General features: G+C 63.5%; 52 protein-coding genes and 4 pseudogenes. 37 read left to right on the top strand and 19 right to left on the bottom strand.

What is annotated here, in order from left to right:
• Positions 1-198 precede the first annotated feature (198 nt).
• Positions 199-432 carry a DUF7543 family protein gene (locus ACFQE9_RS14640; protein WP_379746344.1) on the bottom strand — a complete coding sequence of 78 codons (234 nt, stop codon included), beginning with the start codon at positions 430-432 and terminating at the stop codon, positions 199-201.
• A 123-nt stretch (positions 433-555) separates the two neighbouring features.
• Here ACFQE9_RS14640 and ACFQE9_RS14635 point away from each other — a divergent pair, with 123 nt between their 5' ends.
• Positions 556-1,689, top strand: coding sequence for a M24 family metallopeptidase (locus ACFQE9_RS14635; protein ID WP_379746341.1), 1,134 nt, complete (start codon positions 556-558; stop codon positions 1,687-1,689).
• A 51-nt stretch (positions 1,690-1,740) separates the two neighbouring features.
• Here ACFQE9_RS14635 and ACFQE9_RS14630 read toward each other — a convergent pair whose 3' ends face one another.
• Together ACFQE9_RS14630 and ACFQE9_RS14625 are read right to left on the bottom strand one after the other, a co-directional pair.
• Positions 1,741-2,466, bottom strand: coding sequence for a ribosome assembly factor SBDS (locus tag ACFQE9_RS14630; RefSeq protein ID WP_379746338.1), 726 nt, complete (start codon positions 2,464-2,466; stop codon positions 1,741-1,743).
• A gap of 185 nt (positions 2,467-2,651) precedes the next feature.
• Entirely contained in the window at positions 2,652-3,059 is a 408-nt protein-coding gene (locus ACFQE9_RS14625; RefSeq protein WP_379746350.1) for a winged helix-turn-helix transcriptional regulator, read from the bottom strand.
• A gap of 114 nt (positions 3,060-3,173) precedes the next feature.
• Between ACFQE9_RS14625 and ACFQE9_RS14620 the strand changes: the two genes are divergently transcribed.
• From ACFQE9_RS14620 to ACFQE9_RS14595, 6 genes are all read left to right on the top strand, one after another.
• Positions 3,174-3,620 carry a DoxX family protein gene (locus ACFQE9_RS14620; protein ID WP_379746335.1) on the top strand — a complete coding sequence of 149 codons (447 nt, stop codon included), beginning with the start codon at positions 3,174-3,176 and terminating at the stop codon, positions 3,618-3,620.
• 125 nt (positions 3,621-3,745) lie between these two features.
• Positions 3,746-4,228 (top strand): VOC family protein, encoded by a 483-nt coding sequence (locus ACFQE9_RS14615; RefSeq protein ID WP_379746332.1) that lies wholly within the window; start codon positions 3,746-3,748, stop codon positions 4,226-4,228.
• Complete coding sequence (locus ACFQE9_RS14610) at positions 4,225-4,848, top strand: flavin reductase family protein (RefSeq protein WP_379746329.1); 624 nt, start codon at positions 4,225-4,227, stop codon at positions 4,846-4,848. Before ACFQE9_RS14615 ends, ACFQE9_RS14610 begins: the two co-directional genes overlap by 4 nt.
• 95 nt (positions 4,849-4,943) lie before the next feature.
• Positions 4,944-7,166 carry a NosD domain-containing protein gene (locus ACFQE9_RS14605; protein WP_379746326.1) on the top strand — a complete coding sequence of 741 codons (2,223 nt, stop codon included), beginning with the start codon at positions 4,944-4,946 and terminating at the stop codon, positions 7,164-7,166.
• Complete coding sequence (locus tag ACFQE9_RS14600; RefSeq protein WP_379746323.1) at positions 7,163-7,951, top strand: ABC transporter ATP-binding protein; 789 nt, start codon at positions 7,163-7,165, stop codon at positions 7,949-7,951. The genes ACFQE9_RS14605 and ACFQE9_RS14600 overlap by 4 nt, the downstream gene beginning before the upstream one ends.
• On the top strand, positions 7,948-8,817 hold the full coding sequence (locus ACFQE9_RS14595) for a copper ABC transporter permease (RefSeq protein WP_379746320.1): 870 nt from the start codon (positions 7,948-7,950) through the stop codon (positions 8,815-8,817). Before ACFQE9_RS14600 ends, ACFQE9_RS14595 begins: the two co-directional genes overlap by 4 nt.
• Before the next feature lie 30 nt (positions 8,818-8,847).
• On the opposite strand, the gene ACFQE9_RS14590 is transcribed toward ACFQE9_RS14595, so the two are convergent.
• Positions 8,848-9,348, bottom strand: a complete 501-nt coding sequence (locus ACFQE9_RS14590) for a winged helix-turn-helix transcriptional regulator (RefSeq protein WP_379746317.1) — start codon at positions 9,346-9,348, stop codon at positions 8,848-8,850.
• A 142-nt stretch (positions 9,349-9,490) separates the two neighbouring features.
• Here ACFQE9_RS14590 and ACFQE9_RS14585 point away from each other — a divergent pair, with 142 nt between their 5' ends.
• Together ACFQE9_RS14585 and ACFQE9_RS14580 are read left to right on the top strand one after the other, a co-directional pair.
• Entirely contained in the window at positions 9,491-9,820 is a 330-nt protein-coding gene (locus tag ACFQE9_RS14585) for a DUF7471 family protein (protein WP_379746314.1), read from the top strand.
• Positions 9,821-9,932: 112 nt separating this feature from the next.
• Positions 9,933-10,634, top strand: a complete 702-nt coding sequence (locus ACFQE9_RS14580) for an SCO family protein (protein WP_379746311.1) — start codon at positions 9,933-9,935, stop codon at positions 10,632-10,634.
• A gap of 35 nt (positions 10,635-10,669) precedes the next feature.
• On the opposite strand, the gene ACFQE9_RS14575 is transcribed toward ACFQE9_RS14580, so the two are convergent.
• Together ACFQE9_RS14575 and ACFQE9_RS14570 are read right to left on the bottom strand one after the other, a co-directional pair.
• Positions 10,670-11,503, bottom strand: coding sequence for a sulfite exporter TauE/SafE family protein (locus ACFQE9_RS14575; protein WP_379746308.1), 834 nt, complete (start codon positions 11,501-11,503; stop codon positions 10,670-10,672).
• On the bottom strand, positions 11,500-12,084 hold the full coding sequence (locus ACFQE9_RS14570) for a nitrous oxide reductase accessory protein NosL (protein WP_379746304.1): 585 nt from the start codon (positions 12,082-12,084) through the stop codon (positions 11,500-11,502). Before ACFQE9_RS14570 ends, ACFQE9_RS14575 begins: the two co-directional genes overlap by 4 nt.
• A 154-nt stretch (positions 12,085-12,238) precedes the next feature.
• Between ACFQE9_RS14570 and ACFQE9_RS14565 the strand changes: the two genes are divergently transcribed.
• Genes ACFQE9_RS14565 through ACFQE9_RS14555 form a run of 3 tightly spaced genes read left to right on the top strand, consistent with a single transcriptional unit; the run spans position 12,239 to position 16,231 of the window.
• Entirely contained in the window at positions 12,239-13,321 is a 1,083-nt protein-coding gene (locus ACFQE9_RS14565; RefSeq protein ID WP_379746301.1) for an ABC transporter ATP-binding protein, read from the top strand.
• The gene (locus tag ACFQE9_RS14560) at positions 13,318-15,189 is read left to right on the top strand and encodes a PrsW family intramembrane metalloprotease (RefSeq protein WP_379746298.1); all 1,872 of its coding nucleotides are present in this window, start codon (positions 13,318-13,320) and stop codon (positions 15,187-15,189) included. The genes ACFQE9_RS14565 and ACFQE9_RS14560 overlap by 4 nt, the downstream gene beginning before the upstream one ends.
• Complete coding sequence (locus ACFQE9_RS14555) at positions 15,182-16,231, top strand: ABC transporter permease (protein WP_379746295.1); 1,050 nt, start codon at positions 15,182-15,184, stop codon at positions 16,229-16,231. Before ACFQE9_RS14560 ends, ACFQE9_RS14555 begins: the two co-directional genes overlap by 8 nt.
• A gap of 43 nt (positions 16,232-16,274) precedes the next feature.
• On the opposite strand, the gene ACFQE9_RS14550 is transcribed toward ACFQE9_RS14555, so the two are convergent.
• On the bottom strand, positions 16,275-17,159 hold the full coding sequence (locus tag ACFQE9_RS14550; RefSeq protein ID WP_379746292.1) for a DUF2797 domain-containing protein: 885 nt from the start codon (positions 17,157-17,159) through the stop codon (positions 16,275-16,277).
• A gap of 60 nt (positions 17,160-17,219) precedes the next feature.
• On the bottom strand, positions 17,220-18,170 hold the full coding sequence (locus ACFQE9_RS14545) for an NAD-dependent epimerase/dehydratase family protein (protein WP_379746289.1): 951 nt from the start codon (positions 18,168-18,170) through the stop codon (positions 17,220-17,222).
• Between the two features lie 81 nt (positions 18,171-18,251).
• Here ACFQE9_RS14545 and ACFQE9_RS14540 point away from each other — a divergent pair, with 81 nt between their 5' ends.
• Entirely contained in the window at positions 18,252-18,815 is a 564-nt protein-coding gene (locus ACFQE9_RS14540) for a tRNA (cytidine(56)-2'-O)-methyltransferase (RefSeq protein ID WP_379746286.1), read from the top strand.
• Between the two features lie 12 nt (positions 18,816-18,827).
• On the opposite strand, the gene ACFQE9_RS14535 is transcribed toward ACFQE9_RS14540, so the two are convergent.
• Positions 18,828-19,991, bottom strand: coding sequence for a M48 family metalloprotease (locus tag ACFQE9_RS14535; RefSeq protein ID WP_379746283.1), 1,164 nt, complete (start codon positions 19,989-19,991; stop codon positions 18,828-18,830).
• A gap of 109 nt (positions 19,992-20,100) precedes the next feature.
• Here ACFQE9_RS14535 and ACFQE9_RS14530 point away from each other — a divergent pair, with 109 nt between their 5' ends.
• From ACFQE9_RS14530 to ACFQE9_RS14455, 16 genes are all read left to right on the top strand, one after another.
• Entirely contained in the window at positions 20,101-20,625 is a 525-nt protein-coding gene (locus tag ACFQE9_RS14530; protein WP_379746280.1) for a transcription factor, read from the top strand.
• On the top strand, positions 20,625-21,353 hold the full coding sequence (locus ACFQE9_RS14525; protein WP_379746277.1) for a DUF2110 family protein: 729 nt from the start codon (positions 20,625-20,627) through the stop codon (positions 21,351-21,353). Before ACFQE9_RS14530 ends, ACFQE9_RS14525 begins: the two co-directional genes overlap by 1 nt.
• 35 nt (positions 21,354-21,388) lie before the next feature.
• On the top strand, positions 21,389-22,198 hold the full coding sequence (locus ACFQE9_RS14520) for a DUF5803 family protein (RefSeq protein WP_379746274.1): 810 nt from the start codon (positions 21,389-21,391) through the stop codon (positions 22,196-22,198).
• Between the two features lie 147 nt (positions 22,199-22,345).
• Entirely contained in the window at positions 22,346-23,047 is a 702-nt protein-coding gene (locus tag ACFQE9_RS14515; protein WP_379746272.1) for a competence/damage-inducible protein A, read from the top strand.
• A gap of 313 nt (positions 23,048-23,360) precedes the next feature.
• Positions 23,361-24,530 carry a mandelate racemase/muconate lactonizing enzyme family protein gene (locus tag ACFQE9_RS14510; protein ID WP_379746269.1) on the top strand — a complete coding sequence of 390 codons (1,170 nt, stop codon included), beginning with the start codon at positions 23,361-23,363 and terminating at the stop codon, positions 24,528-24,530.
• Between the two features lie 99 nt (positions 24,531-24,629).
• On the top strand, positions 24,630-25,751 hold the full coding sequence (locus ACFQE9_RS14505; RefSeq protein ID WP_379746266.1) for an ATP-NAD kinase family protein: 1,122 nt from the start codon (positions 24,630-24,632) through the stop codon (positions 25,749-25,751).
• A 195-nt stretch (positions 25,752-25,946) separates the two neighbouring features.
• Positions 25,947-26,975: a PhoU domain-containing protein gene (locus ACFQE9_RS14500; RefSeq protein WP_379746263.1), complete on the top strand. Its 1,029-nt coding sequence runs from the start codon at positions 25,947-25,949 to the stop codon at positions 26,973-26,975.
• A gap of 60 nt (positions 26,976-27,035) precedes the next feature.
• Positions 27,036-27,266 carry a hypothetical protein gene (locus ACFQE9_RS14495; RefSeq protein WP_379746260.1) on the top strand — a complete coding sequence of 77 codons (231 nt, stop codon included), beginning with the start codon at positions 27,036-27,038 and terminating at the stop codon, positions 27,264-27,266.
• A 67-nt stretch (positions 27,267-27,333) separates the two neighbouring features.
• Positions 27,334-28,245, top strand: coding sequence for a 1,4-dihydroxy-2-naphthoyl-CoA synthase (locus ACFQE9_RS14490; RefSeq protein ID WP_379746257.1), 912 nt, complete (start codon positions 27,334-27,336; stop codon positions 28,243-28,245).
• Between the two features lie 97 nt (positions 28,246-28,342).
• On the top strand, positions 28,343-28,741 hold the full coding sequence (locus ACFQE9_RS14485) for a DUF7347 domain-containing protein (RefSeq protein WP_379746254.1): 399 nt from the start codon (positions 28,343-28,345) through the stop codon (positions 28,739-28,741).
• A gap of 119 nt (positions 28,742-28,860) precedes the next feature.
• A complete protein-coding gene (locus ACFQE9_RS14480; RefSeq protein WP_379746251.1) occupies positions 28,861-29,598 on the top strand; it encodes an AzlC family ABC transporter permease in 738 nt (245 codons plus the stop codon).
• Complete coding sequence (locus ACFQE9_RS14475) at positions 29,591-29,902, top strand: AzlD family protein (RefSeq protein WP_379746347.1); 312 nt, start codon at positions 29,591-29,593, stop codon at positions 29,900-29,902. Before ACFQE9_RS14480 ends, ACFQE9_RS14475 begins: the two co-directional genes overlap by 8 nt.
• Positions 29,903-30,082: 180 nt before the next feature.
• Entirely contained in the window at positions 30,083-31,021 is a 939-nt protein-coding gene (locus tag ACFQE9_RS14470) for a 1,4-dihydroxy-2-naphthoate polyprenyltransferase (protein ID WP_379746248.1), read from the top strand.
• 30 nt (positions 31,022-31,051) lie between these two features.
• Positions 31,052-32,098: a mandelate racemase/muconate lactonizing enzyme family protein gene (locus tag ACFQE9_RS14465; protein ID WP_379746245.1), complete on the top strand. Its 1,047-nt coding sequence runs from the start codon at positions 31,052-31,054 to the stop codon at positions 32,096-32,098.
• 53 nt (positions 32,099-32,151) lie between these two features.
• Complete coding sequence (locus ACFQE9_RS14460; RefSeq protein WP_379746242.1) at positions 32,152-33,237, top strand: mandelate racemase/muconate lactonizing enzyme family protein; 1,086 nt, start codon at positions 32,152-32,154, stop codon at positions 33,235-33,237.
• 44 nt (positions 33,238-33,281) lie between these two features.
• Entirely contained in the window at positions 33,282-33,416 is a 135-nt protein-coding gene (locus tag ACFQE9_RS14455) for a DUF7128 family protein (protein ID WP_379746239.1), read from the top strand.
• A gap of 24 nt (positions 33,417-33,440) precedes the next feature.
• On the opposite strand, the gene ACFQE9_RS14450 is transcribed toward ACFQE9_RS14455, so the two are convergent.
• From ACFQE9_RS14450 to ACFQE9_RS14440, 3 genes and pseudogenes are all read right to left on the bottom strand, one after another.
• Positions 33,441-33,812, bottom strand: a complete 372-nt coding sequence (locus tag ACFQE9_RS14450) for a cyclophilin-like fold protein (protein ID WP_379746236.1) — start codon at positions 33,810-33,812, stop codon at positions 33,441-33,443.
• Between the two features lie 417 nt (positions 33,813-34,229).
• The gene (locus ACFQE9_RS14445) at positions 34,230-35,168 is read right to left on the bottom strand and encodes a dihydrodipicolinate synthase family protein (protein WP_379746233.1); all 939 of its coding nucleotides are present in this window, start codon (positions 35,166-35,168) and stop codon (positions 34,230-34,232) included.
• Positions 35,169-35,226: 58 nt separating this feature from the next.
• Positions 35,227-35,861: pseudogene (locus ACFQE9_RS14440) on the bottom strand (IS6 family transposase).
• A 311-nt stretch (positions 35,862-36,172) separates the two neighbouring features.
• Here ACFQE9_RS14440 and ACFQE9_RS14435 point away from each other — a divergent pair.
• The 3 genes from ACFQE9_RS14435 (at position 36,173) to ACFQE9_RS14425 (ending at position 38,428) form a co-directional block, all read left to right on the top strand.
• Positions 36,173-36,982, top strand: a complete 810-nt coding sequence (locus tag ACFQE9_RS14435) for a DUF7847 domain-containing protein (RefSeq protein WP_379746230.1) — start codon at positions 36,173-36,175, stop codon at positions 36,980-36,982.
• Positions 36,983-37,073: 91 nt separating this feature from the next.
• Positions 37,074-37,526, top strand: coding sequence for an ArsR/SmtB family transcription factor (locus ACFQE9_RS14430; protein ID WP_379746227.1), 453 nt, complete (start codon positions 37,074-37,076; stop codon positions 37,524-37,526).
• A 62-nt stretch (positions 37,527-37,588) separates the two neighbouring features.
• Positions 37,589-38,428, top strand: a complete 840-nt coding sequence (locus tag ACFQE9_RS14425; protein WP_379746224.1) for a DUF7847 domain-containing protein — start codon at positions 37,589-37,591, stop codon at positions 38,426-38,428.
• Positions 38,429-38,449: 21 nt separating this feature from the next.
• Here the strand turns inward: ACFQE9_RS14425 and ACFQE9_RS14420 are convergent, their stop codons facing one another.
• Positions 38,450-39,049 carry an LURP-one-related family protein gene (locus ACFQE9_RS14420; RefSeq protein ID WP_379746221.1) on the bottom strand — a complete coding sequence of 200 codons (600 nt, stop codon included), beginning with the start codon at positions 39,047-39,049 and terminating at the stop codon, positions 38,450-38,452.
• A 150-nt stretch (positions 39,050-39,199) separates the two neighbouring features.
• Between ACFQE9_RS14420 and ACFQE9_RS14415 the strand changes: the two genes are divergently transcribed.
• Together ACFQE9_RS14415 and ACFQE9_RS14410 are read left to right on the top strand one after the other, a co-directional pair.
• Positions 39,200-40,042 carry an SDR family NAD(P)-dependent oxidoreductase gene (locus ACFQE9_RS14415; RefSeq protein WP_379746218.1) on the top strand — a complete coding sequence of 281 codons (843 nt, stop codon included), beginning with the start codon at positions 39,200-39,202 and terminating at the stop codon, positions 40,040-40,042.
• Positions 40,043-40,665: 623 nt separating this feature from the next.
• Positions 40,666-42,327, top strand: a complete 1,662-nt coding sequence (locus tag ACFQE9_RS14410; RefSeq protein WP_379746215.1) for a sensor histidine kinase — start codon at positions 40,666-40,668, stop codon at positions 42,325-42,327.
• Between the two features lie 92 nt (positions 42,328-42,419).
• Here ACFQE9_RS14410 and ACFQE9_RS14405 read toward each other — a convergent pair whose 3' ends face one another.
• The 6 genes and pseudogenes from ACFQE9_RS14405 to ACFQE9_RS14380 form a co-directional block, all read right to left on the bottom strand.
• Positions 42,420-43,703 carry a DUF6498-containing protein gene (locus ACFQE9_RS14405; protein ID WP_379746212.1) on the bottom strand — a complete coding sequence of 428 codons (1,284 nt, stop codon included), beginning with the start codon at positions 43,701-43,703 and terminating at the stop codon, positions 42,420-42,422.
• A 57-nt stretch (positions 43,704-43,760) separates the two neighbouring features.
• Positions 43,761-44,213, bottom strand: coding sequence for a hypothetical protein (locus ACFQE9_RS14400; RefSeq protein WP_379746209.1), 453 nt, complete (start codon positions 44,211-44,213; stop codon positions 43,761-43,763).
• Between the two features lie 330 nt (positions 44,214-44,543).
• Positions 44,544-45,380 (bottom strand): hypothetical protein, encoded by an 837-nt coding sequence (locus ACFQE9_RS14395; RefSeq protein WP_379746207.1) that lies wholly within the window; start codon positions 45,378-45,380, stop codon positions 44,544-44,546.
• Positions 45,377-46,048, bottom strand: coding sequence for an SdpI family protein (locus ACFQE9_RS14390; protein ID WP_379746204.1), 672 nt, complete (start codon positions 46,046-46,048; stop codon positions 45,377-45,379). The genes ACFQE9_RS14395 and ACFQE9_RS14390 overlap by 4 nt, the downstream gene beginning before the upstream one ends.
• Positions 46,045-46,830: a DUF7847 domain-containing protein gene (locus ACFQE9_RS14385; protein ID WP_379746201.1), complete on the bottom strand. Its 786-nt coding sequence runs from the start codon at positions 46,828-46,830 to the stop codon at positions 46,045-46,047. Before ACFQE9_RS14385 ends, ACFQE9_RS14390 begins: the two co-directional genes overlap by 4 nt.
• 911 nt (positions 46,831-47,741) lie before the next feature.
• Positions 47,742-48,633 (bottom strand): annotated as a pseudogene (locus tag ACFQE9_RS14380) (mechanosensitive ion channel family protein).
• A 155-nt stretch (positions 48,634-48,788) separates the two neighbouring features.
• Here ACFQE9_RS14380 and ACFQE9_RS14375 point away from each other — a divergent pair.
• The 3 genes and pseudogenes from ACFQE9_RS14375 to ACFQE9_RS14365 all read left to right on the top strand — a co-directional run bounded on the left by ACFQE9_RS14375 (position 48,789) and on the right by ACFQE9_RS14365 (position 50,194).
• Positions 48,789-49,210: pseudogene (locus tag ACFQE9_RS14375) on the top strand (DUF8025 family protein).
• 225 nt (positions 49,211-49,435) lie between these two features.
• A pseudogene (locus tag ACFQE9_RS14370) lies at positions 49,436-49,730 on the top strand (DUF8069 family protein).
• 170 nt (positions 49,731-49,900) lie between these two features.
• Positions 49,901-50,194, top strand: coding sequence for a hypothetical protein (locus ACFQE9_RS14365; RefSeq protein WP_379746198.1), 294 nt, complete (start codon positions 49,901-49,903; stop codon positions 50,192-50,194).
• The last annotated feature ends 375 nt before the right edge of the window (positions 50,195-50,569 follow it).

The following is a 50,569-nucleotide window of genomic DNA, read 5'->3' as shown; positions in this document are numbered from 1 at the left end:
CGACGTACCTCCATCCGTACTTCAGATGTAAGTCTATGTTTTTATATTAGTAACGATTCAGAGAGGGGAGTCGGTGAGCCATCGAGCGTAGTTACTGTAGTACCGTGTCGGTTTCCTCTCCGACCTCAAGGAGCGAGCGTAGCGAGCGAGTAGGTCGGAGGCTCCACCTTGAATTACGCTGATCGCCGCCTCTCGCGTTCACTCCTCGAGTGCGAACTCCGAGCGCCACCGATCGACGTGTTCGTCGGCGTCCCCCTCCGACTCGACGGTCTTCCGCCGGTACGTGCGGCCCTCGGGAGCCTGCTCGAGGACGTCGATCCGAACGACGTAGCCGTCCCCGCCGCCGCGGCGTCGCCTTCGAATCGTCGCGAGCCCGTCACGGCGTTCCCACTCGATCAATCCCTCCTCGTCGCGTCGAACGCTCCAGGTCATGGTCGTCGATGGCGGCGCGGGTCTAAACAACCTTCGAGGGCGAATCCGGGCGTCCGCCACGGCGTCATGGTGTGAGATCGCTGCGACCGTACGGTATTTGTCCCTCCGGCGACGTCCCTCGGTATGTCCGGCTCGACCGATCCGTTCGACCGGAAGGCGCTCGATCGACGCGTCGCCGCGGTGCGCGAGCGGCTCGCCGACGATGCGGCGGACGGCGTTGTCTGTTTCCCGAGCTCGAATCTCCGGTATCTCACCGGCATCGCGGAGACGCCCGGGGAGCGCCACTTCCTGTATCTCCTCCCCATCGAGGGCGACCCGGCGCTCCTCGTTCCCGAGCTGTCGGCCGCGGACGTTCGCGGGACGGCTCCGGATACGGAGGTGCGATCCTGGAGCGACGAGGACGACCCCGTCCCGGCCGTTCGCCGGTTGCTCGTCGATCGCGGCGTCCGTGAGGGACGGCTCCTCGTCGACGACACGATGTGGGCTCGCTTCACCCAGGATCTGCGTACGGCCGCCCCCGAGGCCGAGTGGGGGCTCGCGAGCGAGGTCCTCGACGACGTGCGCGTTCGCAAGGACGACGCGGAGATCGCCGCGATCGAACGCGCCTCGGGGATCGCCGATTCGGTCCTCGCGGACCTCCGTGATCTCGGGTCCGACGTGGTCGGGATGACCGAGGCGGAGCTCGCCGAGCTGATCGACGATCGACTCTCCGAGCGCGGCGGGGAGGCGCCGGCCTTCGAGACGATCGTCGCCTCGGGAGCAAACGGGGCGAAGCCCCACCACCACCGCGGCGACCGACCGATCGAGGAGGGGGACCCGGTGGTTCTCGATTTCGGCACGCGCGTCGACGGCTATCCCTCGGATCAGACGCGCACGCTCGTCTTCGACGGCGAGCCGGACGACCGGTTTCGCGAGGTCCATCGGATCGTCCGGCGCGCACAGCGGGCGGGCGTCGAAGCGGTCGAACCCGGCGTGTCCGCCTCGGCGGTCGATGAGGCCGCCCGCTCGGTCATCGAGTCCGCGGGCTACGGCGAGGCGTTCGTCCACCGCACCGGTCACGGGGTCGGCCTCGACGTACACGAGGAGCCGTACGCCGTCGCCGGGAACGATCGGATCCTCGAACCCGGGATGGTCCTCTCGGTCGAACCCGGCGTCTATCTCGAGGGGGAGTTCGGGATCCGGATCGAGGATCTCGTCGTCGTCACGGCGGACGGCGCGCGGCGGCTCAACCGGACCGACCGCGGCTGGTCGTGTTGAACGCGGGGCGTGTCCCTCCCGTTCGGCGTGTTCCCCCCCGTTCTGGCCGTCTCACCGCGTGCTCAGCTCGTCCTTGTCCTTTATGACCTGCGTCTCCGCCTCCCCGGAGGAGACCTCGTTGGCCAGGTCGTAGAAGTCGTTTTGCAGCCCCGCGGGGAAGGTCACGACCCCGACCCACGATCCGTCGTTTTGCCACTCCTCGCGCTCGAGGTCGCCGAACTCGCGGATCTTGGCCTGTCCGGATCCGGCGTGTTCGGGGGGCAGCTGGACCGCGACCGTGATCTCCTCGAACCGGATCGGGATCACCGGACGAAGCGCCTCGAGCGCGTCGTCGACCTGGTTCTCCACCGGCTCCATCGGATCGACGGTGAATCCGGCCTCCTCGAGGGCGCGGTCGATGCGCTCCGGCGGGTGCGGCGAGTCGTCCATCTGCGGGTTCACGGCGTTTCGCGCGATGGTGTTTATGAGGTTCTTTCGCTTCCGCTCTTGCATCTCCCGGCGTTGGTCCGCCGTGATCTGTATCTCGCCGCGTTCGATGACCTCCGGGATGATCTCGAGCGGCTCGGTCGTCCCGAAGACCTCCTCCAGGGCCGTCTCGGCCGGTCGATCCCCCCGGGAGGCGTTCTCGAAGACGTCCTCGGCCGCGATGACGTCCTCGAGATCGCCCTCGAACTCGCCGCGTTTGATCGCCAACGCCGCGTCCGGGTCCACGAGCACCTCGAAGCGCTCGCCGTGGGATTCCAGCCGAGCCGTCACGGCATCCTCGAGCGATATCATGGTGGTCGCTACCGTCCCTGCCCTAAAAAGTCTCCCGCGTGCCATCGACACGCACACGTCGCGTGTCCCGCCCCCATGTCGCGTGTTGCACGCCGCAGTCGCCGGCTCCGATCCCGGGGGTGGCGTCCTCTTATCGGCATTCAACGCCGGCACGACGTCGCCGCGACGCCGGCGCTTCGACGTCGCTACCTCGTCGGCGTTTCGCCGTTCCCGTCCGTCTCCGCGTTCGCGCCGTCGCAGGCCGCCAGCCACTCGTTCGCCCAGCGCTCGATCTCGTCGAAGACGGGACAGAGCGACTGTCCCTTCGAGGAGAGGCTGTAGTAGGTCGCGACCGGCGCGTCCTCCTCGAGGCGGCGGTCGACGAACCCCATCTCCTGGAGGTCGTCGAGCACCCGTGAGAGCGTTCGCGAGTTGGCCTCGGTCGCCCGCTTCAGCTCGTTGAACCGCGATTCGCCGTTTTGTAGCTCGTGGAGCACGACCAGCCGCCACTTCGAGCCGATCTGTTCGAGCGAGTCGACGACGGGGCAGGCGTCCGGGTTCGCGGCTGCCGCCTCGTCCATCTCCGCTTTCGCTCCGTTCGCGTCCGATTCCATCCCGTCCGCCTCCCGGTCCGCCGTGATCGGATCAGATGATGACATCGATGTTACCTGGTAGTGGTGTCGTCCGGGAACGACTATAAGAGTTCGGTTCGTACAGCAGGTTACACGATGATACCAGAAATCACGACGATACCGTTACAGTTCGACGCCCCGCTCGCCGGCGAGATCTTCTTGATCGCGCGGGTGCTCTTCGGCGGCCTGATGGTCTTCATGGGGATCAACCACTTCCTCGACGCCGAGAGCATGGCGGGCTACGCCGAGATGAAGGGCGTCCCCGCGCCCTCGCTCTCGGTGGTGCTTTCCGGCGGACTGCTCGTCGTCGCCGGCGCCGGAATCGCCCTCGGCGCGTACCCCGTTCTCGCGGCCGGAGCGCTCGTCGTCTTCCTGCTCGTGACGACGCCCGTGATGCACGACTTCTGGGCGGTCCCCGAGGATCAAAAACAGTCCGAGATGACGAGCTTCCTCAAGAACGTCCAGCTGATCGCCGCCTCGCTGGCCTTCCTCGGCCTCGCAGCGGTCGAGTGGCCCTACGCCGTCGGCGTCGGGTTCCTGTAAGGCCGTAGGCGCCCGGGGCGATCGGACGGATCGCTTCACCGTTGCTGCACGAATCGCTTCACCGTTGCTGCACGAATCGCTTCACCACCACCGCAGTTATCCCACATCGAGTCCATTCATACCCCATGACCGACGCGCCACCCACCACCGGCCTGCATCACGTGACGAACATCTGTACCGACATGGACGAGACCGTCGAGTTCTACGAGGACGTGCTCGGCTGGCACACGGTAAAGCGCACGCAGAACTACGACGACCCCGGGACCAAACACTACTACTTCTCGCCGACGCCGGCGGGCGAGCCCGGAACCAACGTGACCTACTTCGAGTATCCGAACTCCCGTGGCGCCCCCGGGCCGGGCGCGAGCCACCACTTCGCGTTCGGCGTCGAGGACGAGGAGACGCTCGAGGCCTGGCGGGACCACCTCCGCGAGCGGGGCGTTCGCGTCTCCGAGATCAAGGACCGAACCTACTTCAAGAGCATCTACTTCAGCGATCCCGACGGCCTCGTCTTCGAGCTGGCCACGAGCGGCCCCGGCTTCGGCGTCGACGAGGAGACGCCGGGCGAATCGGAGATCGATCCCTTCGAGCAAGGACACGAGGAGTGACGGGGACGAATCCGCGATCGGATCCGGACCGGCGCGTCCGCGGCGGCGAGCCCGACGCGTTCGGATCCCCGTACCGACTGCTCTCGGGAGCCGTCGTTCCCCGACCGATCGCGTGGGTCTCCTCGCGCGGCCCGGCGGGCGAGAACCTCGCGCCCTACAGCTTCTTCACCGTCGCGGCCGTCGATCCCCCGACGCTGCTCTTCGCGCCCGTCGCGACGCCCGACGCGCCGAAGGACTCGCTCGCGAACGCGATCGAGACCGAGGCGTTCGCCGTGAACGTCGTGACCGAGGACCTCCTCGAGGCCGCGAACGAGTCCGCCGCGACCCTCCCGTCCGAGGAGAGCGAGTTCGAGCGCGCGGACGTCACGTCGATCGACTGCGACCGCGTCGACGCCCCGCGGGTCGAGGAGGCCGCCGTGACGTTCGAGTGCGAGCTTCGCGAGACGGTCGAGGTCGGCGGTTCCACGCTCGTCCTCGGCGAGGTCGTCTACGCCCACGTCGACGAGGCAGTCACGACAGAGGGGAAGATCGACGTCACGAAGCTCGACGCCGTGGGGCGTCTGGCCGGAAACTGGTTCACCCGAACCGACGACCGGTTCGAACTCGAACGGCCGCCGTGACACGCGGGGTCTTTTCGATCGACGTCGGGTCGTTCACGGTGTCGTTCGAGGAATGAACCAGACGGCCTATATCGATCCCTCCCGTCCTTCCGGGCGTGGCGCGGATCGATCCATATCGTGATCGCTCACCCTCCATCGTCCGTCTCGGGTGGGTCCTCGTGGCGCTTCTCGTGGCGCTCGTCGCGTTCTCGTTCGTCGTCGACGTCGGGACCGCGGCACCGGACCCCGTCGCGTACGACCGGACCGCGGCGCTCGGCGTCTCCGCCGAGACGGACGCCACCATGGCCGGCGAACGGGAGATACCGAAAGCGCAGGTCTTCTACTCCCAGTTCCAGTACGTCGTCGGCTACGCGGGGATCGAGACGATGGTCTCGGACTTCGAGGACCCATCGACCGATCGACAGCTCGGCTATCCGATAGCGGCGTACGTCCAGACCTACGACGGCGCATCGCCGACGATCGACGGGAACGGCCACCTGACGGCGACCGGTTCCAAGGCGTGGACGCCCCCGAACGAGGCGGTCTACGTCGTCGACAGCGGGGCACGGAGCCCGGCCGGGGAAACGGTCGTCCCGTTCGAGCATCGCGAGGCGGCCGAGTCGTTCACGGCGGAGTACGGCGGATCGATCCTCACGTGGGCGGCGGTTCGCGACCGCTCCTTCGAGGTCGATACGGCGGCGACCGTTCGTCGGGAGGTGCCCGATCGGTGGCGCCGGGCGGACGAACGGATCGCCCGCGCGAGCCAGCGAACCGATCGACCGACGTCTGTCGTCGTCGGTCGGGAGGCGGATACGATCCAGGACGCGGTCGACCGCGCGGAACCGAACACGACGGTCGTCGTTCCCGAGGGCACCTACGAGGAGCGGATACGGATCGAGAAACCGATCACCCTCGCCGGCCGGGACGCCGCTCTCCGGGGGAACGGGACGGGATCGGTGATCACGGTCCGCTCGGAGAACGTCTCGATCACCGGCTTTCGGATCTCGGGGACCGGCAACCGAACGCGAAACGACGAGGCGATACGCCAACCCCCCGGCTCCGAGGACGACGATGACGGGGCGTGGGACGAACACATCCAGACCGGATACGGATACGGGGACGCCGGGATCGTGGCCGACGACTCGTCCGGACTCGTGGTCGCGAACACGGCGATCGAGGCCGACGCGAGCGGCGTCCTCCTCCGGAACGGATCCGATGCGGTGATCCGGAACGTTCGGGTGAACGGCACGGCCGGTTGGGAGAACGGATTCATGGGCGTCACCGCGTTGAACTCCCGGGTCACCGTCACGGAGAGTGCGTTCACCGGCGGCCGGGACGGGATCTACCTCCACCGCGCCGACGGCTCCGTGATCCGAAACAGCACGTTTCGCGACGATCGGTACGGCGTTCACCTGATGTACACGAGCGACGCGCTGATCGCCGACAACGCGTTTCGCGACCAGGAGTTCGGCGGGATCACCGTGATGACGCGTCCCGAGGGGAACGCCATCGTCGGGAACGACGTCCGCCGCACGCCGACCGCGATCCAGCCGTCGGGGATCCGAAGCTATGTCGGGTACAACACGCTCGTCGACAACGAGCTCGGACTGTCGACGAGCGCACGCGAGTCCGTCTACGAGTACAACGTGATCGCCGAAAACGAGATGGGCGCGCGATCGACGACCGTGATCCCCTCGAGTCTGATCGCCCGCAACGACTTCGTCGGCAACGATCGACACGCGTCCGCGGGGTCGGGACCGCTGCGGATCTGGGCGGACGGCGATCACGGGAACTACTGGGAGGGCGCATACGAATCGCCCGCCCGGTGGGGATCGAATCCGGGAGAGACGACCGACGGGACGCGATCGGCGACGCTCGATCGAGCGTATCGGCCGAGCTCGCCGGTCGACGCCGCCCTACACCGCGAGCCGGCCGCCACGACGCTCGCGGAGTCTCCCGCAGTCCGTGCGCTCTACGAGCTTCGGGGATCGGTCGCCGGGTCCCGGTCCGGAAGCGTGATCGATCCGGCGCCGGCTCGAACGCCACACTCGCCGGGCCGGATCGAGCGAGTGAACGACCCGGATGGTTCGAACGATACGGATGGTTCGAACGACACGGACGGTTTGAACGGCACGGATTGGTCCGACGACTTGACCGATCCGATCCACCCGGAGTGGCGTGAGGAACTGACGAACGCGTCAACCACGGATAGGGAAACGATGGACGACGGAAACGGCATGGTGACGATCGATGACGGAAAACGGCACGGCGACCGATACATGACGGAAAACGATGCGAGGACCGACATGACGGAAAACGGCACGGCGACCGATACATGACGGACGATCAACCGCACGTTCACAACGATCACCGCGATCAACTGTTCGTTCGGATCGAACGCGTCACGCGCACGTACGGCGGCGTCGCGGTGCTGAGCGACGTCTCGATCGACGTCGTCCCCGGCGTGACTGCCGTGATCGGGCCGAACGGCTCCGGCAAGTCGACGCTGCTTCGAACGATCGTCGGCGAGACCGCGCCGACCGAGGGGGCGATCCGGTATCGTGGCTCGGACGCGGCCCGTCCGATCGGCTACCTCCCGCAACGGGCGTCGTTTCGGGAATCCTTCACCGCCCGTGAGACGCTCGCGTTCTACGGGCGGCTGCTCGGTGAGGACCCGGATGCGTCCCTCGAACGCGTCGGGCTGTCCGACGCGGCCGATCGGTCGGTCGACGCGCTGTCCGGCGGAATGCGTCGACTGCTGGGCATCGCGCAGGCGACGATCGGCGATCCCCCCGTCCTCGTACTTGATGAACCCACGAGCGGCCTGGACCCCGGAATGCGCGAACGGGTATTCGAGCTGGCGGGGGAGTACGCGGACGCGGACACCGCGGTGGTCGTGAGCACCCACGACCTCGAACTGGTGGATCGATACGCGGATCGAGTGGTCGTTTTGCGACACGGCTCGGTGGCGGCCTCGGGAACGCTCCCGGAGTTGTACGCCGCACACGACGCCGACACTGCGGCCGACCTCTACCGCTCGATCGTCCACGGGGCGACCTCGGAGACCGAGCCGTCGACGGATCCGACCGAATCGATACACGTCACCGGGGTGTCGAACAGATGACGGGATCGCGAGCCCGCGTGATCGGGACGATCTTCCGCCGCGAGATCGCAACGATCCGTCGAACGCCCGGGTACTGGCTCCTGTCCTTCGGCCTCCTCGTCGTGCTCGCCGCGGTCCTCGCGGTCGGCGGGGGCGGCGAAACGGGGTTCGTTCCCGCGATCGTGGACCTGTTGCTCCCGACGGAAGTGCTCGTCCCCCTGGTCGCGGTCGTGCTCGGGTATCGTTCGTTACTGGCCGACGGCGACGAGCTGGCGATGATTCGGACCTATCCCGTCTCGATGCCCGAATACGTCTGTGGCGTCCTCCTCGCACGGGTCGCGGGGCTCGTCGCCATGCTGGCGCCGATCGCGCTTCTCGGGGGGTACGTCTGGCTCACCGCGAGCCCGGACACGGGCATTTACGCCATCCACACCGGCGTCGACTCGCCGGTCCTGTTCGTCCGCTTTCTCGCCCTCGTGGTTCTACTCGGGCTCTCCTACCTGTCGATGGCGATGGCCGTCGGGACGATCGCTGGAAGCCGACGCGGCGCCCTCGCGATCGCCGCTCTCGTTCTCGTCGGCGGCGTTCTCGGGGGCGATCTCGCGGTGATCGTGTCCCTCGGCGACGACGTCGGCGCCGGCGTGCTCTCGACTCGGGTCGCGATACCGCCAAACGGCGCCTTTCGCGGGCTCGTCTTCGAGCGCGTCATCGGAGTGGCTCTTCCTCCCGATTCCGGATTCGTCTCGCCCTTCCGGGCGATCGCAAGCCTGCTGGGCTGGACGGCGATCGGCGTCGGCGTCTCGACCGTCGCGATGACGTTCGGCGGGGCCGTCGGCGATCGCCTCGAACGGCTCCGGGGACGGATGGGATCGGTCCGCGACCGGTAGCCCTCTCGAACCACTTGACCCCCGTGCGATTCACAGGATGTCGTCGAGCGTGCGAACGAACCGATCGACGATCCGGTCGGGAAGCGAGGGCGAAACCACGTCCAACAGCTCCGCGGTTCGTTCCGGACGCGCGAGCGATGCCGTCATCGGCGACGTCGCCGATCGGTCGATGACGTCGTGCTCCTCCAGGGTCGAGAGGTGCCAGGAGATCGTGCTCTCGGCGAGATCGAGCTCGTTCGCGAGCGCGCCCGGTCGTTTCGGTCCGTCCGCGGCGAGTCGAACGATGATGCCACGCGCGGTCTCCCGCCGAAGGAACGCGATCGCCCGACGCTCCCACGGATCGAAGGAGGGATCGAAGTAGTGGGTCTTCCCGCCCACGGGCTCCTCGACGATCGACCCCTCACGCGTGAGCCGCCTGAGGTGGTACTGGACCTGGCCGGTCGCGAGATCGAGCTCCCGGCCGATCCGTCGAAAGTGCACTCCGGGCGTGGCGTGGACGTGCCGCCGGATCCGATCCCTGGTGTCGGACATTGATCGGTGTATCGTTCCTCCGGAGCGGTTAAACTCGTGGTGATGGTTTTCACCGAACGGGAACGCGGCGACCGCGGTCTCCCCTCGACACGACCGGTGTGTTTCTTATGCGGGCGCTCGTAGTGCCGACGTGACTCGCGTGATGCCGCCAGCGACCACCACGTGGGGCGTCGAGGCCGCCATCCCGATCCTCGGCGTCATCCTGCTCGCGTCGATCGGGACCGGGGTGCTCTTCCTCGTCAGCGTGGTCGCCTATCGCCGCCGTCGACGAGCCCAGTACGGACTGATCGCGGCCGCGATCGGCGCCCTCTGGGTCCGCTCGGTCGTCGGGGCCGGTACCGTTCTCGGCCTCGTTCCGATGCCCGCACACCACTTCATCAGCCACTCGCTCGACCTGCTGACCGCCGTTATCGTGCTCTATGCGGTCTACATGTACGCTCCGGGGTCGGTTGCGACCGCCGAGAATCGGTGATGGTGGTGGCCACCGAGACGCGACGGCGCGTCACGCGGTAACGCGTTCGAGTCGTGGTACGTTCGTCGAACGCACCAGATCACCTATGGACGGCTCGGACGCGATCCGTACCATGCGACGTCGGTCACTCCTGTGCGGAATGGCGACCGGAACGACCATCGCGACGGCCGGATGCCTCTCGTCGGTTTTCGACGACACCCCCGAGAACGTGGCGCTCGGCCCGCAGTCGGATCAGCGGGCCGAAAGCGAGGAGCTGGCCTATCCGGCCTACGGTCAACCCCTGCCCGCCTTCGAGCTGGCTGACCCGCTGGCCGACACGCCTATCGACGCCGGGAGTCTCGATCGGACCGCGATCGTCACGGCGTTCTTCGCGAGCTGTCCCGCCGAGTGCGGGATCCTCCTCCATCGGTTGGCGGACGTCCAGGCCACCGTCAACGAACGCGGGCTGACCGACTCGGTCGTGTTCCTTTCGATCACCTTCGATCCGGAACGGGACGACGCGGACGCGCTCCGTGAGAACGCTCGCCGGGTCGGCGCCGACCTGGACGCCGGGAACTGGCGTTACCTCCGCCCCGAGTCGCCGGCCGCCGCGGAACGCGTCGTGGAGGACCGGCTCGGGATCGGGTTCGAGCGCGACACGAACAGCTCCCGCGTCGCCGGCTACGACTTCACGCACTCCGTTGTCACCCTGCTCGTCAATCCACACGGGATCGTCGAACGGGCGTACCGCGGCGAGACGGTCGACCGCGATCGCGTCGCCACCGACGTGGAGACCGTCGTCGAGGCGACCGATGGCGGATCCGGCGGCGAGTAGACTGCCGGCGAACCGATCGGCGGGACGACCGGCGCTCAGTGAGCCATGCCCGGCCCCTCGAGGGGGTTCCAGAACGGGAACATCGGGTGGGGGACGTGGATCCCGACGGCCATCAATCCGTGTGCGAAGAGCACGTATCCGAGCAGCACGAAGGCCACGCCGAGCACGCGGTGGAGAATCCGTCTCCTCCGGACGCCCAGTCCCTGAATCACCGTTCCGTAGGCGAACACGGCCGGAATCGTTCCGACGCCGAGTGCGGCGAGCGCGATTCCGCCGGCCGCCGGGGAGCCGCTCGCGAACGCGTACAGGTAGGCCGGATAGAGGATCGGACACGGCAACAGCCCGTGGATCGCGCCGAGGAGGACGATCCCGGGGCCGCCCGCGAGGCCGTCGACCCAGTTCGTCAGGACGCCGGTGACCCGTTTTACGCCGGGGAGATGGATCCCGACCGAGGCGCGCCCCACGACGTAGTACATCCCGATCACGGCGACGAACACGCCGATACAGATCCCGATGACGCCTCGAACGAGACTCGCGGCCGCGGTGATCTCGCCGATGCCGAGGAACACCGCGCCCCCGAGCGCGCCCATGGTGACGCCGAGGAGTGTGTAGCTCACCGTTCGTCCGAGATTGAACAGCGCGTGTTGTCGCACCTCGTAGGGCGTGAGGTGACCGCTTCTGACGTTCGATCCCGTGACCGTCGCGCCGCCGTCCGCTTTCGTGGCGCCGTCCGTTTGTGGTGTCTTCGACATTCGCTCCGCATAGACCGTGATCAACGGTCCGCACATCCCGATGCAGTGGGCCCCGCCCAACAGCCCGATCGTGAGGAACAACGCCACGTCGATGCCGAGGACGGACGCGACGCTCATTCGTCTTCCCGCAGGCCCTGCACGAGCGTCCGATCGATGTCGTCGAAGCCGATCGTCCGCCCGCCGTGGTCGTCGACGAACGACGCGGCCTCGTCATCGTCGGAGAACGGATGGAGACCGGGTCCCATCCCGCCCCGCACGTCGCTTTCCACCACGTACGTGAGGGTCCTCGCGTCGGCAAACGTCTCGGCGGCGGTCGGGGAGGGCATCGTCGGTCCCGCGTCCCGTTCCTCGATCGTCCAGTCCACGGCCGAGAAGTCGGTCACGTAGACGACCTCCGCCTCCCATCCGCGATCGAGTCGATCGAAGTGGAACGGAAAGAGGCTGAACACGAGCGTGTGGAACCAGAACGGCCCGTCCTCGCGGCCCTGGGGGGCGTGTTCGGCATAGTAGATCTGCCCGTTCGCGCCCCCGTGTGGGCCGATCTCCATTCCGTGATCGTCGTCGAACTTTCCCCCCGAGAGATCAACCGGTTCTGGTGATTCGTCCTCCGATCCGACGGGCAGTCGGTCGAGGCACCCCGCCGTCGCCGCGGCCGCGCCGATCGTCGCCGATCCCGTGAGTACCGTCCGGCGGTTCATCATCACTACCGGCTTCGTACCTGGCATAAATCCCTGTTCTGGTGCGACCGTCGAACGGTGCTGGTCCGCGACGTTAGCGGACGCGAAACCGAGCGCGGGGGACGACGACCCGTCCGGGGCGGGCATTTATGGGGATCTGCGCTCACCCTCGGGTATGATCGAGGTGTCGGGGCTCCACAAGGCGTACGGCGACTTCGCCGCCGTCGTCGACAGCTCCTTCGAGGTGGGCGACGGCGAGGTCTTCGGCGTGGTGGGGCCGAACGGGGCCGGCAAGACGACGACGCTGAAGACGCTCGCCGGCCTCATCGAACCGACGAGCGGCACGGTTCGGGTCGCGGGTTACGACGCCGCCGACCCCGAGATGCGGCGACGGCTCGGCTTTCTCCCCGAGGAGTCCCCGCTCTATGAGGACATGACGGCGCTTTCGTACCTCCGCTTCTTCGCCGACCTCTATGACGTCCCCCGATCGGTCGCCGACGATCGCATCGAGGACGCGCTCGATCGGCTGGACCTCGAGCACCGACGTCGACGTCTCGGCGACGTCTCCAAGGGGATGAAACGGAAGGTCGCGATCGCCCGTTCGCTCGTGAACGACCCCGAGGTGTTGATCTACGACGAGCCCGCCTCCGGACTCGATCCCGTCACCACCGACTCCGTGCTCGCGTTCGTCCGCGAGCTCCGCGAGGCCGGCAAGACGGTCGTCCTCTCCGCGCACAACCTCCACCACGTCGAGTCGGTCTGTGACCGGGTCGCGGTCATGGACGAGGGCGAGATCGCCGCCCGCGGGACGGTCGCGGAACTGCGCGAGGAGCACGGGACCGTGGAGTACGTCGTGTTCACCACGATCGACCCCGCAAACGTCGATCCGAGACTTCCGGACGCGGAGCGGTCCAGTCGCGGAGGATCGGAGGTCGATGACGCCACGCCGGAGGGGTCCACGGGCGGCGCTCGCCGATATCGAACGCGAGTCTCGTCGATGGCCGACGTCGATCGGATCCGCGAGGCTATCGCAGACGCCGGCGGCGAGGTCGTCGACATTCGGACCGACGAGCCCACCCTCGAGTCGGTCTTCCTCTCCATCGTCGACCGGCCAATGGCGAGCCGGTACGGCAGAACCCCGGGATCCAACTCGGCGACGGTCGATGGATCAGGTGGGGATGGACCGGGCGAGAGTGGACCAAGTGGACATGGATCTGGTGAGGGTAGGCCGGACGAGGATGAACCGGGTGAGCCGTGATCCCGCGTCGACGACTTCGCCGGATCGCTCGGATCGCCCGCTGGGAGACGACCCGGACCGCCGGCGGGATCGACCGTCGCACGGCCGCGATCGGGATCGTCGTGTTGGTCGTCGCGGGCGGGGTCGGCGCCGCGACGCTGTCGGCCGGCGTCGGCGGTGTCGCGCTTGACAGCGACGTCTATCGGGTCGGCGTGGCTCCCGACTCGCCGTATCACGACGCCGTCGAGGCCGATCCGGCGCTCGATCCACGTCCCCCGGATGCCGGCACCCTCGGCGAGGAACTCGACGTGATCGTGGTCGACACCGAGGACGGCGTTCGCCTCCACGCGAGCCGAACGCGGAAGGGCGACGCCGCGGCCGCGACGGTTCGCGAGGCCGTCCGCGCGTACAACGAACGGCTGATGGCGGCGGAGTCCGACCGGGCCGCCGCCTATCCCGTGAGCGTCACGCTCCGATACGGCTCGCGGCCCGACGCGGACGAGCCCATGGCGATCGAGACCGGAGGGAACGGCGGAAGCGACGGAACCAGTAGAACCGACGGGACCGGCAGCCGGGGTGGCGGAGACGGAGCCGGTGACGGGGGAAGCGGAACGAACGGCGATGGCGGCGGAACCGACGATTCGAACGCAGTCGATGGCTCGCAGGGCGACGCCTCCGGCGTTCCGAACGTCGGGACGAACGCCCTCTTCGGCAGTCAGTCCGGGTCGCCGGCGTCCATCTCGCCGCCGTTCCCGTTCGCCTCGCTGCTCCTCGCGTTCGCGTTCCTCGTGCCGTTCAACTTCCTCATCCAGGCGTACGGCTCCGCCATCCTCGACGAGCGGGTCAACCGCCGCGGGGAGCTGCTCCTCGTCTCTCCGGCGACCCGCGGGGAGATCGTCGCCGGAAAGTCACTGCCGTACCTCCTCGCCGCGGTGATCGTGACCGCCGGCATCGCGGCGGTCGTCGGGGGCGGGGCGACCACCGTGCTCTCGGTCGTGCCCGTGGCGTTCGTGTTTCTCGCCGCCACGTTCCTCGCCGCGATGTTCGCGCGGTCGTTCAAGGAGCTCACCTTCCTGACCGTCGCCATCTCCGTGTTCCTCACGACCTACGTCTTCGTCCCCGCCATCTTCACGAACGTGACGCCGATCGCCGCCATCTCCCCGCTGACCCTCGTGGTCCGCGACCTCCAGGGTACCGCGGTCACCGTCGGGGAGTACCTCTTTGCGACCGGCCCGTTCTATCTGACCGGCACCCTCTGTTTCGTCCTCGGCGCGGGGACCTATCGTGAGGAGGACATGTTCTCCCAAAAACGCGTTCCCGCGAAGTTCCTCGACGCTCTCTCCGTGCGCCTCTCCGGGCTTCGGTCGATGGTGATCCTCGTCGCGTGTACGATCCCGTTCGTCTTTCTCGCGGAGTTGCTCGCCGTCGCCGTCCTCTTCGCGCTTCCGGTCGCCGTCTCCGTGCCCATCCTCCTCGTCGCCGTCGCGTTCATCGAGGAGATCGCGAAGAGCGTCCCCGTCTACGCCGGGTTCGTCTCCGGGACCTTCGAGCGGTCGACTCGAAGCGCGCTCGCCGTGGGCGCCGCCTCCGGGCTCGGCTTCTTCCTCGGCGAGAAGCTCACGGCGGTCGTTCAGGTCGTCGGCCTCTCGGAGCTCGTTCTCGGGCGTGCGGCGTTTACGCCCTCGGGCGTGCTGCCCGCCGGCTCGCCCGGGTTCGTCGCGCTCGTCGCGCTCGGCCTCTTTCTCGCGCCGCTCGTTCTCCACGTCGTCGCCACGTCGATCGCCGCGTTGGGCGCGCGACGCGGCCGTTCGCAGTACGCGATCGCCCTCGCGATCGCCACCCTCGTCCACGCGGCGTACAACCTCTCGGTGGTGAGCCTCCATGGGTAGCAGGGCGACGATCGCGAGACGGGAGCTGGCCGGGCTGCGCGCGGAGAAGACGATCGTCCTCGCGCTCGCGATCCAGCTCTTCATCGCCGCGTTCTCCTCGTTCCTCGTCGTCGGGCTCGTCTCGATGTACGATCCGGGGGAGCTCGGCGGCGCGGAGGTGGACGTCGCGGTCACCGGCGAGGCGGTCGACCGGATGGAGGCCGCGGCCGCGGAGGTCCCAGGCGTCCGGACGCGAACCTACGAGGACGCCGGAACCGCCCACGACGCCTTCGACGCGCGGGTTGTCGACGCCGTTCTGGAGACCGACCGACGGGAGGGTCGGATACACGTCGACGCCACGGTCCCCGACTCCGACGTCCGGACGACGGTGGTCGTCGTCCAGCTTCGGGAGGTGCTTCGAACCCTCGAGGCGAGCGAACGCGACCGTCGCGTCGACGATCTGGAGTCCCGACCCCTCGACGTTCCCGATCGGATCGGATCGAGCCCGTACTACGGCTTCACATACACCGTGCTCGTCCCGCTTCTGGTCTTCCTGCCGGTGTTCATCTCCGGCTCGCTCGCGGTCGATTCGGTCACGGAGGAGATCGACCGGGGGACGATGGAGTTGCTCCGGGTCGCGCCCGTCACGATCGCGGAGATCCTCGACGGGAAGGCGCTCACGGCGGTGGGCATCGTCCCAGCCCAGGTGGCCGCCTGGCTCGCGCTGTTGTGGTTCAACGGGACGCCGGTGGCGAACGTCGGGTGGCTGCTCGTTCTCGCGACCGCCGTCGCCGCCGTCGTCGTCGAGCTCGCGGTCGCCGTCGCGCTGCTCGTTCCCGACCGTCGGGGAGCACAGCTGCTCTACTCCGTCGGCGTGCTCGCCGTCTTCGCCGGCAGCTCGCTCGCGGACGGCGGCCCGGTGAACGCCGCCGCCCGGCTCGCGATCGACAGCGCCGACCTCGGCGTGTATCTGGTCGTCGTCGGGGCCGTCGCGCTCGCGTGCGTCTCGGTCGCCGTCGTCCGGCTCACCCTCGATCGATGCTCGCCGGCCGCGCTCGGATGAGAGGACGAAACGCGGTCTTCGAACGATCGTGTTCGGGAGATCGTCACGTATCGAACGCGCCGAGGCTCGACTGGATGTCACGCGTCGACCGTCCGGCCACCAACTCGTGGCCGACCAGATCGCGCAGGTCGATCGCGTAGGTCGATCCATCGCGCTCGAGGACGAGCAGGCGTCCCTTCGTTCCCAGGACTTGCCCCGACGCCATCGTCTCGGACATCGGGCGCTCGGCGAGGTCCAGTCCGTAGTCGAAGGCGAACCGGCGATCCGGGTCGAAGCGTTCGAGGAGATCGCTCCAGGCCGCCTCGTCGATCGACGCCGCGATCCCGGCCCGCTTGTCGGCGACGCGAACCCGATCGACGAGCCCGTCGATCTCGCCCGCGAGTTCCGCCTCGATCTCGCGGGCGATCCGGCCGTTCTCGACCGTCCGGATCCGGACGCCTCGGTCGGCCCCCTGCTCCTCGAGGCGCGTCGCGAGCCGCCACGAGCGCGTCACGCCGACCTTGAACCGGTCGGGGGCGAACGCGGCGAGGTAGACCGCGTGCTCCTCGTGACAGTCCATCTCCGCCTTCAGGCAGGTCCCCGTACAGCGCGCACAGACCCAGACGTCCTCGTGGGAGGGACAGCGGGGCGCCCGGTCGGCCGAACACGAGATGTGGCGTCCGTCGTGGATCGTTCCCGCACACCGGCGCTCGCCGAGCGAGTAGTCGAGGTCCGTCCCGGGCGCGAGATCGATGCGCTCGACCGGAGGTGATGGCTCGTCCTCGTCGCCTCCGCCGCCCTCGTCGCCTCCGCCGCCCTCGTCGCTTCCGCCGCCCTCGTCGCTTCCGCCGTCCTCGCCGCCCGTCCCGTCGTGGCGGGCCACGAGCAGTCCCGCCGGTCGAGAGCCCTCGTCCCCGCCGACGCCCGTGTCGTATCCGACGACCTGCACGTATGGAGAAAGGGGTCGTGATCGCTTATGAATGTTGCACGGCCGGGTGGCCGTGTGTCCCTATTCGGCCGCGTGCTCGGGAGCGATCTCCGCGATCAGCTCGCGGGTCGCCCGTCGGACCGATTCGTCGCTCGAGCCCGACGGCTCCCAGCCGAGCGCCGAGAGCTTCTCGATCGACAGCCGCATCTTCGGGACGTCGCCGGTCCATCCCCGGTCGCCGCCGGTGTACTCGTAGTCCGGGTCGAGGCCCATCTCCTCGCTTACGATGTCCGCGATCCGCGTCACCGACGTCGTGGTCCGGGTTCCGAGGTTGTAGACGTTGAACGCGTCGTCGGCGTGTTCGACGACGTGGCGGATCGCGTCGACGCACCCGCTCACGTGGAGGTACGACTTCTCCTGGCGGCCGTCGCCGAGGATGGTGAGCGTCCCCGGGTCCGCCTGAAGCTTCTCGATGAAGTCCGGCACGACGTTGCCCCGCTGGTGGGGGCCGACGATGTTCGCGAACCGGAAGTTCCAGACGGTCATCCCGTAGGAGTGAGCGTACGTCGACAACAGCGCCTCGTCGGCCAGCTTCGAGGAGCCGTAGATGGAGATCGGCGCGAGGGGCGCGTAGTCCTCCGGCGTCGGCCGGGGGGCCTCCCCGTAGACCGTCGAGGAGGAGGTGAAGGCGATCGCGTCGACGCCCACCTCGGACATCCGCTCGAGGACGTTGTAGGTCATCTCCGTGTTCTCCTCGAAGAGCGTCCGGTCGTCGTCGTAGTTCGTGTCGGTGTAGGCCGCAAAGTGGAAGACGACGTCGATCTCAGCCGTGAGCGCCTCCGCCAGGTCGTCCGTGTCGGTGACGTCGCCGCGGACGAACTCGACGCCCTCCGGGATCCGGTCGCGGTCGCCCTTCGAGAGGTCGTCGATGACCCGCACGGTTTCGGCCTCGCCGAGAAGCTCGCTCGCCAGATGGCTGCCGACCAGCCCCGCCCCGCCCGTGATCAGCACGTTCGCGTCCGAGAGGTCCATGCTCGACCTCCCGGTTCGCACCGCAAGTGCGTTCCGGTCCGTGACGAAAGCCACTACCCGTCCGGCGGCGAACTTCGGTCCATGCAGGAGACACGCGAGGTCGCGGTCCTCCGGTTCGGACACCGGCCGGGCCGTGACGACCGCATGACGACCCACGTCGGGCTCACGGCGCGGGCGCTCGGGGCCGACCGGGTCGTCCTCCCCGACAACGCCGGCCAGTCGGCCGAGACCGTCCGGGACATCACCGACCGCTTCGGCGGCCCCTTCGAGGTCGAACTCCGGGAGGACCAGGCCTCGTTCGTCCGCGAGTGGGACGGCGCGATCGCCCACCTCACCATGTACGGCGAGCCGGTCCAGACGGTGGAAACGGACGTTCGAGATGCCCACGCCGACGCCCCGCTGCTCGTCGTGGTCGGCGGCGAGAAGGTCCCCTGGGAGCTGTACGAACACGCGACGTTCAACGTCGCCGTGACCAACCAGCCGCACTCGGAGGTCGCGGGGCTCGCCGTGTTCCTCGACCGCCTCTTCGAGGGTCGAGAGCTCGATCGCGAGTGGGCCGACGCCGACCGCATCGTCCGTCCGGAGGCGCGCGGCAAGACGGTCGTCGACGCCTCGGAGATCGCGGATGAGGGAGAAACGGAGTAGCGGCGGACCCGTTCACACCGGCCGCTTCGATCGAAGTTTGGCGATCCTGACGCGGAGCCCGCCGCGACCCCTGCCCCGCATCCGACGGCTCTCTATCTCCCCCATCGGAACCACGGCGAGGCGATCGATCTCGGGAGCCCACTCCCGGTGGCCGCTCGCGTCCCGTGCGTACTCGAGCGCGTCGGCGAGCTCGTCCGCCCGTCCACGGCTCGCGACCGCACGATCGGCCGCCACGCGTCCCCGACCGACGAGGAGCCGGTCGCCGACCGCAAGCAGCAGCCACCACGGCGTGACGGCGACGAGCAGTACCGCCCCGGAGAGGGCGTATACGACCCACGGTATCGATCGATCGCCGCCGCCATCGTCGCCGAACGCCAGCGGGCGATCGTCCCCGCCGGAGGGCCGGTGCGACAGGAGGCCGCTCGCGAGCAGCCGGATCGCCTCGACCAGAAGCGCCGCGGGAAGCAGCGCCGTCGTGAGCCGCGCGTTCCGTGAATCCGCCCGCGCCAGTGCGTGCAGGACCATCGCCTCGAAGGCCGGATCGTCGAGTTCGGACAGCCGCGAGGGGACGACGAGCGTCGTTCCCGTCCGCGTCGTCGCGACGCCGAGGGTGACGGCCGAGCGCCGAACGACTCGGACCGTCGGAGGGGGGTGGCCGTTCGAGCGTGCGGCCTCCGAAACCCGCTCTCGCAGACGTTCGGCTCCGTTCGCCTCCATCGGCGCCATCTCCGAGATCGCCCGATCGACGAGTGCGGGCCCAACCGCGTAGGACCCGATCAGGGCGACGCCCGCGGCGACCGGAACGGCGACCATCGCGTCGACCGGGACGAGACGGGCCACGAGCGCCGCGGGGACTGCCGCGAGCGTGATCGGGACGGCGGCGAGCAGGGCCGCGCCGACCAGCTCGGCGGGGGAGGGCGTTCCGCGATCGTCCCCGTCTCGTTCCCCGTCGGTTTCCACCCCCGCCGCATCGTTCCCGCTCGTTCCGGCTTTCGCGTTCGTTCCGGCTTTCGCGTTCGTTCCGGCTTTCGCGTTCGTTCCGTCGTTCACGTTCGCTCCGTCGTTCGTGTCCGCTTCGTCGTCCACGCTCGTTCCGTGGTTCGTGTCCGCCTGCGCGCCCACGCCGGCGCCACGCTCCGTGTCCGCTTGTCCGTCCGTGCTCGCGCCCTCGTCCATGCTCGTCGCCACGACCGGTTCTCACAAGAGTCTGGCGACGGACGGGGAATCCCTCGTGTCGATGACTGGTTCGAATGTTTTAAACGACCGCCGACCGGAGGAGACCCTAATGGCTTTTGAGGACCTGTTGAACGACCCCGTCATTCAAAAGTACCTACACGAGTTGGTCGGTCCGACAGGGATGCCGGTGGCCGCCGCGCCGCCGGAGGGCGAGGTGACGGACGAGGAGCTCGCCGAGGACCTCGGCTTGGAGCTCAACGACGTCCGTCGCGCGCTGTTCATTCTCTACGAGAACGACCTCGCCTCCTACCGCCGCGTTCGAGACGAGGACTCCGGGTGGCTCACCTATCTGTGGACCTTCGAGTACGAGAACATCCCGGAGAACCTCGAGGAGGAGATGTACGCGCTCCTCGACGCCCTGGAGGAACGCGAGGAGTACGAGCGCACCCACGAGTTCTACCTCTGTGAGGTGTGTTCGATCCGCTTCGAGTTCGGCGAGGCGATGGACCTCGGCTTCGAGTGTCCGGAGTGCGGCTCGCCCATCGAGTCGATGGACAACGACCGGCTCGTCGAGTCCATGGAGCGACGGCTCGACGATCTGCGAGACGAACTCAACGTGGACGTGACCCGCTGATGGTCGTCCTCGCGACCAAGTGTTACGTCGAGGGCGACGCCCGAGAGCGCTCGCTCGACGGGATGGGATCGCTCGTCGAGAACGCGGTCGGCGACCTCCACGTCGAGTGGCAGGTCGGCGTGCGCGCCGACGGGTTCGTGCAGGTCGATCTCACCGGCGAGGACGCCGCTGTCGCACGCAACGCCCTCGCCGAGGAGTGGGGCGAGATCGTCGCCCACGACGAGGGGTTCGAGCCCGGCGAGGAGTACGTTGGAACGCTCGAGTCGTGGGACGCGGACGGATTCGTCCTCGACGCGGGCGAGGACGTTCGGATCCCCGCCGATCGCCTCGGCCTCGGCACGGGAACGCCCGAACAGGTCGTCGAACGATTCGGCCTGGTGCAACACCTCCCGATGCAGTTCGTCTACGCGGATCCGGGAGGCGGCGAGGCCGACGGGAACGGTACCGGCGACGGATCGAACTCGTCGGCGACCTCCCGGCTCGCCGACGCCGAACGCGACCGACTCTACGAGTGGCAGCGTGGCCCCGGCCGCCTCAACGTGAACTCCGCGACCCGCGGGGAGGTTCGCGCCACGATCAACCGCGCCGGCCACGCCCGCGACATCGTCACCGTGGAGCGGCTCGGCCTCCTCGAACAGAGCGTCATCTGTCGGGAGGAGACCGACCCGCCGGGGTTGCTCGCGGCGATCGGATCGTACCTGCCGGCCGAGATGCGGTGTGTCGTCTGATCGAGAGAACCACCTCCAAACGCACACAGTTACACGTGAATCGACGGTTTCTGCTCGCGCTCGCCACGGTCGCTCTCCTCGCGGCGAGCGCCGGCTGTCTCGGATACGTCACCGGCGGCGGCGAGATCTCCAACGAGACGCTCGACGCGGAGCCCCCGGGCGACTACGAGTGGGACACGGAGGCGGACGTCCGCATCGAGTTCCGCTCCGGCGGGACGTATCTCACGGTCAGCAACGTTACCGACCGCGAGGAGCTCCGCCTCTACGACGAGACCGGCTACGGGATCGAGGAGCCGCTCGAGTTTCGGGCGTTCCGGTACCGATACGCGAACGGCACCGTGATCAACGGCTCGCAGTTCCGCGAGCGCGGCGGCGAGATCGAACAGACGCCCGACGAGGTCTGGGTGCGGTTCGGCGAGGAGATGGCCGACGGGCAGATCGCCTACGCCGGCGACGGCTCGCCGCGGCGATTCCTGGCGCGGACCTACGTGGACGGCTCCTACGAGGTCGTCCTGCCGGAGGGATACACCACCGAGTTCTGGCTGTTCGGACACGGCTCGCCGCGGGGCTACGAGGTCGAGGAGACGGCCGACGGACGCGAGCGCCTCGTCTGGGAGGAGGTCACGTCCGGAGCCGTCGTCGTGCAGGCCTACCGCGAGCGCGACCTCCCGATCTTCGTCGGGATCCTCGTGATCGCGACCGGGATCGGGACGGCCGGCTACCTCTACTTCAAACGCCAGCTCGAGGAGCTTCGCGAGACCCGCCGGGAGATGGGCCTCGACGTCGAGGAGGAGGACGAAGCCGACGACTTCCGCGACGACGGGCCGCCGCCGGGAATGCGGTGACCGGAGCGGGCGTCGATTCGGAACCACGATCCTCGATACGGCATCACGACTGTCGATTCCGGACACGATCGTCCACCCTGGACACGCGCCTCGGTCCGTGATCGCGACAGCGACGGGATTTTGAGCCCGCCACGCCAACGGGTCGCCATGCGAGTCGCGATCGTCACCGTCGGGGACGAGCTGCTTTCGGGGGACATCGAGAACACGAACGCCACCTGGCTGTGTGCTCGCCTCTCCGATCGGGGCGTCGACGTCGCACGCGTGACGACGATCTCCGACGACGTGGCGACGATCGCGAGAGTCGTCAACGAGTACCGCGCCGAGTACGACGCCGTGATCGTCACCGGCGGACTGGGACCGACCCACGACGACGTCACGATGGAGGCCGTCGCGGCCGCCTTCGGCCGCTCGCTCGCGCAGGATCCCGAGGCGGTGGAGTGGCTCGAAAGCGAGGGAGGATACAGCGCCGCGGACCTGACCGACGGGACCGCCGACCTGCCGTCCGGCGCACGCATGATCCCGAACGAGGAGGGCGTGGCGCCGGGCGCGGCCCTCGAGAGCGTCTACGTGCTTCCGGGCGTCCCCGACGAGATGAAGGCGATGTTCGAGCGGATCGAATCGGCGTTCGACGGGACCCCGAAATACACGACGACGGTCGAGGCCGACGAGCCGGAAAGCGCCCTCGTCGACCGGCTTATCGAGCTTCGCGATCGGTTCGGAGTGACGGTCGGGTCTTATCCGGGAGGGACCGTTCGGGTGAAGATCACGGCCGACTCGCCCTCCGTCGCCGAGGAGGCGGCGGCGTGGCTCGCCGACCGGGTGACCCATCCGGAATCCGCCGGCGAGTAGTGTTCCTCGCCGACGAACGGCGACTGACTATCGGGGCGGAACGGGCCTACCGATAGAGGTACGCGAGCCAGACGGCGACGAGAAGCAGGCTCACGAGCAGGACGGCGGTCGCGGTCTCCGGGATCGCCAGCGTGGGCGACTCGCTTGCAAGCGGGATCATGTCCGCCGGTTGTCCGGGGTCCTTCTTAAGCGTTCAGCCTTCGGATGCGTCCACCCCGACGTCTCGGACGCTCCGGACGCGACCGTCCGTCCCCGCTCGACGCTTCGGCCGGAACGCTTTTCGAGCGTCCGCTTGACGAGCGGTGTGAGAACGATGACCACGATCCGATCCGTCGAGACGCGACACTGCGACGCGGGATGGCGAAACTACCACTTCGTCCGCGTGACGACCGACGACGGCCTGGTGGGCTGGAGCGAGTTCGACGAGAACCTCGGCGCCACGGGCATCACCACGGTCGTCGAGGACCTCGCGCCGATCGTGGTCGGCGAGTCGGTGAGCGACATCGAGCGCGTTCGCGCCCGTCTCATCCCGGAGGTGCGACAGTCCTACACCGGCGTCGGGGCGATGGCGCTCGGCGCCATCGAGAACGCGCTGCTCGACGCGAAGGCGAAATCGCTCGGCGTCCCCTGCGTCGACCTCCTCGGCGGGGCGGTCCGCGAGGAGATCCCCGTCTACTGGTCCCACTGTGGCACCTACCGCATCACCCGGCCGGAGTGGTACGAGCCGGTGGAGACCCTCGAGGACGTCGTCGAGATGGGACGCGAGGTGCGCGACAGCCAGTTTTCGGCCCTCAAGACCAACCTCTTCGACTTCCGCGGCGAGGAGCCGACCGGCTGGGCGCCGGGATTCGGCCGGCCGTTTCACCCCTCTCTCACCGTCGAGGACGATCAGCTCGAGGCACAGCGGGAGTACCTCGAGGCGCTCCGGGAGGGCGCCGGCCCCGACGTCGACATCCTCCTCGATCTCAACTACAACATGAAGCCCGAGGGGTACATCCGAACCCTGCAGGCGCTTTCGGACGTCGACCTGTTCTGGGTCGAGATCGACTCCCCGAACGCGGCGGCGCTCGCGGACGTTCGGCGTGAGAGTCCCCATCCCATCAGCTCCGGAGAGGCGCTCGTCCCCCACGAGGCGTTCGTGCCCTTCCTGCGCGAGCAGGCGATGGACGTCGTCATCATCGACGCCCTCTGGAACGGCGTCCAACAGACCACGAAGATCGCCTCCATGATCGACGCCCACCAGCTGCACGTGGCGCCGCACAACTACTACGGCCACCTCGGGACGTTCATGAACGCCCACTGGGCGGCGGCCGTGCCCAACCTCCGCACCATGGAGACCGATATCGAGCGGCTGCCCTGGGACGACGATCTGTTCACCAGGACGCCCGAATACCGCGACGGGAACCTGCAACTCCCCGACGAACCCGGATGGGGCTGTGAGCCCGACGAGGCGGCGCTCGAGGAACATCCGCCGACCGAGTGAGAGCGACCCGAGGGCGCCAGGGTCACCGCTTTTGGCCACGCACGTTCCGTCAGGTTCCGTCCTCCTCCCTTTTAATGTTCCCGCGGAGCTACGGGAGGTATGCACGTCGGGGTCGTCGTGAATCCGATCGCCGGGATGGGCGGTCGAGTCGGGTTGAAGGGGACGGACGGGAAGCTCGCGGAGGCGCGCGAACGCGGGGCCTCCCCGAGGGCGCCCGATCGCGCGCGACGCGCCTTAGTGCGACTCCACGAGAGGCGTCCGGATCTCCGGATCTCGACCGCCGGCGATCCGATGGGCGAGCGTCTCGTTCGGGAGGCCGGATTCGACCCCGACGTCGTCTATCGACCTGATCCGTCGGCGGCCTCGTCGGCGGACGCTGACGGTGATGACGATGCCGAGGACCCGTACGCGGATCCCGGGACGACCGCGGCGGACACCCGATCGGCCGTTTCCGCCCTTCTGGATGCCGACGTCGACCTCGTCGCGTTCGTCGGCGGCGACGGCACCGCGACCGACGTCGCGGGCGTGCTCGAGGAGACGGACACGCCGATGCTCGGGATCCCGGCCGGCGTCAAGGTCTACTCGTCGGTCTTCGCGGTCTCGCCCGAGGACGCCGCCTCGGTCGTCGTCTCCTTCGAGCGCACCGAACGACGGGAAGTGATGGATATCGACGAGGACGCCTACCGTGAGGGCACGGTTTCCCCCGAGCTTCGCGCCGTCGTCTCCGTCCCCGTGGCCGACGAGCTGCAGTCGGCCAAACAGCTCGGCGGCGGCACGGTCGAGGCCCTCACCGAGGGGTTCGCCGCCGACGTCGATCCCGCGGTGACCTACGTCTTCGGGCCCGGATCGACGGTCGCCGCGATCGAGGACGAACTCGGGATCGACCCCTCCCCGCTCGGCGTCGACGTGTGGCGGGACGGCGAGGTGCTCGCCCGCGACGCCGCGGAGTCGGAGATCCTGGATGCGCTCGGGGAGGAAAACGAGATCGTCGTCTCGCCGATCGGCGGTCAGGGGTTCGTCTTCGGCCGGGGGAACCCGCAGCTGTCGCCCGCGGTGATCCGGCGGTGTTCGGTCACGATCGTGGCCTCCAGGAGCAAGCTCGACGATCTCCGCGTTCTGCGGGTCGACACCGACGATCCGGACCTCGACGCCGAGCTGGCCGGGTGGACGCGTGTCCGCGTCGGCGCGTTCGAGACGCGGATGATGCGGATCGTCGCGTGACCGGACGATTCGGACCATGGGGTGACCTGGACGATGCGGATCATCGCGTGAGAGCGACACGCCCCGCCCTCAAAACGGGAACACACGCTCCTCGAGCGACTTCTTTACGATCGGCGTTCAATACCTTGTATTTCTGGGATCGTGTATAATGTACATAGGGATAGGGTTAAGGTCACTGGAACAATACGGCACGGTATGGAAACGCGGAAGGTCCAGCGGCTCGGTCCCTCGACGCTGGCGATGACGCTGCCGGCCGAGTGGGCGAGCGAACACGACGTCGAAAAGGGCGACGAGGTCTCGCTTCGGATGGGCGGGAAGGGAACGCTCACGGTGCTCCCCGAGTCGGCGAGCACGGAGGAATCGGAGGCGACCATCTTCGCGGACAACCTCGATTCGGGCGCCCTGGAGCGGGCAATCGTCGCCCAGTACGTGCTCGGACGGCGGGTGATCCACGTCGAGAGCGACGGCCCGCTCGGAAGCGACCACATCAACGCGGTCTACCGCGCGGAGACCCAGCTCATGGGTCTCGGCGTCATCGAGGAGACGCCCGAAAGCATCGCGATCCGGTGTTCGGTCGACCCCGAGGACTTCACGCTCGACAACCTCATGCAGCGGCTCGAGAACACGGGTTCGACGATGCGCGGCGAGGCCGTCAAGGCGCTCGCACACGGCAACACCGATCTCGCCCAGCGCGCGTTGAACCGCGAACGGCAGGCGAACAAGATATTCGTGTTGATGTTGCGGCTCATCTTCACCGCCTACCAGAACCCGAACCTGACCCGGGCCGTCGGTCTCGATTCGGGCTTTCCCCTCATCGGCTACCGCTCGGTCGCGAAGAACCTCGAACTCACCGCCGACAACGCGGAGGACATCGCGGAGATCGTCATCGACACCGAGAACCACACCCTCGACATCGACCAGTCCACGATGCGGCGGATCCGCGAGTTCACGGACCAGGTCGACGAGCTCACGGCGATGGCGGTCCGTTCCGTCGCGGAGCGCGATTACGACCTCACCGTGGAGTGTCGCGCCCTCTTTCACGAGATAAGCGACCGCGAGTCGGACATCCTCAACGACCTCCCCGAGCTGGACAACGACGAGGTGTTGCGCGTCAGAGAGGTACTCGTCAGCCTCCAACACACCGCGGAGTACGCGATGCGGAACGCGGAGATCGCGGCCAACCTCGCGCTCAACGAGGAGTCCGAACACGTCGAGATCCGGTAGGATCGATCGACGTGGCGTCCGAACGGCGTCTTTAACGGACTCCAGCTCCGAGTCGCGTCCATGAGCGGCGATACCCGCGATCCGCGCCGGGCGATCGAGGAGTTCCTCGAGGACGCCGACGTCACGCTGGGGGAGTACGACCAGGGCTACGCTGACGCCGACGCGACGCTCTCGGTCCTCGAGGGGCACATCGACGCGCTTCGGGACGTGCTGGAGGAGAACGTGGACGCGAACGGGGACGGAGATGGAGACGCGAACGGGGACGGAGACGTGGATCGGGACGACGGATAGCCTCCGCGCGACGCTCGCGAGCCGCGAACCCGGCGAGTTTTAACATCTCCCCCGACCCAGGTGGGATATGGTCTCGGAGATCTTCGATCCGGACGCCTGGGAGCCGGTGACAGAGGAGTTCGAGGACGTCACCTACCACCGCGCGGTCGACGTTCCGGCGGTCCGGATCGCGATCGACCGGCCCGCGGTCCGAAACGCGTTCCGGCCGGGAACCGTCGACGAGCTCTACGCGGCCCTCGATCACGCCCGCAAGCAGGCGGACGTGGGATGTGTGCTCCTCACCGGAAACGGCCCCTCCCCGAAGGACGGCGGTTGGGCATTCTCGGCCGGCGGCGACCAGTCCGTCCGGGGCGGATCGGGTTACGAGTACCGCGAGGACGACGAGGCCGGCGAGGAGGAGGACGACCTCGTCCGGGAGGCACGGGCCGGCCGACTCCACGTTCTCGAGGTCCAGCGGCTGATCCGCTTCATGCCCAAACCCGTGGTCGCCGTCGTTCCGGGATGGGCCGTCGGCGGCGGCCACTCGCTGCACGTCGTCTGTGACCTCACCCTCGCGAGCGAGGAGGAGGCGAAGTTCCTCCAGACCGACCCCGACGTCGCCTCCTTCGACGGCGGGTTCGGGTCGGCGTATCTCGCCAAACAGATCGGCCAAAAGCGCGCCAGGGAGGTGTTCTTCCGCGGGAAGACCTACTCGGCGACGGAGGCCGCGGACATGGGGATGGTCAACGAGGTCGTCCCCCACGAGGACCTCGAGACGGTCGCGCTGGAGTGGGCCGACGAGATGACGAAAAAGAGTCCGACCGCGATGCGGATGTTGAAGTACGCGTTCAACCTCTCCGACGACGGGATGGTCGGCCAACAGCTGTTCGCCGGCGAGGCGACCCGGCTCGCCTACATGACCGAGGAGGCGGAGGAGGGACGCGACGCGTTCCTCGAGGGTCGAGAACCCGAGTTCCGCGAGTATCCCTGGCACTATTAACGGGATCGAGATACGTCGGTCCGGATCGTCGGCCGAATCCCGCTTTGGTCCTCGAGTGATTCGGGGGCAACGGAGGCCGATCGCCCGGAAGCCACGAATGACCGAGCATGATTTATTATTCATCGTCGAGAACGGTTCTACCATGGCTATCCCCGAATGGCTCTGGCCCGATAGTGACTTTAGGGGCCGCGAGATTCAGCGCTCGAGTGAGCCCCTCAAAACGTCCGAGATCGAGGATGCGACCACCGTGTTCGAAGTTCTCTCGAATACGACCCGGTTGGAGATCCTCGTCTCCCTACACGACCGATCGAGCCCGATCACCTACACGGAGCTTCGAGACTCGATCTCGATCGACGATAAGGGGAAACTCAACTACCACCTCCGTCAGCTTGACCGGTTCGTTCACAACCAGGGTGGGTCGTATACGCTATCCGAGCGCGGTGAGGAGTTGTTCGGGAGCGTGCTCTCCGAAGGTCGAATTCACCGATACGAATAGGTCGTCGCTCGAGGAGAAATCGAGTTCTCCGAGCTTTTAGGCGATTTCACCTCGTACCCGAGTCGTGACCGTGGTGTCGACGACTGACAACCGGCTGCGTTGGTCGGAGGATGGAAGGAATGAGCTCTGAGACGACAGACGGATCGGATCGGACGGAGACACGAAGCGAGCCGACCATGCGATTTTCCGCTGGAGGCCTGCGGGACGGTTTCATCGAGTGTATCCCGATCGCGCTCGGCGTTTCCGGGTACGGGATCGTTTTCGGGGTCCTCGCCCGACAGGCCGGCTTAACCGTCGCGGAAGCGGCCCTCATGAGCGCGACCGTTCTCGCGGGGGCTGCCCAACTGATCGCGATTACGCTTTGGGAAACTCCGATCCCCGTGATCGCCGTCGTCGGGACGACGCTCGTCGTCAATCTCCGATACGTGCTGATGGGGGCTGCGCTGCGACCGTGGTTCCGTCAGCTCTCCCCGTCGAAGGCGTACGGGAGCGTCTTCTTTACCGCGGACGAAAACTGGGCGCTCACCATGGGAAAGCTCAAATCCGGGAGCCGACAGGGTGCGTATCTCCTCGGAAGCGGGCTCGCGATCTGGTCGTTCTGGATCGCCGCGACAGTCGTCGGTTCGATCGCCGGCGGTGTGATCGGTGACCCCTCACGGTACGGGCTCGATTTCGTCCTCACGGCCGTCTTCATCGCCATTGCGGTCGGCATCTGGGAGGGTAAATCGAATCTGCTACCCTGGATAACCGCCTTCGGCGTCGCCGTCGTCAGTGCACAGCATCTACCCGGACGGTGGTACATCCTTCTCGGGGGAGTCGCGGGCAGCCTCGTGGAGGTGATCCGGTTTGATCGGTAGACTCCAGCTGGAACCGTTCGTCGTGGCCGTCATCCTCGCGATGAGCGTTACGACCTACGCGACGAAAGCGGGAGGACTGTGGCTTCTCGGACGTCTCACCGTCTCGGATCGAGTTGAATCCGGACTCGAGATGCTTCCCGGTGCGATCATCGTCTCCATCCTCGGTCCCGAGCTGACGAGCGCCGGCCCCGCGGAGTGGAGCGCAGCCGTGGTGGTCCTCCTCGTGATGTGGCGCAGCGAGAACGTCCTTCTCGCCCTCATCTCCGGTGTTTCTGCGGTCCTGCTCTTCAGAGGCGTCCTCTGAGGAATACGCCGTGGGCCGTCAATCCTGGCGCCCGTCCCATGCATAAAGCCACGGGGTCTCCCCACTCTCGTTCGCGAGCGCTCGGGTGCCTTCGAGGCCGGTGTTCGCCGATCGACGATCGAGTGACACCGAGCGGGGCGGATGGCAACCTTCAGGGACGACCCTCCCGAACCACCGGCAATGAGAACCACGGAGGTCTCGCGAGCCAGGGCCTGGATCCTCGCGGCCCGCCCCCAGACCCTCCCTGCGGCGGCCGCCCCGGTGATCGTCGGCGTCGGGATCGCCTCCCACGACGGCGTGTTCGCGCCGCTTCCGGCGTTCGCCGCCCTCCTCGGCGCCGCGTTGATCCAGATCGGGACCAACTTCGCGAACGACTACTACGACGCCGCTCGCGGCGCGGACACTCCCGACCGCGAGGGGTTCACCCGGGTCACCGCTTCGGGCATCATCGAGCCGCCGGCGGTCAAACGTGCGATGTGGGCGGTCTTCGGACTCGCGGTCCTCGTCGGGATCTACCTCGTCGGAGTCGGCGGGGTCCCGATCCTCGTCGTCGGGATCGCGTCGATCGCGGCCGGGATCGCCTACACCGGCGGGCCCTATCCCCTCGGGTACCACGGGCTCGGCGACGTCTTCGTGTTCGTCTTCTTCGGCCTCGTGGCGGTGACCGGGACCTACTACGTGCAGGCGGCGGCGCTTCTCGCCCCCGCGTTTCCGGTCTCGATCCCCTCCGGAACGGTCACGCTGCAGGCCGTGATCGCGAGCCTGCCCGTCGCCGCGCTCTCGACGAACGTCCTCGTCGTCAACAACGTCCGCGACCGCGAGGAGGACGCGACGACCGGAAAGCGCACCCTCGCCGTCCGGTTCGGGTATGGGTTCTCCCGGATACAGTTCGCCGCGTTGACCGCGCTCGCCTACCTCGTTCCGGTCTGGTTCGCGTTCGGCGCCGACGGATACGGCCTCACGGCGCTCGCGCCGCTCGCGACCGTCCCCCTCGCCGTCCCGCTCGTTCGAACGATCGCGACCGAGACCGGCGGCGAGGCCCTCAACCCGGCCCTCGAACGCACCGGAAAGCTGTTGGCGGCTCACGCCGTCCTGTTCGCGATCGGGCTGGCGATCTGAGGCTCGCCTCCCGCCCACCCATCACCACCAATGCGCACGACCCCGTTCACCGTCGAACTCGACAGCCCGCTCGGGACCGCTCGCACGGAGGTCCTCGAGCGCCGCGGCTGGACCATCGGCGTCGCTCCCGAGAAGGACGACGTCTCGGCGCGCGGCGTCGGCGAGGCCACGCCGCTTCCCGGATGGACCGAATCGTACGAGGCCTGTCGGAGCGCGCTCTTCGCGTTCGCGGACGGGAATCGTGATCCGACCCTCGAGACGCCGGCGGCCCGCCACGGCGTCACGTTGGCTCGCGCGGACGCGGCCGCCCGCTTCGAGGGAACGTCGCTCGCGGCTCTCCTCGCCGAACGTGCCGGGCTTTCCGAGCCCGCCGGATACGTTCCGGTCAACGCCACGATCGGCGACGGCGACCCGGAGGCGGCCGCACGCGAGGCGCGACTCGCCGTCGAGGACGGCTCCCGTGCGCTCAAGGTGAAGGTCGGAGCCGGCGCGCTCGAACGTGACCTCGAGCGCGTGCGTGCGGTCCAACGCGAGGTCGGACCGGCGATCGAACTCCGAGCCGACGCCAACGGCGGGTGGGACCGTGCGACCGCGCGTCGAGCCCTACACGAATTCGCGAGGATGGGCGTCAGCTACGTCGAACAGCCGCTTCCGGCGGCCGATCTGCGCGGTCATCGGGCGCTCCACGAGGAGTGTCGCATCGACCTCGCGCTCGACGAGTCGATCGCCGAGGTGGGAATCGACCGCGTCCTCGAGTCGGGTGCGGCGGACGTGGTCGTCTGCAAGCCGATGGTACTCGGCGGCGTCGAGCGGACGGTCGAGACGGCGCGTGCGGCCCGCGAGGCGGACGTCGAGCCGGTCGTGACGACCACCATCGACGCCGCGATCGCGCGCACGGCCGCGGTCCACGCCGCCGCCGCGATCCCCGACGTTCTTCCCTGTGGCCTGGCGACCGGGTCGCTTCTGCGCGAGGACCTCTCCCCGGACCCGGCGCCCGTCGAGGACGGACGCATCGAGGTCCCGGACGGGCCGGGGATCGCGGGAGCGGCCTTCGACGAGGTCGTATTCGGGGAGTGACTGCGTCGGCACATCCCACACCTTTATCTCGAACCGGGAGGACCCCGAAGTGAATGTCCACGGAAGCCACGATCGAATCGGTCGAGACGGGACTCTACGGCGTGCCCAACGAGGAGGCGCTCGAGGACGCGACACAGACGTTCGACGAGCTGGAGCTCGTGACCGCGACGCTCGAGACGAACGAGGGCGACCGCGGAGTCGGATTCACCTACACGATCGGCGAGGGGGGCTCGACGGTCGAGCGGTTCCTGACGGACGTCCTCGCGCCCATCGTGGAGGGATCGCCGGTCGCGCCGCGGGCGGTCTACCACGACCTTCGCGGCGAGACCACCTTCGTGGGCCGCGAGGGGATCTCCGAGATCGCCATCGCCGCGGTCGACACGGCGCTTTGGGACCTGAAAGGCAAGCGGACCGGCCGACCGCTATACGACCTGCTCGGCGGAACGCGCGAGCACGTCCCGGCCTACGAGACCAACGGCGGATGGATCCAGTTCGACGAGGACCGTCTCCGCGAGAACGCCCGGCGAGTCGATCGCGAGGGGTTTGCGGGCATGAAGATGAAGATCGGCCGCGGCCACGCGGAGGACGCGGCCCGGATCCGCGCCGTCCACGACGAGCTGCCCGACGACGCCAGCCTCTTCGTCGACGCGAACTGCTCGTTCACCGTCGCCGAGGCTCGCCGGTTCGTCAACGCCCTCGATCGGCCGATCGCGTGGCTCGAGGAGCCGCTCGAGAAGGGCGATTTCGACGCCTACGCGGAGCTTCGCGACCGCGTCGACGTCCCCATCGCGCTCGGCGAGAACGTCTACAACACGACCCAGTTCAAGCAGGTGCTCGCGTCGGGCGGCGCGGACTTCCTCCAGCCGGACGTCGCCCGCGTCGGCGGGATCACGCCGTGGGTGACGGTCGCCGAGACCGCCGACCTCTGGAACACGCCCGTCTCGCCGCACTACGTCGAGCCGATCCACGTCCACCTCGCGGCCGCCTTCGGAAACGTCCCGTTCATCGAACATCACTCCACCGTGCTCAACGAGGTCGTCGAGACGCCGCTCGAACTGGTCGACGGGGGCTTTAGGCCATCTGAGACCCCCGGACACGGCGTCGTCTTCGACGGGCTGGAGCGGTACGCGAAGCGGTGACCGATCGGGACAACCTACAAGTCTCCTCGAGACGATCGTGAGGTATGGTCACTACGACCGAACGGGACGGATCGACCTGGTTCGCGTGTGAGGTCTGCGGCATGCTTTTCGACGATCGCGAGGACGCGCGTCGCCACGAGGAGTCCTGTGACGGCGAGGATCCGTCCTACCTGCAGTGACTCGCGAGACCGATCCGACCGATCTTACTCCGCCGACAGCCGCATTCGTGCCCCGCCGTCGACGTCGTCGAGCGCGCTCGGAGCCGCCACTCGGGCGAAGACGTTCACCGGCGAGGCCGCCCGCGGTCGCTCGTCCGTGCTCGCCGGCGTCGGACCCCAGAAGAGACAGATCGCCTGCCCCTGGGGCCAGTAGGCGAGCGTTCCCTCCTCGACCGTCTCGCGGGCGTCCTCGATCTGGGCCTCGACGTCGCTCGAGAAGTACAGCTCGTCGCCCCACCGCGAGGCTCTCCCCTCGAGGGGAAGCGCGTCGGCGATCGCCGAACGCGTCTTCGGGTTCTCGTTCGTCCAGCTGGCCGCGAACTCCCGTCCGTCGACGACGACGGTCAACTCGCTCATGGGGCTCCCTGTGTGTTCGAGTGACATACGAGTTTCGGCGGCGGGTCCCGGCACACGATCTTTTCGAGAATCAGAATATTCAGAGGATATGTCTGGATACGAAACTATCGTCGACGTGTTCGATCTCCTCGATCTCCTCGACCTCCGAGTGTGCCCCTGCCGGTTCCCGAGTCTGACCCACCGCGTTCTCCTCAGGTTGGATCCATTATCGGTTATTACATTGAGTGACGGTTATCCGGTCGATATATCGCGGTTCACTGGTTGACTTGGACACGACGAAGACCGGTCGCGGCCGAACGCCGAACTCACGAATCGTCTCGGCGAACGGATTGTCCGTTTAGTATGGTTGATGATATATCTAATATATTAGTATTATTTAAATATGATAAAGTTCCGCGGGGAGGGTCGTCCCGCGGCTCACTCGATCAGGCGTTCGACGCCGTCGTCGAGCTGCTCGTAGAGTTCCTCCGCGGCCCGCTCCTGTTCGGGAGCCAGCGGTCGGATCGGGGGACGGACCTCGCCGCCGTGGAGGCCGGCCAGATCGAGTCCCTTCTTCACCGCAGGGACGCTCACGGCGCCGGGAATCGTGTTCTCCGAGCCGGTCCGATCGCGGAAGCGCTGGTAGGGCAGACAGACGTTTCGGAGCTTTCGTGCGCGCTCCCAGTTCTCCTCGGAGAGGGCCTCGAAGAGTTCCAGCCCGATCTCCGGTCGGAAGTTGCTGACCCCCGCCGAAAATCCCTCGACGCCCTCCGCCCAGTAGGACACCGCGTACGGCTCCGCGAGCCCGTCGACCCACACCACGTCGTCGTCGCCCGCTTCGATCCCCTCCGCGAGGGTCACGGGCTGTTTCAACGCGTACTTGATCCCGACGACGCCGTCGATACGGGTCAAGTCGGCGAGGAAGTCCACGGAGGGATCGAACCGCCGAACGTAGGGGACGAGCGGCGCCTCGCTCATCTCATCCAGCCTGCGGTAGTACTCGATGAGTCCTCGCTCGTGGACGTAGGTGTGATCGGGGGGCATCACCATCATCGCGTCAACGCCGGCCCGATCGTACCCCTCGATCAGCTCGCGGGCGTCCTCGAGGCTCCCTCCGACCCCGCCCAGTACGCACGCGTCCGACGGCACCGCGTCGAGACTCCGCTCGACGACGCCGATCCGTTCGTCCTGTGAGAGCGAGTGGTACTCGCTGATGTTGGCGGCCGAAAGAAACGTACGAATGCCGGCGTCGTAGTGGGCCTGCGCGTTCTCGTCGATCTTCCAGTAGTCGATCGCGCCCTCCTCGTCGAACGGGGTGAGGAGGCCGACGGCGACCCCGCGAAGCCGCCGTCTCACCCTCTCAGCTGCTGTGGTCATCGTCGAATGAGTTCGATTCTACAATATTAAACCTACGGTGGGTGCAGGGGGGTAGTGTTTAGTTTGGAGCATTATGCCAGCGAGCGAAACTCTGCACTACGTTTCGGCGGTTTCAGGTTTAACGTGGCTGAAGCAGTTCGAAAACGACGATGTTCGTCGTTTTAGTTCTCGAAAAATCCGTTCGACAGCGTTCCGATTTCCGTGGCGACGCATCTGAAATCGGAGCCCAGCTCGTTGTAGTGCTGTTTGGAGGTGTTGAGCGCCATCGACGAGAGAGACGGCAGTTTCGACATCGTGTTTTTGCTGAAGTTCGCGGAGGAACATCTCGGTGAGAGCGGTCGTAGTCGTCGAGAACAAGCGGATGTGAAGCAGTTTGTTCGTCTGTGGATCAGCAGCGGCGTACAGCCAGAACTGCTGATCGTTGATCCGAATCACTGTTTCGTCGAGCGCGATCTGATTCGGAGACCGCCCAGAGTCTGGCTGTAACTCGGCTTTCTGCATCCAATCGTGGATCGCTTTCCGCGACCGTTGGACACCCAGAGCATCGAGCAAATCGACGGTATTCGGCAGTGAAAGCCTCGCAACGTGTACTTGAATACCCAGCGCCATCGCTGGCTCGGATGTCCGCTCGCGCTCCACAAAATCCAAATCAATCCACTCTCTACTACCGCTGAGGCGGGCGATTTCTGTCATGAACCAGCAAGAAATTCTCCCGCCTCACCTTGCACGCTTAACTAAACACCACCTCCAGTCCCCGATGAAGATATTTCGACGCTTGGAGGCATGTGGGGCGTGATCTTCTGCTTGAACAATTCATGATGCTAACGTATTATCACGAGTAGTCAGTATCTCCAAGCAGGATATTTCAAAATCTCGATATCTCAAATCGGAACTGTGCTTTGCGTCGTATTCACGAAACAGATGACAGAAGGTCTCAAAATGGTTAAATCTGGTTTTGATACTACGTTCGACCTAATATGTGATAGCGGTAATCCGTAGATACGATGGTCACAGTCTCCGCATTTAAAGATGGATTCACCGCCCTCCGAGCGAATCCGATCCTGCTCGTCGCTGGCCTCCTCGTCGGGGCGGGCAGCCAGCTGCAATACGTCGATCGCCTCATTGAATCACCATTTCTCTCGGCAGGCATGTCGCTCGCCTGGTTGATCGTCTTCCCCTTCGTTATCGGCGGGTTCATCGGCACTGCCCGAGCTGCGATCGATGGAGCAGACGCATCGTTTACTCACTTTTTCACTGCAGCCCGGACTCATTACCTCCGACTGCTCCTTGCAAGTGTATTATTTGTGCTACTCGTGTTTGGAACGGCTATCGGACTCGGATTCATCGGGTTCGTCCTCGGTATCGGGTCGATGGCACTCGCTGCAATTAACGAGATGGCTGCGTTCGTCGCAGGCGTCATTTCTCTGCTTATTTGGCTGATGTCGATTCTCGTTGTTATGATGTTCGTGCAATTTTACGACACCGCGATAGTCATTGAGAACAAGAGCGTCACTGATGCATTCCGGAGAAGTGTTTGGATCGTCCGTTCGAACCTGAAAAGCGTCGCTGGATTCTCGCTGGCGTGGGTCGTCCTCATGAACGTCTTCTTCATTCCCGAATACCTAATCCAAATGACAATATCGGACGCTGGCCCTGCTGAGGTATTACCGATCGATCTCGGGATTCCGATCGCTTTCTTGCTTCCGCTCGGAATCGCCCTTTCCGCGATCGGCTTCGCATACTTCTATACCGTGTATACGGCCTACTATATGCGATTAATCGCTGTCTCACCAGCTGTCCCGGAAACAACATAAACACCTGCCAACAAATACGAACGACAGTTTCGAACGATCCCCGACCAAATCAGACCCCCGCGCCTACCACCCAAAGAACCAACCCGAACGTATGGCACGACTCCTCCCCACACAAACTGACGCCACTGTCGAACGTAGCGATACCCCAGCCGTCCTGAGTCTCGACGACAACGCGACACGAGACGTGATCGAAGCATTGTCTTCCGAAACCGCCTACGAGATATTTCGGCTGCTCAATGAGAAGCCGGCGACGCCGTCGCGGATCGCTGAACAACTTGATCAGAGCATACAGAACGTTACGTATCACTTGGAAAAGCTCGAATCAGCTGGCGTGATCGCAGTCACCGACACCTGCTATTCGGAGAAGGGCCGTGAGATGAACGTCTTCGTCGTTTCGGAGGATCCGACGCTGCTTTTTCTCGGTACTGAGGACGACCGGCCGAGTCTCAAACGCGCGTTCAAATCCTTTGCCTCGTTGCTTGGTCCCCCGTCGATTCTGCTCGCCGCCGGCGAATCAATCTCCCAGTTCGTTACTGCGGAATGAGTGAACATAACGACGCAACGGTCCGAAGGACTTCTTCGGCCGCCGACACAACCACAGGTGACGTGGCACCGACGATCAAGGTTAGAGACGACGTCGATGGCTGTGGGTGTCTCGAATGCCGCAACATCGAGACGATCACCACCAATCGAACCGTCCTCGATGCGCTCGTGTGGTCGGTTCGCCTGTTTCGATCCTATCCGTCGATCCTCGGTTTCGCTGTCGTGATTATCCTCGCTAACCGCCTTCTCGAGACGGACGGCATCAACCTCCTCCCGATGCCTGCAATCGGCGTGTTCGAGGTATTAACGTCGTTTGCGTTCATCGTCTTGATTCGCGCTTACGTGGGAACGATCGTCGCTGGGGAACTGACCGGCGACCCCGTCACGATACGCGATGGGCTCCGTCGAAGCCTCTCTCGAACACCGGCGTTAGTCGGCGTCATACTTTTCGTCGTGTTTTCCGCGATGACGATCCCGTTCCTCGTGTTTCTTCCACTCCTGGTTCTGGCCGGTATGTTTCCAGGGAACCCCGTAGAGATCGTAGGATTCCCCGTCGCTGCAGCGATCGGTGGAATCACCTTCGCCGTGCCGTTTCTGTTCCTCTTGTTCAAGTTCTGGTTTGCACCTGAAGCATGCGTTATCGGTCAGTACGGCCCGCTCAAATCACTCCGAGTGAGCTGGCGCATCACGACGAACTACCGAGGAAAGTTCGTACTTATCGGACTGATCGCTATCGGAAGTGCAGTTAGCCTCTATCTGCCAACATATTTCCCCGAGATGGGCACGAGTTTGGCTTCGTTGAACCCGGTTTTGAGCATGATCTCATCGAGTATCAGTGAACTACTTTCTATCGTGTGGGCAAGCGCCTATGCCCACATCTACGTTGAGGGGGTTGTGTCGTGAACCGAGGTTTGTGCCGAGGATTCAATTCCCCTGAATCGCATCGATGACGATCGCTGCGATCACGACCGGCTCTGTTGGGATCGAGCTCGTATCGGTCAGCGTAATCTCGTACTGATCGAAGTCAAATAACGCGAATTCACCCTTGATTGAGCCGACTCGATTGCCTTCTGAATCGGCGATCTCGTACTTATGAGCGATTCCTTGGCCGGCTGGCAGGATTTTTCGTGCGAGGGTGAAGAGTGCGCCACGTGAGCTGATCTCGGCAAGAAGCGATCCATCATCAGCGTCGCGGAGTCGCCACGTGTCTTGCAACAACGAAAGGTCATTGTCGAAGATAACGAGTTCTTCGTCAGTATGGCTGTCCGTGAGAAGGTAATCGCCAGCGATATCCCACGTATCGACCGCTTTCACACGACAGATCTCAGTCCCATCGGCATCGACGAATGGAAACTCGTCTTTTCCCTCGTACATCTGGTACGTGGTGCGAAAAAGCGTGTCACCTGTAACATTCCTCGCTTCATACTCGGGGCGGAAGTTTCCATCACGCCCAGTCTGTTCGACGGTATATTGGCTTCCGGAGAGATCAATCGCAGAGAGTTCATACTGTTGTGGAGATGTCATAATCTGACGTGTTGAACCCTGGCAAAAGTAACTACCGCTTGTGAGGGTACGACCACCTGCTCCGATCGCACAGGCTACCGAAATTCACACGGAGCTGCCGTTTGAATCCTGTAACCATACGTGACAGCCAGTGAGGACACACCGCGCATCGTGGTGCTGACCGGCGGAACGAGCGGCATTGGTCGCATCGCTGCATCGGACCTCGCTGCACAGGGGGCTACCGTTGCGGTTATCGGTCGAGATCGGACGCGCGGTGAGACGCTCGTCGCTGACGCGACCGCGCTCGACGGCGATATTCGATTTCACCAAGCTGACCTCGCAACGCAGGCAACTGTTCGTTCGCTTGGTGCGGAACTCCGTGACACGTATGACCGGATCGACGCACTCGTCCACAACGCTGGACTCTCATCTCGCAATCGAACGGAAACCGAAGACGGTCTCGAACTCACGTTTGCGGTTAATCAGCTCGCCCCGTATCTTCTGACATACGAACTACTCGATCGGCTTCGAATCTCGGCACCCTCTAGAGTTGTCGTCACCGCCTCAGACATCCATCGCCGCGCCACACTCGATTTCGACGATCTACAATTCACGAACGACTATGATTCCCTCCAAGCGTACGCTCGGTCGAAGTTGGCCACAATTGCGTTCACACTCGAACTTGCAGATCGACTTGACAACACCGAGATCACAGCGAACTGCTTTCACCCTGGCTTTGTTCCATCCACGAACTTGTTCCGTGATTCCCCCATCTGGACACGTATTATGATACGTGCCGCAGCCATTATCCCTGGTATTGGTACCACTCCGCAGGAAGGCGCTCGGCGACTCTGCAAACTCGTCACGGCTCCGGAGTTCGGAGAGCAAACTGGTACCTACGTCACTGGGAACGGACCCACGTCCCCTTCCAAAGCAGCAGCCGACCCGGAGAATCGAGAGCGACTTTGGAGGACCAGCGCCGATCTCGTCGGCATTGAGTCTGACTGGCCGTGACCGGTAGTTCTAATTTGAGATGATCGCCTGAGTCTCTCAATTTGCTCCATACAGACAACCACTTAGTAATGGACTGTGGAGTATCATGTTATGAATCGACGGTCAGTACTTGCTTCGTTTGCTGTCGCTCTTCCTCTTTCGGGATGCTTGTGCAACCGGACTGAGAGTGGAAATATTCAGGTTGCAAATCAGACTGACCAAGCGGTATGGAAGAAAATTACCATTCAGGGAAAAAGCGGGTTCTTCTCGGAATCAAGGACCGTGTACGATACAAGAACGAAGACACCGCCGACAGAGAGCTATCGCTCAACGCTCACTGATGTCGCTCCTCCAGGAACGTATGAGGTACAAGTTGAATTCGAAGCGATAGAAACAGATCAAGAAAGTGGGAGCCATACGACTCAGTGGTCCCCTACTGGTGAAAAGAGCGAATCTCTAATTATCAGTTTAACACCCGACTTTAGCGTTGAATTCCTTACTCAATAAGCACCCTTCCGCGACCAGCTGTTTTAGCTGAGTTCATGTCTGAAGAAGAGAATTCAACAGAGCCAGTAGAACTACTCTCTGAATTTAGCACTCTTCCAAACAGTTATTTGACAGCCTGATAACTGGCTTACAACTGAATGATGGAGCCTCTTCTAATCGCTCACATCATAATTTTCGCGCTGTCTGCGCTTGCCTGCGTGGCGACAATTCCACAGGCACGAGCGATCCAGCACCAAGGGACACGAGAGGGACTCGTAGTCTTCCTCGGATCAGTTGCTCTGTGGGCTGGCGGGTACCTCGGCTACCTCATCTCACCATCGCGTCAGGGAAAGCTCGCATTCTATATTTTCGGGTTCGTCTTTGCGTTCGTCGCTGTCGGGGCGTGGCTCTACTTTTGTGCTGCCTATACCGGCCGCCCACCGCGACACGCACCGTTCCGAAATCTCATCCTCGGGATCTTCCTCTTTTTTACTGCTCTCAAAATCACGAATCCACTCCACGATCTCTATTTCACAACCGAATGGACCACTAACCCGTTTCCGCACCTCGTTATTCACCACGAACTGCTCTACTGGATCGTTCTAGGACTGTCATATGCCGCGATCGCTGTGGGATTCTTCATGCTCATGGAGCGATTTTATCATACTGGCAGTGACAGTCGCCCGATCGTGGTTCTTGTTGGGCTTTCAGGCCTCCCTGCTGTCGCAACGATCATCGGCGGTCACGTCGACTGGCTCCTCCCGTTAATGTATGAGCCACCCGGTGTCGCGCTCTTTGCTGTTGGAACGCTATTCTTCTACAGACAACGGTTTGAAGCGATCCGACTCACCGGTGAGTCGGACAAACCGGCGATTTTCCTCGATCAGGAGACCTATGTCCGAGATTACAACCATGCAGCTCGCAAACTATTCCCCTCTCTTGAGGGATCGGTTGGTGAACCGCTTGATGCTGTGAATACCGCACTTGCAACTCATCTCACCAAACAAGAAGTGATGGAAATCCCTCAGGGCGGCGAGACGCGATACTATGACGTGTCAAGCACACCATTCATGGCTGGCGAGGTAACGACTGGCCAATTAGTAACAGTTACCGACGTGACTGAGCGAGAATCGTACCGGAAGCAGCTCGAAGAACGAACCGAACAGCTAGAAGCCCTAAATCGCGTAGTCCGGCACGATATCCGGAACGATATGGCTGTGATTCTCGGATGGGCTGAGATCCTTGAAGATCATATCGATGAAGATGGACAAGAACCCCTCAACCGTGTCTTACAGAAATCTCGACATGTGATTCAATTCACAGAGGTAGCGAGAGATTTCGTTGAATCGCTTTCAGAAGATGGGACTGTTGAATTAGAAGAGGTTGAGCTACGGTCGATTCTTAATGCGGAACTCGCCGCTGTCGGAGATTCATTCCCAAACGCCCGGTTTCAGGTGTCAGGTGACGTTCCCGACGTATTGGTACTGGCAAACGAGATGCTTTCTTCGATCTTCCGAAACATCCTCGAAAATGCCGTCCGACACAACGACAAAGAGACTCCCGAAATCACAGTTACCTGTGAAGAGCATCCAGAAACCGTTCGCGTCCGGATAGAAGATAATGGGCCGGGTATCCCTGACAACCAGAAAGAACAAATCTTCGGAAAGGGACAAAAGGGGTTAGACAGTCCAGGATCTGGTATTGGCCTGTATCTCGTCCAGGTCTTAACCGACCAATTCGATGGCAACGTATGGGTTGAAGATAATTATCCCAACGGCGCGATCTTCACTGTCGAATTACCTATTCATTCAGTAGAGTAGTCGGATGAGATCATCCGCATGAATGCTGAAGTACGCAGCCCGATTCGGGACAGCAAAGAATGGATCTCTTCTGTATCAGTTTAGGTTCCCCGTCATTTACTTGTTCTCGTGGTTAGACCCGTTGGCTGTCGATCGAACATGTCAATGATCGGTGCAGGGTCATACACGTGTGGGACCCGAAGTTCTCGATCAGCACTCTCAATGACGATCGTTGACGTGCCGATCCACTCGTGGAGTCGATCTCGTTCAACCCGCAAGCCGCGTTCGTCCCACGGTTCGATCCGCCACAATCGCGTCCGGAACAGGCTATCGTACGCGACGATCGCCTCGTCGGACACACGGAACACGACACCACCGTACCGTAACCCATAGTCGACCATGAGAAGCCCTATTGGAACGACGAGACTGACGCCGACGAGGCTGAGAACGATGTCCCAAACGCGGCCCATAGCAAAGAGGAGCGAAATCAGAAGGATGAATCCACCGACGAACAACACACCAGGATGCCGTCTGACGTTTGCGGGAGTTAGGCCGCCGAACAGCCTGCCGAAAACGGACGGCCGAATTCGCTCGTTCACCGTATTCACCGATTCGATCGGTTCGTGAGTTGGTGGTTCGTATGCCCATCCGAGTTCAAAGGAAGACGACTCATCGAAAGCGGCGAGTCGGTCACGGTACAGACCGCCGAGGTCGAAACTGAACTTCACGAGAACGATTCCGACCAAGATCGGCGGGCCCACGATCGTCGGATCGACTGCCGTGATCGGATCATCACCAGATACCGAGTCCGCGGCGAGCCCGACGAACGTCGCCGTGAGCAGCCCGCCGACCCCGATCACCGCACCACGCATGAAGATCCCCTGAATCGCCGTCTGAGCGCTGTGATCGCGGTAATCTCCCTGATAAAAGTATTCGACGAGCGTCGAAGCTCCTTGACTGAGAAAGATGCCGAACGAAGAAAGCACTACCAGCTCAAGCGCGCTCTGTTCGGGTATTTTAGCGCCAATCACACCGATGGTGGTGACTCCGACGAAGAACCAAACGAGAGAGAGGACAGGGACAGCAACGACGAGGACAGGGAGCGTCGACAGCTGAATCCCGAGACCAGTGAACGGGACCGGGATCGCCGTTCGCTTGCGTGCCAGCGCACCACCAATTAGGGGATTTGAATCGAATTCGGACGGTCGTCCTGCAAACACCGCTTTCAACAGCGCCCAAAACGAGATGATCCCGAGTTCGAGCCAGTAGAGGAAGACAAGAGCTGCGAGATTCCAGTCAAACGCGACCACACCAACGAGTGGAAGTACGTTCGCAATGACAACGGCACTCGTCTCAGATGGTGGGCTGTGGTCCTGTAGGGTGTTACGGGAGATCATTGATCGAGTATGCTGTGACTGTTTCTACGGATCTAGAAGTGAGATGCGATGTTTCACTTACTCTTGCATCATAATCATAATTTCCTTATCATCAAACTCGACGATGAGATTCGATCCCGCGTTCAGATCATACTCGTCTATACTGAATGGAAACGATGTCTCAGAGCCTGCCTCGGTCGTGACTGACAGTTCGTACTGGCCGGTCTCGGTGATCTCTGTCTCAATTGATTGTTGATCCTCTATCTCTATTTCGAATTCCTCTTCGGCGGTTGTCTTGGTATCCGACGTGAGCGTGAGTTTGCCTCTCCGTTTCGAGGTTATATAATTGGTGAGAACGATCTCAATGTCTTCGACATCCTCGATCTCCCTGTCTGGGGAAGACCCTTCGCCCTCAGTGTTTTCTATGTCGGCTTCCGTTTTATTGGTTTTTGCTGGCTCATGGTCCTGTGCGGACTCCGCAGTCTCGTTTTCAGTTTCGGCGGGCTCCGTTTCACGAACACACCCGGACACGAGAAAGAACGCACAATCGCGAGGTTAGTGAGGAGCGCACGTCGGTTCATACCTTCCCATATGACGAAATCAGTAAAATCTCTGGGGTGAGTTCAACAGTTCTTGTATCTGGCAGTTGTCGTCTTGATCGCTACCGCTAGCTTCCTCTATCGCCTGATTGGTGAATTCCCTGTACCGAACGATTGGAGGTACAAAACTATCAACCACTGAGGATTTCAACATATTGATGAATGAATATACCAAGTACAAGTCCTTGGAGACTTTTCGAAAAGAAGGTAGATCGAGTCCTTGGGATGGTCGAAGGTACTACGACACGTTGTATCTAAGTCTTCATGCGGTGTACGCGTACCGGAGCAGTAGTGCCCCAAAGAGTCCGAACATCGCTCCAGCATACAGTGCAATTACCTGTCCATCCCCTGGCGGAAGGGCCAACCAGAGAAGTGGGCCAATCGCGACCATTCCTAGTCCGAAGATACCGACAATGAACCGTTCTGTCCGGTCGATCGTCGTGTGTTCCTCTCTCGAGGACTCCCGAACACTCTCGATCAGACCCGCAACCACATTGACGTAGTCAGATGGGAGTATGATGATACGAGGCGCAGACGGTGTCCCCCGGCGATACGAGAGCCGGCATACCGCGAACGTGTCTACCGAAAGAGTCCGGAACGTCCGTACTTCTTGAAGGTGTATCTCGGTATCGTCGACGACGAGGGTTTCCATCGTCACAGCTGCGTGCCCACTCGTCGGAAATGCGGCTGTGAGGACGAGCGGAACGCAACTGGCGATGAACACCGCGTATGGTGCGAAAGAATGCACCTGCACGCTCCCGAGGAGAGCGAGTGCACCGAGGAGACTTCCGACGAGCAGTCCACGACGTGAGAATCGTTCAAAGAACGGGGTCGCCACGTTTGTCTCGAGCAGGGCCGGGAGATAGCGCCGGGAGAGTAGCGCAAGTACCGCAACGACGACGATCCCGATGGCGCGTCCGAAATCACCGGCCCAGAGTGCCGCTCCGATGAGCCATATCAGCAGTCCGCAGACCAGCACGATAGCGCCACCGAAGACACTCGGAAAGACGTACGCGAGCGCGAGCAGGAGGGCGGAATCGTCGACGTCGAGTTTCCAGTCGATCGTTTCGCCATCTACGCTTTGAGCGGATGGAGTCACGGTGAGTTCGTAGGGTCTCGCTCTGAGTCGCGTTCGAGTTGCTCGTAGAGATAGTACGAGTACACGATCGTGATTCCGGCGGTGAGGAGGGCAGGTACCACGAGGAAATAGATCGCGTACTCACCGAACAAGAGTCCAACAAGGGCAACGAGTGCGGTGAGTTTGAACAGACGACCGCCCAGACGATGGGTTCGGTTCCAGACCTCGTCGCTCGAGAGTGTCCAGGGTGTCCGAATGCCGACGAACCAGTTGCGTTTCGCGTGCGTGAGGAGCACTCCAACGTAATAGAACAAGCCCGCGACAGCTGCCAGGACGAGCAGTGTGAAGTCGAATTCGTAGCCGAGGTTGAACGCGATGATTCCACCGTGGATGACCGTCATGAACGCGGTGAACACGACGACGAACCAGTCATATACGGAACGGAACGAGGCGATGTTCGCTCGAAGCGGATCGACACGTGGAATGAGTGCGAAAACGATGAGCAGACCGGCGGTCATCGCAGGGATCAACACGAGTGCAGCAGGCTTCGACATCGTACCATCGGGCTGGCCCGCTGCGTTCCAGTGTGTCGCCATTCGTGTCGGCAATTCCGGCGCCGCAAGTACACTCAAAGCTGCAGAGACGCCGACGAATATCGCAGCGATGAGGAACCGGTGGTGAGACTTCATTCGATCGACCGGTAGAACGCGACGGAATACGTCGCGTAGAAGCCGCCGAGGACCGCGATCGAGACGACGTAGACGATCGCTGCGACGACCAGCACGGCGGTCGAGGGATCCGGCAGCGGGAGTCCCGTCGTCTGTGGCGTGAAGAGCAGCGAGGCGACGCCGCTCACCCCGCCGAGAACGACGCTCCCAACGAGGAGGATCGCGGTATAGCCGAGCACGCTCACGAGGTTATGGCGAACGAGGCTCACGCTCCGTTTGAACCCCTCGACGAGATCGGTCTCCGATAGAACGATCGCATGCGCGTAAAACTGGATGAAGAACGACACGAGGAGGTACGCGAGCGCGAACAGGAGCCCGATCACGACGAGCACACCGAGCACCGCAAGGTTCGGCTCCCCACCGCCCGCGAACAACCCGATCCCGCCGAAGATGACGCCGACCATCGCGACGAATCCGATCACGAGATTCACCGCGAAGACGGCGAGATACGCGACGAGGAGACTCACGTAGTTCGCTTTGCCCGAGGAGACGAATCGATCGAAACTCGTCCGACCGGTCAGCGCCTCGTCGGCCAACCCGAGGATCCCGCCCTGGAAGAACGGAGCCACCAAGATCATGGCCCCCGAGATCCCGAGCGAAACGATCGACGCCACCAACGGTCGCGAGGACTGGAGGGCGAACTGCGGCAACTGTACCACGCCGAACAACCCGATCAATACGGCGAGAATCGGATTTCGAACGAGTGCATTAACGGCTGGGCGGAGGGACTTCAGGGCGGCCATATGGGGATGCTTCTCCCCGATCTGTATAAATCCTGATCATGACTCGCGGAGATCCGTTCCGCTGTGAGCTCTTTGGTGGTGGAGCAGGAAAACAGGCCCACTTGAGCGTGAGGATCAAACGTTCCTACGGTCCCCGTTTGCGGCCAGGCGTCCCTAGCTCTACGCTCGCTTTTTCATATCCTTTGCCGCGAAGACTCTGTTGGAATTTTATTTTTCGAACATGTAATGAGCAGAAACAGCTGGTCAGTGAAAGGTGCGAATGTATCGATTACCCGTTGTTGGAAGGAGAGAGGGTCGTCTCACTTCGCAACAAGTGAATTCCCCAACGCATGAGAGAACCGAGGAGGAACGCAAACGTGCCGAATACTATCGCTTCAACTCCGAGGAACACCAGACCATCTGGGCGAACAAAATATACGAATTGCTCGGTGAAGCCCGACAACTGGGACACAGCATGGTCTGCGTGATACCCCAGCAACGACGTGTATGTGACTACCCAAGCGGACAGAAGCCCACTTTGAGAGTAGCCTACCCAGCATCCCGCAATCATCCCGACGATCACCGCATACATTGGAATCCAGACAAGTCCTCCCGAGACGGAGAAGATCCCTAGCGAATACGCCACAAAGGAGGTCACAAAGACTCCGAGAGCAAGGCCTAGTACTCTATACCGGTGGCGGCTAGTTTGTTGAGTGCCCAGAAGGCTGGAACGGAGAGACGGGGACATACACCGGTCTAATCTTCTAGTCGGAAAAAATGCTGGCGGAGAAGTACTCCCTCTACCTGACTTTTTGTGAGTCTTGAATACTAAATCGAGCTATAGGAGAATCATCTGTACTGATCGACCCGTTAGTGCTCTGTACTAACCGGAATCATTAGAATATCTCAATTGCCGGATGATTCAACAAAGCTTACTCGCCATCCGTGGCTGGCGACTCGACTGTACGCTCCTCCACAGCAATTTCACCAGAAAGTAGCTGTGCGGAGGGGGGAGCAAGCGTGAGGCCCACCTCATCGAACTGACGCTTCACCAGACGTCGAAAATCAGATCGCAGTGTCAAAATATCGCTGTTCGAAGGTTCATCGATCCACAGCTCCGCTTGTACCGTGATTGCGTTTTCTCCGAGGTCAACGATCCGGGCCTTCGGTTCCGGCTCATCAAGAACCGACTCGTGATTCACAGCAATCTGTTGGAGTTCCAACAAGGCCTGTTCGGTGTCTTCGTAGTAGGCGACGTTAGACCTCCTCCGTAATTCTGTATATATCTCGTCCGTATGGACGGGTTAGCGCGTTCGTTGTGAGTTCAGTATTCGGAACAGTAACGGTTTCATTGTCCGGTGTTCGGATCCGTGTGACACGAAAATCGACCGCCTCAACCGTCCCTTGTCCCCCTGACCATTCGATCCAGTCACCAACGTTGAAGTCGGGATCGACGACGAGAAACATCCCGCTGATAAGCGACCCAAACACTTGCTGACCGGCGATTCCGAAGACGAATGTGATGGCCGCGATGATGATTGCCGTGTCAGCAAGTACGTGGCCATACCCTGCAGCGATCATGCCAGTGAGGGTTGCAATCCCGATCAGAGCCACCCGTAAGTACGTCTCCGTTGCGGACTGGATGGTCGGGTTGTTTCGATTACGGGAGCGAACGACTCGGACCGCAAGTGGGATGAGAAATATCTGCCCTACGAGATAGACGATTCCTAGTCCCACCACAAACCAAAATAAATCTAAGAGTACCTGATTGTACGCAAATAGTGTCTCAGTCAACCATTCCGTCGGCGGAACCTGACCGACCATGCATTGAGTTGCATTCACATAGATAATAATCCCTCTTGTTGGCTGTTCGCTCTATGGATACGGCATTCTCGGAAGTTGGTCTCGACGTGCTTCACATTGAGAGAGTAGCTATTTTTTGGCTGAAAGAGACGAGCCCGACATAGGCTCGTGATCTGGTGACTAAACAATCAGACGACGATCCATTCGACGATTGCGAGTTGGAACCCGAGGATGTCCTCGGAACACGCACGTTCAAAGACGTCCTGTTCACCGACGTGACGGCAAGGCCGGTGAACGTGTTGACTGGGGAAACGCCGATCCACTCACAAACGACTGTCGAAGAAGCGAAATGTTCGCAGCAAGTATCGATACGGAAACTCCACAGATTGTCCTTTCCGCCTCCGTTGGGACACAGATCGAGACACAGAGCAAGCCCTACACCGCGGCGGTGTTCTTTCACTTCAAGGCGACCGGCTCGCTCGAGCGCCATCGCGTCTACCACGCCGCCTACGAATCAGACGCGTTCGTCGTCGACTTTGACGCCGACTACGAGTCGGGCGACTTGACCATCACCGTCGATCAGACGGAGACTCCCTGAGAGGATACAAATCCACACTTCGACAGACGAAACAGCGGAGATCGACGTTCGCAGGAATCCGCCGACCCATTGGACGTCGACGACCGGCCGGCGCCTCGGCATCCGGTTTCACAGTTAACCAACAACGAGACAGTTCACTCCGTAGTGTTGGTTAAGACTAACGAGCGCGGAGTTTCTGTGCACCTGAATGGTTGAGGCGCTCTACGGTGCACTCGTGTGATAATGATGAACGGTACAGACACATTTGGTGATGTATCACCCGACTACGAACGGTTCGAAGCGGAACGCTTCGCTCAGGATCACGGTGCTGAAGACGTGGTGATAGCGGACGTCGAGGACAGGGAAGCCCACCTTCTCGTCAACACCCTCGTCGACGACGCCGGTTCCTAACGAACGGGTTCTCGTCCACGAGCCAAGCGACGTGGCATTCAACTCGATCGTCCAGCTCGCAGTGTTCCACCGTGGTTGGACTGCACCCCTCGACGTCGATGCGAAGACGGGAGAAGATGTCGACCTATGAGTCCGCCTTCGCGCCACCATTTCTGGTGAGGACATGGAAGAGAGATTCACCGTGATCGACGATGCGTCACCCATTCAACCCACGTTGAATTCCTCCGTGTCGGAACAGCGTCGGTGACGTGTGGGCAACGATCCGTCATCGACCACAGCCGACGGATTGCGACGCTGTTAGTGCTAACGATCGCCAAACATGATGCCGAAGTCGATCAACCCAACGAGGGTAGAGAATCTGGCGCGAGTCTTGGTGGACTGGCGATCCAGTTTTATCGAATGCACGAGAAATTTGACTCTATGGTCTCCCGCGAAAACAAGGTCGGAATCGGATTTATCGCACTGGCGATAGTGCTGTTGTTTGGGCTTGATAGCGTAACTGAGCCGCCACCATGGCTTTCTGTTGCTGTGATACTGGGTGTCGGTGTGGTTGTACCGATATTAATTAATGAGTATATCGATAGTGGGGAGTAAGACAGTGTGGGAGTGGCAGTTCTATTAAAAATTCAGTAGCGGATGAGTTTTGACATGACTGCGGTCTGTTCAGAGGACTCACGAATCACTCAGTACAGGAGACTCACGCACCAGTACGCCAGTTGATCTACCCGAGTCTTATCAGAAATAGAGTACAAGATACAGAGGGTGAATGAATCAATGGGAACCACTTCTAGATCTTCGATACGCCACTAACAAATGGTACTACCTCGAACTTGCGACTGTACGACCGACAATGGAGGCGATATCTGGAGATGCAGTCGTTGAGATTGTAACGACGGTCTTTGTTCTCTCGACGATGTTCTCGATGGGGCTGAAACTCTCGGTCACACAACTGTTCGGTGCTCTCCGTGA

The organism is Halopenitus salinus, assembly GCF_042662125.1.
GTDB lineage: Archaea > Halobacteriota > Halobacteria > Halobacteriales > Haloferacaceae > Halopenitus > Halopenitus salinus.
Note: the sequence above shows the minus strand (reverse complement) of the source record. Positions and strands in the feature narration are given on the sequence as shown.

Excerpts from the sequence above, each read along its gene's own strand:
- ACFQE9_RS14640 (WP_379746344.1), bottom strand. The coding sequence starts at position 432 with ATGACCTGGAGCGTTCGACGCGACGAGGAGGGATTGATCGAGTGGGAA.
- ACFQE9_RS14635 (WP_379746341.1), top strand. The coding sequence starts at position 556 with ATGTCCGGCTCGACCGATCCGTTCGACCGGAAGGCGCTCGATCGACGC.
- ACFQE9_RS14630 (WP_379746338.1), bottom strand. The coding sequence starts at position 2,466 with ATGATATCGCTCGAGGATGCCGTGACGGCTCGGCTGGAATCCCACGGC.
- ACFQE9_RS14625 (WP_379746350.1), bottom strand. The coding sequence starts at position 3,059 with ATGGAATCGGACGCGAACGGAGCGAAAGCGGAGATGGACGAGGCGGCA.
- ACFQE9_RS14620 (WP_379746335.1), top strand. The coding sequence starts at position 3,174 with ATGATACCAGAAATCACGACGATACCGTTACAGTTCGACGCCCCGCTC.
- ACFQE9_RS14615 (WP_379746332.1), top strand. The coding sequence starts at position 3,746 with ATGACCGACGCGCCACCCACCACCGGCCTGCATCACGTGACGAACATC.
- ACFQE9_RS14600 (WP_379746323.1), top strand. The coding sequence starts at position 7,163 with ATGACGGACGATCAACCGCACGTTCACAACGATCACCGCGATCAACTG.
- ACFQE9_RS14595 (WP_379746320.1), top strand. The coding sequence starts at position 7,948 with ATGACGGGATCGCGAGCCCGCGTGATCGGGACGATCTTCCGCCGCGAG.
- ACFQE9_RS14590 (WP_379746317.1), bottom strand. The coding sequence starts at position 9,348 with ATGTCCGACACCAGGGATCGGATCCGGCGGCACGTCCACGCCACGCCC.
- ACFQE9_RS14585 (WP_379746314.1), top strand. The coding sequence starts at position 9,491 with ATGCCGCCAGCGACCACCACGTGGGGCGTCGAGGCCGCCATCCCGATC.
- ACFQE9_RS14580 (WP_379746311.1), top strand. The coding sequence starts at position 9,933 with ATGCGACGTCGGTCACTCCTGTGCGGAATGGCGACCGGAACGACCATC.
- ACFQE9_RS14575 (WP_379746308.1), bottom strand. The coding sequence starts at position 11,503 with ATGAGCGTCGCGTCCGTCCTCGGCATCGACGTGGCGTTGTTCCTCACG.
- ACFQE9_RS14570 (WP_379746304.1), bottom strand. The coding sequence starts at position 12,084 with ATGAACCGCCGGACGGTACTCACGGGATCGGCGACGATCGGCGCGGCC.
- ACFQE9_RS14565 (WP_379746301.1), top strand. The coding sequence starts at position 12,239 with ATGATCGAGGTGTCGGGGCTCCACAAGGCGTACGGCGACTTCGCCGCC.
- ACFQE9_RS14555 (WP_379746295.1), top strand. The coding sequence starts at position 15,182 with ATGGGTAGCAGGGCGACGATCGCGAGACGGGAGCTGGCCGGGCTGCGC.
- ACFQE9_RS14545 (WP_379746289.1), bottom strand. The coding sequence starts at position 18,170 with ATGGACCTCTCGGACGCGAACGTGCTGATCACGGGCGGGGCGGGGCTG.
- ACFQE9_RS14540 (WP_379746286.1), top strand. The coding sequence starts at position 18,252 with ATGCAGGAGACACGCGAGGTCGCGGTCCTCCGGTTCGGACACCGGCCG.
- ACFQE9_RS14535 (WP_379746283.1), bottom strand. The coding sequence starts at position 19,991 with ATGGACGAGGGCGCGAGCACGGACGGACAAGCGGACACGGAGCGTGGC.
- ACFQE9_RS14530 (WP_379746280.1), top strand. The coding sequence starts at position 20,101 with ATGGCTTTTGAGGACCTGTTGAACGACCCCGTCATTCAAAAGTACCTA.
- ACFQE9_RS14525 (WP_379746277.1), top strand. The coding sequence starts at position 20,625 with ATGGTCGTCCTCGCGACCAAGTGTTACGTCGAGGGCGACGCCCGAGAG.
- ACFQE9_RS14515 (WP_379746272.1), top strand. The coding sequence starts at position 22,346 with ATGCGAGTCGCGATCGTCACCGTCGGGGACGAGCTGCTTTCGGGGGAC.
- ACFQE9_RS14510 (WP_379746269.1), top strand. The coding sequence starts at position 23,361 with ATGACCACGATCCGATCCGTCGAGACGCGACACTGCGACGCGGGATGG.
- ACFQE9_RS14505 (WP_379746266.1), top strand. The coding sequence starts at position 24,630 with ATGCACGTCGGGGTCGTCGTGAATCCGATCGCCGGGATGGGCGGTCGA.
- ACFQE9_RS14500 (WP_379746263.1), top strand. The coding sequence starts at position 25,947 with ATGGAAACGCGGAAGGTCCAGCGGCTCGGTCCCTCGACGCTGGCGATG.
- ACFQE9_RS14495 (WP_379746260.1), top strand. The coding sequence starts at position 27,036 with ATGAGCGGCGATACCCGCGATCCGCGCCGGGCGATCGAGGAGTTCCTC.
- ACFQE9_RS14490 (WP_379746257.1), top strand. The coding sequence starts at position 27,334 with ATGGTCTCGGAGATCTTCGATCCGGACGCCTGGGAGCCGGTGACAGAG.
- ACFQE9_RS14485 (WP_379746254.1), top strand. The coding sequence starts at position 28,343 with ATGACCGAGCATGATTTATTATTCATCGTCGAGAACGGTTCTACCATG.
- ACFQE9_RS14480 (WP_379746251.1), top strand. The coding sequence starts at position 28,861 with ATGAGCTCTGAGACGACAGACGGATCGGATCGGACGGAGACACGAAGC.
- ACFQE9_RS14470 (WP_379746248.1), top strand. The coding sequence starts at position 30,083 with ATGAGAACCACGGAGGTCTCGCGAGCCAGGGCCTGGATCCTCGCGGCC.
- ACFQE9_RS14465 (WP_379746245.1), top strand. The coding sequence starts at position 31,052 with ATGCGCACGACCCCGTTCACCGTCGAACTCGACAGCCCGCTCGGGACC.
- ACFQE9_RS14460 (WP_379746242.1), top strand. The coding sequence starts at position 32,152 with ATGTCCACGGAAGCCACGATCGAATCGGTCGAGACGGGACTCTACGGC.
- ACFQE9_RS14455 (WP_379746239.1), top strand. The coding sequence starts at position 33,282 with ATGGTCACTACGACCGAACGGGACGGATCGACCTGGTTCGCGTGTGAG.
- ACFQE9_RS14450 (WP_379746236.1), bottom strand. The coding sequence starts at position 33,812 with ATGAGCGAGTTGACCGTCGTCGTCGACGGACGGGAGTTCGCGGCCAGC.
- ACFQE9_RS14445 (WP_379746233.1), bottom strand. The coding sequence starts at position 35,168 with ATGACCACAGCAGCTGAGAGGGTGAGACGGCGGCTTCGCGGGGTCGCC.
- ACFQE9_RS14435 (WP_379746230.1), top strand. The coding sequence starts at position 36,173 with ATGGTCACAGTCTCCGCATTTAAAGATGGATTCACCGCCCTCCGAGCG.
- ACFQE9_RS14430 (WP_379746227.1), top strand. The coding sequence starts at position 37,074 with ATGGCACGACTCCTCCCCACACAAACTGACGCCACTGTCGAACGTAGC.
- ACFQE9_RS14420 (WP_379746221.1), bottom strand. The coding sequence starts at position 39,049 with ATGACATCTCCACAACAGTATGAACTCTCTGCGATTGATCTCTCCGGA.
- ACFQE9_RS14410 (WP_379746215.1), top strand. The coding sequence starts at position 40,666 with ATGATGGAGCCTCTTCTAATCGCTCACATCATAATTTTCGCGCTGTCT.
- ACFQE9_RS14405 (WP_379746212.1), bottom strand. The coding sequence starts at position 43,703 with ATGATCTCCCGTAACACCCTACAGGACCACAGCCCACCATCTGAGACG.
- ACFQE9_RS14390 (WP_379746204.1), bottom strand. The coding sequence starts at position 46,048 with ATGAAGTCTCACCACCGGTTCCTCATCGCTGCGATATTCGTCGGCGTC.
- ACFQE9_RS14385 (WP_379746201.1), bottom strand. The coding sequence starts at position 46,830 with ATGGCCGCCCTGAAGTCCCTCCGCCCAGCCGTTAATGCACTCGTTCGA.